54 protein-coding genes and 1 tRNA gene (1 of these 55 only partly in view) are annotated in these 56352 nt (G+C 58.3%); 37 read left to right on the top strand and 18 right to left on the bottom strand.

Annotated features, from left to right (window positions below):
- Both CWE17_RS05060 and CWE17_RS05055 read left to right on the top strand, forming a co-directional pair.
- Positions 1-325 carry the 3' end of a M61 family metallopeptidase gene (locus tag CWE17_RS05060; RefSeq protein ID WP_131455295.1) on the top strand. The gene continues 1385 nt to the left of window position 1, outside the view, so 325 of the gene's 1710 nt are visible here — the last part of the coding sequence; its start codon lies off the left edge, out of view; the stop codon is at positions 323-325.
- Positions 307-1233 (top strand): N-acetylmuramoyl-L-alanine amidase, encoded by a 927-nt coding sequence (locus CWE17_RS05055; protein ID WP_131455294.1) that lies wholly within the window; start codon positions 307-309, stop codon positions 1231-1233. Before CWE17_RS05060 ends, CWE17_RS05055 begins: the two co-directional genes overlap by 19 nt.
- On the opposite strand, the gene CWE17_RS05050 is transcribed toward CWE17_RS05055, so the two are convergent.
- On the bottom strand, positions 1234-1932 hold the full coding sequence (locus CWE17_RS05050) for a helicase DnaB (protein WP_240789286.1): 699 nt from the start codon (positions 1930-1932) through the stop codon (positions 1234-1236).
- Positions 1933-2148: 216 nt separating this feature from the next.
- On the opposite strand from CWE17_RS05050, the gene CWE17_RS05045 reads away from it, so the two are divergent.
- A complete protein-coding gene (locus CWE17_RS05045) occupies positions 2149-3747 on the top strand; it encodes a glucose-6-phosphate isomerase (protein ID WP_131455292.1) in 1599 nt (532 codons plus the stop codon).
- 3 nt (positions 3748-3750) lie between these two features.
- Here the strand turns inward: CWE17_RS05045 and leuS are convergent, their stop codons facing one another.
- Both leuS and CWE17_RS05035 read right to left on the bottom strand, forming a co-directional pair.
- Complete coding sequence (gene leuS, locus CWE17_RS05040) at positions 3751-6387, bottom strand: leucine--tRNA ligase (protein WP_131455291.1); 2637 nt, start codon at positions 6385-6387, stop codon at positions 3751-3753.
- A 67-nt stretch (positions 6388-6454) separates the two neighbouring features.
- Complete coding sequence (locus tag CWE17_RS05035) at positions 6455-6676, bottom strand: hypothetical protein (protein ID WP_131455290.1); 222 nt, start codon at positions 6674-6676, stop codon at positions 6455-6457.
- 22 nt (positions 6677-6698) lie between these two features.
- On the opposite strand from CWE17_RS05035, the gene dapF reads away from it, so the two are divergent.
- From dapF to dacB, 5 genes are all read left to right on the top strand, one after another.
- Positions 6699-7826: a diaminopimelate epimerase gene (gene dapF / locus CWE17_RS05030; protein WP_131455289.1), complete on the top strand. Its 1128-nt coding sequence runs from the start codon at positions 6699-6701 to the stop codon at positions 7824-7826.
- Positions 7819-8988 (top strand): cysteine desulfurase family protein, encoded by a 1170-nt coding sequence (locus tag CWE17_RS05025; protein WP_131455288.1) that lies wholly within the window; start codon positions 7819-7821, stop codon positions 8986-8988. The genes dapF and CWE17_RS05025 overlap by 8 nt, the downstream gene beginning before the upstream one ends.
- Positions 8989-9034: 46 nt before the next feature.
- On the top strand, positions 9035-9730 hold the full coding sequence (locus CWE17_RS05020) for a DUF1995 family protein (protein WP_240789251.1): 696 nt from the start codon (positions 9035-9037) through the stop codon (positions 9728-9730).
- A 58-nt stretch (positions 9731-9788) separates the two neighbouring features.
- Entirely contained in the window at positions 9789-10304 is a 516-nt protein-coding gene (locus tag CWE17_RS05015; protein WP_131455286.1) for a DUF4330 domain-containing protein, read from the top strand.
- A gap of 71 nt (positions 10305-10375) precedes the next feature.
- Entirely contained in the window at positions 10376-11620 is a 1245-nt protein-coding gene (gene dacB, locus CWE17_RS05010) for a D-alanyl-D-alanine carboxypeptidase/D-alanyl-D-alanine-endopeptidase (RefSeq protein ID WP_240789250.1), read from the top strand.
- On the opposite strand, the gene CWE17_RS05005 is transcribed toward dacB, so the two are convergent.
- Positions 11595-12536 carry a hypothetical protein gene (locus CWE17_RS05005; protein ID WP_131455285.1) on the bottom strand — a complete coding sequence of 314 codons (942 nt, stop codon included), beginning with the start codon at positions 12534-12536 and terminating at the stop codon, positions 11595-11597. The two genes, dacB and CWE17_RS05005, sit on opposite strands and share 26 nt — an antisense overlap.
- A complete protein-coding gene (gene coaD / locus CWE17_RS05000) occupies positions 12536-13030 on the bottom strand; it encodes a pantetheine-phosphate adenylyltransferase (protein ID WP_131455567.1) in 495 nt (164 codons plus the stop codon). The genes CWE17_RS05005 and coaD overlap by 1 nt, the downstream gene beginning before the upstream one ends.
- A gap of 97 nt (positions 13031-13127) precedes the next feature.
- Between coaD and uvrC the strand changes: the two genes are divergently transcribed.
- The 6 genes from uvrC to CWE17_RS04970 are packed head-to-tail and all read left to right on the top strand — an operon-like array spanning position 13128 to position 18695.
- Positions 13128-15080, top strand: coding sequence for an excinuclease ABC subunit UvrC (gene uvrC, locus CWE17_RS04995; RefSeq protein WP_131455566.1), 1953 nt, complete (start codon positions 13128-13130; stop codon positions 15078-15080).
- Positions 15077-15367 (top strand): hypothetical protein, encoded by a 291-nt coding sequence (locus tag CWE17_RS04990; protein WP_131455284.1) that lies wholly within the window; start codon positions 15077-15079, stop codon positions 15365-15367. The genes uvrC and CWE17_RS04990 overlap by 4 nt, the downstream gene beginning before the upstream one ends.
- Positions 15368-15369: 2 nt before the next feature.
- Positions 15370-16857: a cryptochrome/photolyase family protein gene (locus CWE17_RS04985; RefSeq protein ID WP_131455283.1), complete on the top strand. Its 1488-nt coding sequence runs from the start codon at positions 15370-15372 to the stop codon at positions 16855-16857.
- Positions 16858-16892: 35 nt separating this feature from the next.
- Complete coding sequence (gene hemJ, locus CWE17_RS04980) at positions 16893-17477, top strand: protoporphyrinogen oxidase HemJ (RefSeq protein WP_131455282.1); 585 nt, start codon at positions 16893-16895, stop codon at positions 17475-17477.
- Positions 17467-18123, top strand: coding sequence for a PHP domain-containing protein (locus tag CWE17_RS04975; protein WP_131455281.1), 657 nt, complete (start codon positions 17467-17469; stop codon positions 18121-18123). Before hemJ ends, CWE17_RS04975 begins: the two co-directional genes overlap by 11 nt.
- Before the next feature lie 26 nt (positions 18124-18149).
- On the top strand, positions 18150-18695 hold the full coding sequence (locus CWE17_RS04970; RefSeq protein WP_131455280.1) for a hypothetical protein: 546 nt from the start codon (positions 18150-18152) through the stop codon (positions 18693-18695).
- Here CWE17_RS04970 and cobN read toward each other — a convergent pair whose 3' ends face one another.
- A complete protein-coding gene (gene cobN, locus CWE17_RS04965) occupies positions 18696-22505 on the bottom strand; it encodes a cobaltochelatase subunit CobN (protein ID WP_131455279.1) in 3810 nt (1269 codons plus the stop codon). It lies immediately after the preceding gene.
- 68 nt (positions 22506-22573) lie between these two features.
- Here cobN and CWE17_RS04960 point away from each other — a divergent pair, with 68 nt between their 5' ends.
- From CWE17_RS04960 to CWE17_RS04950, 3 genes are all read left to right on the top strand, one after another.
- Positions 22574-23491, top strand: a complete 918-nt coding sequence (locus CWE17_RS04960) for a branched-chain amino acid transaminase (protein ID WP_131455278.1) — start codon at positions 22574-22576, stop codon at positions 23489-23491.
- 76 nt (positions 23492-23567) lie between these two features.
- Positions 23568-27203 (top strand): methionine synthase, encoded by a 3636-nt coding sequence (gene metH, locus CWE17_RS04955; RefSeq protein WP_131455277.1) that lies wholly within the window; start codon positions 23568-23570, stop codon positions 27201-27203.
- A 62-nt stretch (positions 27204-27265) separates the two neighbouring features.
- Positions 27266-27538 carry a DUF4090 family protein gene (locus CWE17_RS04950; protein ID WP_131455276.1) on the top strand — a complete coding sequence of 91 codons (273 nt, stop codon included), beginning with the start codon at positions 27266-27268 and terminating at the stop codon, positions 27536-27538.
- Positions 27539-27562: 24 nt separating this feature from the next.
- On the opposite strand, the gene CWE17_RS04945 is transcribed toward CWE17_RS04950, so the two are convergent.
- The gene (locus CWE17_RS04945; protein WP_131455275.1) at positions 27563-27793 is read right to left on the bottom strand and encodes a hypothetical protein; all 231 of its coding nucleotides are present in this window, start codon (positions 27791-27793) and stop codon (positions 27563-27565) included.
- Positions 27794-27982: 189 nt separating this feature from the next.
- On the opposite strand from CWE17_RS04945, the gene CWE17_RS04940 reads away from it, so the two are divergent.
- On the top strand, positions 27983-28300 hold the full coding sequence (locus CWE17_RS04940; RefSeq protein ID WP_131455565.1) for a DUF2237 family protein: 318 nt from the start codon (positions 27983-27985) through the stop codon (positions 28298-28300).
- Here CWE17_RS04940 and CWE17_RS04935 read toward each other — a convergent pair.
- Positions 28282-29001 carry an SDR family NAD(P)-dependent oxidoreductase gene (locus tag CWE17_RS04935; protein WP_370318274.1) on the bottom strand — a complete coding sequence of 240 codons (720 nt, stop codon included), beginning with the start codon at positions 28999-29001 and terminating at the stop codon, positions 28282-28284. The genes CWE17_RS04940 and CWE17_RS04935 overlap by 19 nt on opposite strands.
- 50 nt (positions 29002-29051) lie before the next feature.
- On the opposite strand from CWE17_RS04935, the gene CWE17_RS04930 reads away from it, so the two are divergent.
- The 3 genes from CWE17_RS04930 (at position 29052) to CWE17_RS04920 (ending at position 31606) form a co-directional block, all read left to right on the top strand.
- A complete protein-coding gene (locus CWE17_RS04930) occupies positions 29052-30002 on the top strand; it encodes a SpoIID/LytB domain-containing protein (protein ID WP_131455273.1) in 951 nt (316 codons plus the stop codon).
- On the top strand, positions 29995-30840 hold the full coding sequence (locus CWE17_RS04925; protein WP_131455272.1) for an ATP adenylyltransferase: 846 nt from the start codon (positions 29995-29997) through the stop codon (positions 30838-30840). The genes CWE17_RS04930 and CWE17_RS04925 overlap by 8 nt, the downstream gene beginning before the upstream one ends.
- A gap of 124 nt (positions 30841-30964) precedes the next feature.
- Positions 30965-31606 (top strand): sigma-70 family RNA polymerase sigma factor, encoded by a 642-nt coding sequence (locus CWE17_RS04920; RefSeq protein ID WP_131455271.1) that lies wholly within the window; start codon positions 30965-30967, stop codon positions 31604-31606.
- Between the two features lie 6 nt (positions 31607-31612).
- Here CWE17_RS04920 and CWE17_RS04915 read toward each other — a convergent pair whose 3' ends face one another.
- The gene (locus tag CWE17_RS04915; RefSeq protein WP_131455564.1) at positions 31613-31801 is read right to left on the bottom strand and encodes a hypothetical protein; all 189 of its coding nucleotides are present in this window, start codon (positions 31799-31801) and stop codon (positions 31613-31615) included.
- Between the two features lie 243 nt (positions 31802-32044).
- Between CWE17_RS04915 and CWE17_RS04910 the strand changes: the two genes are divergently transcribed.
- Positions 32045-33616 (top strand): DUF3370 domain-containing protein, encoded by a 1572-nt coding sequence (locus tag CWE17_RS04910; protein ID WP_240789285.1) that lies wholly within the window; start codon positions 32045-32047, stop codon positions 33614-33616.
- A gap of 25 nt (positions 33617-33641) precedes the next feature.
- Entirely contained in the window at positions 33642-34682 is a 1041-nt protein-coding gene (locus CWE17_RS04905) for a molecular chaperone DnaJ (RefSeq protein ID WP_131455269.1), read from the top strand.
- 604 nt (positions 34683-35286) lie between these two features.
- Here the strand turns inward: CWE17_RS04905 and CWE17_RS04900 are convergent.
- The gene (locus tag CWE17_RS04900; RefSeq protein WP_131455268.1) at positions 35287-35781 is read right to left on the bottom strand and encodes an allophycocyanin subunit alpha-B; all 495 of its coding nucleotides are present in this window, start codon (positions 35779-35781) and stop codon (positions 35287-35289) included.
- A gap of 81 nt (positions 35782-35862) precedes the next feature.
- Between CWE17_RS04900 and rlmD the strand changes: the two genes are divergently transcribed.
- Positions 35863-37245: a 23S rRNA (uracil(1939)-C(5))-methyltransferase RlmD gene (rlmD, locus tag CWE17_RS04895; RefSeq protein ID WP_131455267.1), complete on the top strand. Its 1383-nt coding sequence runs from the start codon at positions 35863-35865 to the stop codon at positions 37243-37245.
- Here the strand turns inward: rlmD and pheT are convergent.
- Positions 37235-39682 carry a phenylalanine--tRNA ligase subunit beta gene (gene pheT, locus CWE17_RS04890; protein ID WP_131455266.1) on the bottom strand — a complete coding sequence of 816 codons (2448 nt, stop codon included), beginning with the start codon at positions 39680-39682 and terminating at the stop codon, positions 37235-37237. The two genes, rlmD and pheT, sit on opposite strands and share 11 nt — an antisense overlap.
- A 128-nt stretch (positions 39683-39810) precedes the next feature.
- Between pheT and rpmG the strand changes: the two genes are divergently transcribed.
- The 3 genes from rpmG to CWE17_RS04875 all read left to right on the top strand — a co-directional run bounded on the left by rpmG (position 39811) and on the right by CWE17_RS04875 (position 42308).
- A complete protein-coding gene (rpmG, locus tag CWE17_RS04885) occupies positions 39811-40005 on the top strand; it encodes a 50S ribosomal protein L33 (RefSeq protein ID WP_007102505.1) in 195 nt (64 codons plus the stop codon).
- 38 nt (positions 40006-40043) lie between these two features.
- Positions 40044-40265 carry a 30S ribosomal protein S18 gene (gene rpsR / locus CWE17_RS04880; RefSeq protein WP_006041316.1) on the top strand — a complete coding sequence of 74 codons (222 nt, stop codon included), beginning with the start codon at positions 40044-40046 and terminating at the stop codon, positions 40263-40265.
- A gap of 255 nt (positions 40266-40520) precedes the next feature.
- The gene (locus CWE17_RS04875) at positions 40521-42308 is read left to right on the top strand and encodes a ribonuclease catalytic domain-containing protein (RefSeq protein WP_240789249.1); all 1788 of its coding nucleotides are present in this window, start codon (positions 40521-40523) and stop codon (positions 42306-42308) included.
- On the opposite strand, the gene CWE17_RS04870 is transcribed toward CWE17_RS04875, so the two are convergent.
- Both CWE17_RS04870 and CWE17_RS04865 read right to left on the bottom strand, forming a co-directional pair.
- On the bottom strand, positions 42301-44109 hold the full coding sequence (locus CWE17_RS04870) for an FAD-dependent oxidoreductase (RefSeq protein WP_131455265.1): 1809 nt from the start codon (positions 44107-44109) through the stop codon (positions 42301-42303). The genes CWE17_RS04875 and CWE17_RS04870 overlap by 8 nt on opposite strands.
- Entirely contained in the window at positions 44106-44753 is a 648-nt protein-coding gene (locus CWE17_RS04865) for a Mo-dependent nitrogenase C-terminal domain-containing protein (protein WP_131455264.1), read from the bottom strand. Before CWE17_RS04865 ends, CWE17_RS04870 begins: the two co-directional genes overlap by 4 nt.
- An 85-nt stretch (positions 44754-44838) precedes the next feature.
- Between CWE17_RS04865 and CWE17_RS04860 the strand changes: the two genes are divergently transcribed.
- Together CWE17_RS04860 and lptC are read left to right on the top strand one after the other, a co-directional pair.
- Positions 44839-46383, top strand: a complete 1545-nt coding sequence (locus CWE17_RS04860; protein WP_131455562.1) for a methionine--tRNA ligase — start codon at positions 44839-44841, stop codon at positions 46381-46383.
- The gene (gene lptC, locus CWE17_RS04855) at positions 46383-47564 is read left to right on the top strand and encodes an LPS export ABC transporter periplasmic protein LptC (protein WP_131455263.1); all 1182 of its coding nucleotides are present in this window, start codon (positions 46383-46385) and stop codon (positions 47562-47564) included. The genes CWE17_RS04860 and lptC overlap by 1 nt, the downstream gene beginning before the upstream one ends.
- Here lptC and CWE17_RS04850 read toward each other — a convergent pair.
- Positions 47497-48159, bottom strand: coding sequence for a cofactor assembly of complex C subunit B (locus CWE17_RS04850; protein ID WP_131455262.1), 663 nt, complete (start codon positions 48157-48159; stop codon positions 47497-47499). The genes lptC and CWE17_RS04850 overlap by 68 nt on opposite strands.
- Before the next feature lie 68 nt (positions 48160-48227).
- On the opposite strand from CWE17_RS04850, the gene CWE17_RS04845 reads away from it, so the two are divergent.
- The 8 genes from CWE17_RS04845 to CWE17_RS04810 all read left to right on the top strand — a co-directional run bounded on the left by CWE17_RS04845 (position 48228) and on the right by CWE17_RS04810 (position 54253).
- Positions 48228-48635: a tellurite resistance TerB family protein gene (locus CWE17_RS04845; RefSeq protein WP_131455561.1), complete on the top strand. Its 408-nt coding sequence runs from the start codon at positions 48228-48230 to the stop codon at positions 48633-48635.
- A gap of 30 nt (positions 48636-48665) precedes the next feature.
- On the top strand, positions 48666-49337 hold the full coding sequence (psb32, locus tag CWE17_RS04840) for a photosystem II repair protein Psb32 (protein ID WP_131455261.1): 672 nt from the start codon (positions 48666-48668) through the stop codon (positions 49335-49337).
- 12 nt (positions 49338-49349) lie between these two features.
- On the top strand, positions 49350-50498 hold the full coding sequence (gene pxcA / locus CWE17_RS04835) for a proton extrusion protein PcxA (protein WP_131455260.1): 1149 nt from the start codon (positions 49350-49352) through the stop codon (positions 50496-50498).
- Complete coding sequence (gene cobU / locus CWE17_RS04830; RefSeq protein WP_131455259.1) at positions 50485-51033, top strand: bifunctional adenosylcobinamide kinase/adenosylcobinamide-phosphate guanylyltransferase; 549 nt, start codon at positions 50485-50487, stop codon at positions 51031-51033. The genes pxcA and cobU overlap by 14 nt, the downstream gene beginning before the upstream one ends.
- Entirely contained in the window at positions 51030-51515 is a 486-nt protein-coding gene (locus CWE17_RS04825) for a tRNA (cytidine(34)-2'-O)-methyltransferase (protein WP_131455258.1), read from the top strand. The genes cobU and CWE17_RS04825 overlap by 4 nt, the downstream gene beginning before the upstream one ends.
- Before the next feature lie 69 nt (positions 51516-51584).
- A complete protein-coding gene (locus tag CWE17_RS04820) occupies positions 51585-52631 on the top strand; it encodes a peptidoglycan DD-metalloendopeptidase family protein (protein ID WP_370318273.1) in 1047 nt (348 codons plus the stop codon).
- 36 nt (positions 52632-52667) lie between these two features.
- Positions 52668-52741: transfer RNA gene (locus CWE17_RS04815), tRNA-Met, on the top strand.
- Positions 52742-52921: 180 nt separating this feature from the next.
- The gene (locus tag CWE17_RS04810; RefSeq protein ID WP_131455256.1) at positions 52922-54253 is read left to right on the top strand and encodes a hypothetical protein; all 1332 of its coding nucleotides are present in this window, start codon (positions 52922-52924) and stop codon (positions 54251-54253) included.
- Here CWE17_RS04810 and CWE17_RS12490 read toward each other — a convergent pair.
- From CWE17_RS12490 to CWE17_RS04795, 4 genes are all read right to left on the bottom strand, one after another.
- Positions 54250-54360, bottom strand: coding sequence for a DUF2811 domain-containing protein (locus tag CWE17_RS12490; protein WP_370318272.1), 111 nt, complete (start codon positions 54358-54360; stop codon positions 54250-54252). The two genes, CWE17_RS04810 and CWE17_RS12490, sit on opposite strands and share 4 nt — an antisense overlap.
- The gene (locus CWE17_RS12485; RefSeq protein ID WP_370318271.1) at positions 54360-54482 is read right to left on the bottom strand and encodes a hypothetical protein; all 123 of its coding nucleotides are present in this window, start codon (positions 54480-54482) and stop codon (positions 54360-54362) included. The genes CWE17_RS12490 and CWE17_RS12485 overlap by 1 nt, the downstream gene beginning before the upstream one ends.
- Before the next feature lie 137 nt (positions 54483-54619).
- Positions 54620-54934, bottom strand: coding sequence for a hypothetical protein (locus CWE17_RS04800; protein ID WP_240789248.1), 315 nt, complete (start codon positions 54932-54934; stop codon positions 54620-54622).
- A gap of 484 nt (positions 54935-55418) precedes the next feature.
- A partial coding sequence (locus CWE17_RS04795) for a DMT family transporter (RefSeq protein WP_131455255.1) occupies positions 55419-56352 on the bottom strand: 934 nt, incomplete at its 5' end.

Below are 56352 nucleotides of genomic sequence, written 5' to 3'. Positions count from 1 at the left end.
TGAAAGCGGTCTGGTGCTTCGAGAGGAGCGGGGAGCAATTCTGATCGAGAGGGTGGCGCAACAAGGTCCAGGATCCAGGGCGGGTCTGATTCCAGGAGATGAGCTCATCGCCCTTCATGGGCATCGGATTCGCAGCCTTGAGGATTGGCAAATCCTTTGGGCAGGACCAGATGAAGCTGTCGTGCACTTTGCTCGTCGGGGCCGCATGGCTGAGACGCACCTTCAACAGGCCCCACCATCACTGGACCACTGGGAATTGAGCTGTGATCCTGGGGCATCACCGCAGGCGAGCGCTCTTCGAGACGCATGGTTTCGGATCCTTTAGGCCCACTGCGCAAGCTGGTTCAATCCGGCACACGCACCTCCGGTCGCCTGCTGGCACTCGTCGCTGCAGGATCGATGGTCTGTGCGGTCAGTTTTCTCCTACTCAGTGCAGGGCGCTCCGACACTGACAGGGCTAAGGAACGCCCCTCTCTCCTTGAGTTATTGGATGAAGTGGGGCGCACGACTGAAGGAGCTTCCGAGACACTGCCGAAGGAATCACCTCCGGAAGCCCCCCGCGCCCTCGCCTGGACATCGCCTTTGGCTCGGCAATGCAGTGGCATCGATCAGGCCATTCAGAAACGCCTGAAGAACAAAAAGGCGCGTCTTGCCTCACTCCGCCAATCGATTGCCATCGACAAAAGCAATTATGGGAAGCGCTACCGGCGGGATCCATGGAAACGTCCCTTGGATCCAAGCCCCAGGGTTGTGATTCTGCATGAGACGGTCTTTTCAATGAATTCAGCCATTAATACCTTCCAAACCCATCACCCACGAGACGAAGACCAAGTGAGCTATCACACGTTGATTGGGCTTAACGGACAGATTGTGGATCTGGTGAGCCCAATCGACCGGGCCTTCGGGGCTGGTTATTCAGCATTTCTCGGTGAATGGGCAGCAACCAATCCAAAATTCAAGGGCTCGGTGAACAATTTCGCCCTACACCTGAGCCTTGAAACACCCGAAGATGGTCAAAATGACGGATCGAAGCACAGCGGGTACACAGCAGCCCAATACGACGCTCTCGCGCTGGTACTGGATGAATGGATCCACAACTACGGGTTTTCTCCTGCTGCAATCACCACCCATGAACATGTTGATCTTGGCGGGGAGCGATCAGATCCTCGCAGCTTTAATTGGTCTGAATTGCAGAAGCGACTTGCGGCACTCGGGCTTCTCTGCAGCTCCTGATCAGATCACCCCACTCTCGGGTGCACGTTGAGTGGAGTAGATCAGCCCGTGCAGAGCTGGATCCTGCATGTAGCGGAGAATGCGGGCGGGGTAATCCAACTTGCCGTTGTGAAGGTAGGCCAGGGTGGCAATGGCCTTGGCGTCGATGGCAGAACGGCTGGCCATCAACATGCGCTCTTCGTCAAAACCAAGCTCAGCCTTAAGTCGTGCCATCTTTCCAACGAGTAACTGCACATTCGAGGCTGGATCAAGCAGCGTTTCCCTGGCCTTGGCAATTTGAGCATCGGTGGGGTTGCGTGGGAGGCGACCCTGATGCATCAGTTCGGAAAGACCCAGCTGTGCAGGGCCAAGGGTGGAGAACAAACCTGAATGGGCTACGAATGGAAGATCCTCTCCGGGCTTGGAATGCTGGATCTCGTCATACAGGATTCCTGCAATCAGCATGGGATTGACATGCTGCCGATTCGCCTCGAGCAGGATGACTGGCTTCAACTCTTGGAGACGCTGAAGTGTGTTGAGACGTAGGGGCTCCAGTTGGTCCACCCCGCGAGTGAACAACTGTGCGAGCGGGGTCTGAGGGCCATGCACGCCAAAGCGACGCTGCAAAAACGCCAGCTCTTCAGCAGAAAAATCAGTTGGCTGCCCGTAAGGCTCCCGAGGCTGATCACTCGCTGTGGCAGGGGTGCTTCGTTCTGCAATCACCCTGTCAATCGACACGGGCTCCCTCACGCCCAACAGAGCAGCCAACGAAAGCAGAACCCCCGTGACAGGTAGCAGGAGACTGAGCTGAGGCCTCAAGCGCACGGATGGTTAATGAACGAATCCCTATAGACGCTAGCTGGGGTGTCGCATTTGATGGGCAGACTGCTGGATCCTGGATAGGTTCTGCGAGTAGGCGATCTGCTCCGACCCGAGATGAGCTTTCCAGATTTCTGCGCGAGTGACAGCCAGATTCAATGGCAGCGGTTCTGTGATCTGCTCTGGTTCCACGATGACCTGGGGATGTGGCTGGATATCAGTCGCATGCATCTCAACCATGGTGATCTTGAAGAGATGGCCCCCGGGTTCGACCGGGCCTTTAGCGCCATGGAGGCGTTGGAGGGCGGTGCCATTGCCAACGCCGACGAACAACGGCAGGTCGGTCATTACTGGCTGAGACAGCCTGAGTTGGCTCCCACACCACAGGTGCGTGACCATATCAGTGCTGAGATTGACTCCATTGAGGCCTTTGGTCAGGCGGTCCTGAGCGGGACCATTCAGGCACCCACTGGTCAACCCTTCACGGATGTGCTCTGGATCGGAATTGGTGGAAGTGGACTCGGGCCCTTGCTGATGATTCGGGCACTCCAGAACCAGGGAGTGGGGCTTCCCTTTCATTTCTTCGACAATGTCGACCCCAACGGCATGAGTCGTGTGCTCGCATCGCTTGGTGACAAGCTCCGCACCACGCTTGTGATCACGGTCAGCAAATCAGGCGGAACCCCCGAGCCGCATCTGGGCATGGAGCAGGCCCGTCATCGTCTTGAGTCCATTGGCGGCAACTGGAGCCAACAGGCCGTTGCAATCACGATGAAGAACAGTCATCTCGATCAGCAGGCGGTGCAGGAGGGCTGGCTCAAGCGCTTTGACATGTTCGACTGGGTGGGTGGTCGCACCAGCATCACCAGTGCGGTTGGTCTGGTTCCTGGTGCTCTGATCGGTACAGACATCAGGCAATTCCTGGCCGGAGCTGCCCAGATGGATCAGGCCACACGTCTGACGGATCTACGTCGTAATCCCGCGGCCTTGATGGCTGCAGCCTGGTTTAAAGCAGGCGAAGGCAAAGGCAAACGCGACATGGTGGTGTTGCCCTATCGCGACCGTCTCGAGGTCTTCAGCCGCTATCTGCAGCAACTGGTCATGGAATCTCTTGGCAAGCGTCTTGATCGCGACGGCAATGTCGTCCATCAGGGCATCGCCGTTTACGGCAATAAAGGCTCGACCGATCAGCACGCTTACGTCCAGCAACTACGAGACGGCGTAGACAATTTCTTTGTGACCTTCATCGAGCAGCTGACCGACGCTTCTGATATTCCCGAAATCAACGGGGAGCGCCCTGGCGATTTCCTCGACGGTTTCCTACAGGGAACTAGATCAGCCCTGATGGAGGGGGGTCGCCAAAGTATCAGCATCTCGATGAAGGACTTCGATGCTCGTCGCCTTGGCGCTCTGATTGCACTGTTTGAGCGCGCAGTTGGCTTTTACGGCGAACTTGTCAACATCAATGCTTATCACCAGCCCGGAGTGGAAGCCGGCAAGAAAGCAGCGGCTGCGATCCTCAATCTTCAGGGTCAAGTTGAAGCTCTTCTCGCTGATGGAGTGAGTCGTTCGGTTTCAGACGTTCAACAGGCAATCGGCGAAGGGTCAATGGAATCCGTGTTCTGGATCCTTCGCCACCTGTGTGCCAACAGCCGTGGCTACGTGGCGCAAGGAAGCTGGGATCAGCCGGCTTCCTTGCGTTTTGCCAAGAGCTGATTGTCAGGGCACAAGGTTGACCAGCTTCCCCGGCACGACAATCACACGCCGGGGAGGCTGGCCCTCCAGCCATTTCGCAGCCACATCACTGTTGAGGGCGAGCTGTTCCAACATGGCTTGATCTGCATCTGCCGGCACCCGAAGGCTTCCACGCACTTTGCCCTTCACCTGAATCACCAGCTCGATGCTCTCTTGCACCAAAGCCGAAGGATCATGCACCGGCCATGGTTGCTTATGCACACTGCTGGCGCCGCCGAGTCGTGACCAGAACTCCTCAGCCAAGTGAGGCGCAAATGGTGCGAGAAGACGCACGAGCCCTGAGAGGACTTCGACTCGCACTTCCGGACTAATGGCCTCGAGTTGCCCTGAGAGAGCGTTGGACAACTTCATGAGCTCAGAAATTGCTGTGTTGAACTGATAATCGCCACTGAGATCCTCATCAACAGCAGCAATGGCTGTATGCAAAGCACGACGGATCTCGCGATCGAGATCGGTCATCGGAGCATCTGGGAAGTTGCCACAGCTGTCTTGAACCTGAACATTCAAATTGACGCCTGTATCAACCAAGCGCCAGAGACGCTGCAGGAAACGAAACTGACCTTCAACATCAGCATCATCCCATTCCAGATCCTTCTCGGGTGGAGCTTTGAAGAGAATGAACATCCGTGCCGTATCGGCGCCATAACGATCAATGACGGCAGCTGGATCGACGCCGTTGTACTTCGACTTCGACATCTTTTCGAAAAGGACCTCGAGAGCACCACCGTCCTCTGGATCACGGGGATCCTGTTCATCGGCGACATCCGCAGGTGCCACATAACGACCGGTCCGAGGATTGCGATAGGTGACCCCTTGCACCATTCCCTGAGTCAACAGACGCTCAAAGGGTTCACGGGTGCCAAGTAATCCACGGTCATGCAATGCCTTAGTGAAGAACCGGGCATACAGCAAGTGGAGAATGGCATGCTCAATCCCGCCGACATATTGATTGACAGGAAGCCAGTGATTGACGTTTGTTGCTGAAAAAGGACGTTCTTGATTATGGGGATCAGCGAAACGAAGGAAATACCAGGATGAACACATAAAGGTATCCATCGTGTCAGTTTCTCTCCGCGCCGGTTGGCCACAGCAAGGGCACTCCACTGTCAGCCAAGAGGAGAGCTGAGCCAGTGGTGAGCCCCCTTTCCCTGAGAGGTCAATTCCATGGGGAAGCTCAACTGGGAGTTGTTCCTTGGGTACGGGAACAGCGCCGCAACTGTCGCAGTGAATGATCGGAATCGGACAGCCCCAATACCGCTGGCGGGAGATCAACCAATCCCTCAGTCGATACTGAACCTTGGTCCGGGCCCAGCCTTCACTTTCGCCATGGAGGGTGATCGCTGTTTTCGCATCCTCAGAGGCGAGACCATCGAAGCGCCCTGAATTGACAAGAACACCCGGCTCTGTCCATGCCTCGCCATCGAGTGTTTGAGATTCCACGCCTGGGATCTGTACGACCCGGTGTAAGGGCAGCTCATGGCGTCGGGCAAACAGGAAATCCCTTTGGTCATGAGCCGGCACACCCATGACGGCCCCGGTGCCGTAATCGGCAAGCACATAGTCGGCAATCCATACCGGAATGGTCTTCCCATTCACCGGATTGATCACCTCAGCGCCGATCGGAATCCCGCGCTTGGGTTGGTCATCAGCGGTTCGCTCTTCCTGGGAGAGGGTCGACATCAGATCTCGAAAAGCCGCCACGGCAGTGGCTTCGGTCGTACTGACGAGCTGATCAACGAGGGGATGCTCTGGGGCAAGAACGACGTAACTCGCTCCAAACAACGTGTCCGGCCTGGTGGTGAAGACAGTGATGTGCTGGTCAGAGGAGCTTCCGTCAGCGGCGCACACCTGGAAGTCAATTTCGGCTCCCTTCGAGCGCCCGATCCAGTTCGCCTGCATGGTGCGCACCCGCTCCGGCCACCCCTGGAGCAGATCCAAATCATCCAACAGAGCATCGGCATAATCCGTGATGCGTAGGAACCACTGACGCAGGTTGCGCTTCTCAACGAGCGCACCGGAACGCCAGGACTTGCCATCGGCATCCACTTGCTCGTTCGCAAGAACCGTCTGATCGACAGGGTCCCAATTGACGATCGCTTCTTTCTGGTAGGCCAAGCCACCAGCGTGTAACTCCAGGAAGAGCCACTGGGTCCAGCGGTAGTAATCGTCGTGGCAGGTAGCGAATTCGCGATCCCAATCAATCGATAGGCCAAGCCTGTCGAGTTGGGTCCTCATTTGGGCAATGTTGCGGTCCGTCCATACCGCTGGATCCACACCGCGTTCGATGGCGGCATTCTCAGCTGGCAGTCCAAAGGCATCCCAGCCCATCGGGTGAAGCACGGCATCCCCTCGCATGCGCTGCGTGCGAGCAATCACATCCGTGATCACATAGTTGCGCACGTGTCCCATATGCAGAGAGCCCGATGGATACGGGAACATCGAGAGCGCATAAAAAGGACGTTGCCCCGGCTGTGGTTCAGCTGTGCGGTCCTGCTGGCAGTCCTTCCAGCGCTGCTGCCAACGGTCCTCAAGAGTGAGGGGGTCGTAGCGATGATCACTGGAAGACGTCGAAGCAGACGTCGATGGGGGTACGGCGCTCACGGGCAGGGCTCACCTGGTTGCGATCGTGACACAGCTGCTCTCGCTTGCTGGGAAACAAACGATCAGCTCAACCGAGACAACGGATCACAGCAATCGCCCGTCTAGAGATCAACAGAGGTTGATCGGCATCAGAGCGAGTGAGGGCAAGGAATTCAGGATCTTGCCAAGCCAGCACTCCTTCGTGACTTGCACCGTTGAGAAGTTCAAGTCGCAAAGCCCGTTGCTCTCTCAACCAGGTCTGCAACAGACGAACGCCCGGCAGACTGGGGTCGAAACAGGTGGTCTCCATCTAACCGGCGCCGCGTAACACCATGCTCCAGTTCAGCAAGTATCAGGGTCTTGGCAACGATTTTGTTGTCCTGGAAGGGCGAGCCGGACAGCTGGATGCAAGCATCCGCAACCCTGATGCAGCTTGGATCCGTCGGATCTGTGATCGACGCTTTGGAATCGGTGCCGACGGGATCATCCTGGCGCTGCCGCCGGAGACTGATGGGGATCTCCGCATGCGCATCTTCAATGCCGACGGCAGTGAAGCGGAGATGTGCGGCAATGGCATTCGATGTCTGGCCAGGTTTCTGGCTGACAGCGATGGCAGTCAAAGCGGTGAGCGCTGGCGCATCGAGACAGCCGCCGGAATGATCGTTCCCGAACTCCAAGCTGACGGTCAGATCAAAGTGGATATGGGGCTTCCATTTCTCATTCCAGATGAAGTCCCGACATCGCTCCCGGTGGGGTCAGCTGGTTTGCCGCAGGGGGAGTTAGAGGTTGCGGGGGTCACCCTGAGCGTTGCGGCGGCCGGCATGGGGAATCCGCATGTCGTCGTACCTGTTGAAAACCTCAAAACCATTCCGTTTGAGACCTGGGGTGCTGCTCTAGAGGTCCATGACGCCTTCCCGGCCAAAACGAATGTGCACTTTCTTCAGGTGCATGGTCCACAGTCCCTTGAAATCCGAGTTTGGGAACGCGGGGCAGGACCAACCCTTGCCTGTGGAACAGGCGCCTGCGCCACCCTGGTCTGCGCTCATCTCCTTGGACTTGCTGACCATTCCGCGCAGGTGAACCTTCCTGGAGGCCCACTGCTGATCAGTTGGCCTGATCGCAGCGGCTCCATCTTCATGACCGGACCAGCCGAAGCGGTCTTTGACGGAGTCTTAGTTCCTGAATTGGTTCCCACACAGGTGGTTGCTTTGGCCCCTGAGCCCCAAGCAGCAACCCAACGAGCAGACAACGACACACCTTCAAGCATCGAGGCTGAGTTCAACTGCGCAACGGCCTGTCAGGAGACTTGTCAGAAACCGGATCACTGTCTGCGCGCTGAAGCCCAACGTCAGGTGCAAGCCCTCCTCGAGACGATGTCGCTCGACACAATGATCACCCTCGCCGGCGACAGCCTCGAACAACGCACACGGGCTCGAATGGACCGCGAGACCAGTGGCTGACAGCGACAGGGCCTTGTATTTCGACGCGTGTGCGACAAGCCCTACCGATCCAGAGGTGATCGATTGGATCGCTGAGGTGCAGCGCAGCGCCTGGGGGAACCCATCGAGCCTGCATGGCCATGGTCTGAAGGCTGCTGAATGCTTGGAGCGATCGCGTGTGCAGCTCGCCAGCAGTTTGCGGGCAGCGGCGAACGACTTGGTCTTTACTTCAGGTGCATCAGAATCCATTCACCTTGCTTTGCTTGGTCGAACGGTCGACCGTGCTCCTGGACGCCTTGTGGTGTCGTCTGTTGAGCACCCAGCAACGATGTCGGCAGCTCAACAGCTGGCCAATCAAGGATGGGAGGTGGTCGAGTGGCCTGTAGACCCGCAGGGCCAGATCGATCTGGGGCAGCTTGATTCCCTCTTGGATACACCAACCGAGATGGTGTCGCTCATTTGGGGGCAAAGTGAGATCGGCAGCCTGCAACCCGTGGATGTCGTCGGCGCGGAATGTCGACGGCGAGGCATCACCTTTCACGTGGATGCCACGCAGGTGGTTAGCCAGGGCCGGCCTGATTGGTCAACCTTGCCCGCTGATTTACTGAGCGCGTCGTCCCATAAATGTGGCGGGCCCAAGGGGGTTGGCTTCCTGCTGACTCGTTCCCATCAACGTGAGTCCATGCGCCCATGGCTGGGAGGCGGAGGCCAGGAACAGGGATTGCGTTCGGGCACACAACCAGTGGCCCTGATCGCGGGCCTCACGCTCGCGATCTCCAAACTGCCTGCCTGGACGTCGTTGTGCACCTCGCACAGCACCCGTCATCTCCGTGATGAGCTGCTAGCCAGCTTGCTCGAAGATCCTCGACTACGCCTCTCCGGATCCAGAGATCAGCGTTTGCCCCATCACATTTCGCTTCTGGCGTCTGACGATGCAGGCCGCGCCCTCTCAGGTCGAGCTCTCGTCCGCGAGATGGCCCAACAAGGCGTTGCCATCAGCAGTGGTAGTGCCTGTGCGTCTGGCCACGACGAGGGCAGTTCTGTGCTTAGGGCCATCGGACTGAATGCAGAGGCCAGTAAGTCAGGCATCAGAATTAGCCTTGGCCCTTGGAACAATCCGAGCGAACTTCCCTTGGTACAAGAACGTCTTTCGCGCTCCCTCGATCGGCTGCAAGGGCGTTGAAGGTCAGGATTGGCAGTACCCTCCGGCCTTGCCATGGAACTCTGCCGTGACCAGAACCCTTCCCGCCGACCTGAAGCAGGCTGAAGAGCAGGCGAGGGAGTCACTGCTCGAGGCATTGAGCGATGGCAAGTCGCGCCGCTGGATGGTGAGCATGCGCTTCGAGGGGCTACGGGTTCTCCCTGTCGCTCTGAGGCTTGCTCGCAAGCTGCAGGAGACTGGTCAAAACCCAGTGCTGGCATTCCCGGATGCTGGATCGGCAGCTCTTGCCCAGAGGGATGAACCAGAGCTGGCGAAATCTTGTTGTTCCCTTCAGGACCTCTGCCGTGGGCGATTGATGGAGCGTCAAGACGATTTGCTCCTCGCTGTGGCACCTCAACCCAGCGATTACGACGAACTGGAGCAGGCCTGCGCGGACTGGACTGGTCAAGTGGCCATGCTCAATGGCCGTCTTGAAGATGCTGCAGTTGGCATCGGCAGCGTGGCTCGATCGAGACGCCAAGGTTTTGTGGCGACCTGGAAGGTGGCTTACTGGCTTCAGCCGTTGGACGGAGCCGCTCTCCTTCATCAGTGGCCCCAACCATGGTCTCTGTTTAGGGCCGACCCCGACGGCTACCGATTCGTGATGGACTACGAACGACGACCGGATCCCGAGCAGATCGATGAGGCCCTTGCCGGCACCGGTTCCGAGCTGAACAGGCAGATGGGGGCGATGGACCGTTTTCTCAATGACCTAAGTAGCTGAGGGCTCTCTTGTAGACCCTTGGAGGGCTCCGTATCGTGGCGGTTCAGGATCTCGCGTGATGGCTCTCAACCAACGCATCAAGGGTGTGAACGCCGTTGACGGTTTGGCTGCCCTACTCGGCATTGCCGCTTTGGCTGGCGTGCTGTGGAGCCCGAAACTGAGCAACACCGTTGCTCGAGCGACAGGGTCAGTCAAACCCGTTCAGATCAGCGTGGACGTGCGTGGAGTCCCTGCCGCCGATCCTGACCGCCTTCTCAGGGACGCCTTGCAGGCCGGCCGAACCAGCATCGTGATTCGCAACCAGCCCCACGGGTCCGTCCGCTTGGTGCAAGTGCAAGACATCACGCGCAAGTTGGTCACCCTCACCCCCGATGGTCGCGTGCTGACCGCGGTCGATCCCAACCGGAGCATTCAGGGCACACTCGATGCCCGTTTCATCCTGGATGGGGAGGCGACGGTCTCAGGTTCCGGTGTGGTGATGGCAGGAACCAACCTCAAAATCGGAACTCCCGTGGAACTGGAGGGTCCGCAATATCGGGTCAACGGAACGGTCAGTGGGGTCGAGATCCAGTGACAAGGCTTCCCAACAACAGAGTCCAAGGACGCAGCCTGGCCGCTCTGAGGCTGTCTTTATCTGCACTGGCATTGTCTGTCCTGCTACCCGCCCCCGGACGGACAGCCGAGCCTGAGCTGCTCGCCCCTCCATCACCTCTGCAAACACTGGGTTGGCCAAGCCTGCGTGACGGAGAGCGTTGTCTCCCTCTTCAAAACGCTGTTGATGTTGCCCTTGGTCCTGAAAAAAAGGCCTGGAGCATCACGATTCTGAATGAACAGGGCTCTGTTCTTGCCGCGGTCAACGGTGCTGCAGCTCTGATTCCGGCATCGAATCAGAAATTGATCACCACGGCCTATGCCCTCGACCAGCTCGGTCCAGATTTCCGCCTGAGAACCCGTTTATTGCAACGCTCTGACGGGGTCCTGGAACTGGAGGGAGAAGGGGATCCAGATCTAGGAATTGCTGGACTTCAGCGTTTGGCGATGGCAGCCCTAGGCCAGGGTGGGAGTCGTCGCGAAGCATCGGGCTCTATCCAGCTGATGCTTCGCGAGGAACCGCCCCAACGTTGGTGGCCCCGTGACTGGCCCCAGGCCGACCGGATGGAGGCTTATGGGGCTCCCGTGACGCGACTGGCCTTGACGAGCAACGCTCTCGGCATGGCTGTTCAAAACCCGGCTGGACGATTCCAAAGCCTGTTCACAAAAGAAGTGCAACGGCAGGGTGGGCGGGTAGCCCTGAAGGTGGTGCACCCCACGCAAGGCTCGCTCGAACAACAGGGTGTTGTCGATGATCTCTTGGTGCTCCATGAGGAGGTCTCCGCACCGATGCATTCCCTGCTGAGCCTGTCGAACACCGAGAGCCACAATTTCACCGCCGAAGTGCTGTTGCGGGAAGCCTCCGATCAGTGGGATGTGACGCGTGCCTCACAGCGGGTCCAGCTGTGGATGCAAGGCCAGCATCTGCCGACCTCAGGCTTACGGATTGCAGATGGCAGCGGGTTGTCGCGTTCGAATCGAGTCAGCAGTCAGACCCTTGCTGCTCTGCTCCTACGGATGCATCAACATCCCCTAGGCCCCTATTACCAGGCCTCCATGGCCATCGCCGGTAGGCGAGGGACACTAAGGAATTACTTCCGGGGCAGCAGTTTGGACGGAAAACTCTGGGCTAAAACCGGCACGCTCCGCGGGGTTCGTTCGGTGAGCGGCTTTCTGGAGACCAGTGATGGACTCCGATTCGTGAGTCTGATCTCGAACGGTTCCTGGGCTCCGAACGAGACGATCGGAACCGTTCTCAAAGCTGCGCAGAAATTCAGCCGGTGTTCCGCATTGACCTGAGACGAGATGCGGCTCGACGGGCTCTGGAAATTGGCACAGCCTCCCCTGAGTCATGGGGAGCAGAAGAACGGGTAGGACTTGATTCAGAACGAAGGGTCTGAATCTTCACGAGTTCCTGGCGACCGCCCAAGACCACTTGTGCCATCTCCTTGAGTCGAGTTTCAAGTTCGCCGAGAGTTTGTTCCGCATAACGGTTGGCACCGTCCTGAACGGAAGCCGCCTCCTGACGACTCCTCTGAATAAGGGCTTCACACTGTTGTTGAGTCTGCTGCCGGTAGGTCAGCGCATCCTGATGGAGGCGTTCTGCCTCGCTCTGCGCTTCCTTCTGTACCCGGATTCCCTCCATGCGGATCTGTTCCAGCTCTTGAAGAGATTGCTGGCGACTGCGTTCATGCTGGTCAGTGAGCTGGCGCTTTAATTCGATCGCCTCCTGATCAAGCTGTTGACGGCGTTGCAGGGCTTCCTGTTCAAGCTGCTGGCGCCGGCTGGCGAACTGCTGCTCAAGCTGCGCATGCTTCGCCTGCATGTCGTGCTCCATTTGAGCCGCCTGCTGACGGGTGGCCTGAAGAAGCTGTTCACACTGCTGACGGGCCTGGTCCCGCAGCTCGTTCACCTGCCGTTCTGCCTCCTGACGAATCGAGGCAGCATTGACCATCTGATCACGCTGTTGAGCTGCTTTCTGGACGATTTCATCCGCCTGCTGCCGAGCGGTGGTGATGAAAGTGTCACGTCGCTGGATCAACTCATCAGCCTGATTGATCTGTCCCGGAAGGGTTTCACGAATGGCATCGAGAAGTTCGATGGCGTCCTGCTCATTCACGAGCCGACCACCACTAAAGGGAATACGACTGCCTTCCAGCACGATCTCCTCGAGCTGGTCGAGCTGGTCGAGTACGGGGAACCGGATCTCGCTCATCACGGACGCTGGCGGAAAGACTGATTAAAGAGCCTGCGCAGATCATCCGCCACCACGGGGGGAACCATGTGATCGACCTGTCCACCGAACCGGGCCACCTCCTTGACCACTGAGCTACTGAGAAAGCTGTGGTGAGCTGTGGTGGCGAGGAAGACGGTCTCGAGATCGGGTTCGAGCGAACGGTTGGTATGGGCAATCTGAAGTTCGTATTCGAAGTCACTCATGGCGCGGAGTCCTCGGAGGATCACATCGCTCCCGGTTTCGAGCGCACAACGCACGGTGAGGCCATCGAAGCTGATCACCTGAATGCCCGAGAGGTGATGGGTCGCTGTCTGGATCTGAGCGAGCCTCTGCTCCAGAGGAAAGGCAGGGGTCTTCCCCGGGTTTTGAAGCACGGCAACCACTACCTCTCCGAACAGCTGGCTACCCCGCTCGATCAGGTCGAGGTGACCAAGTGTCAGTGGGTCAAAACTGCCTGGGTAGAGGGCACGCATGCTGGGCATCAAGACCAGTCGGATCCTATGCAGAGGCCGCGAGACTGGTGTTCAATCCAGGCAATGCAGAGGCGGATCAACCTTGAGCCCACCAACGCTGCGAACGCCATTACTCACGCAGCCTGACCGACTGGAACAGCGTCTGAAGGACATCCCTGCGGAGCCCGGTTGTTATCTGATGCGCGATCAGGACGACCGCATCCTCTATGTCGGCAAATCCAAAAGTCTGCGCAGCCGTGTGCGCAGCTATTTCCGCAGTCGCCATGACCTGTCGCCACGCATCCGTTTGATGACAAGGCAGGTCTGTGAAATCGAATTCATCGTGACCGACAGCGAAGCCGAAGCTCTCGCTCTTGAGTCAAATTTGATCAAGAACCATCAGCCTCACTTCAATGTGTTGCTGAAAGACGACAAGAAGTATCCCTACTTATGCATCACCTGGAGTGAGGACTATCCGCGGATTTTCATCACGCGACGCCGCCGTTTTCGCAGTCCTCTGGATCGTTTCTATGGCCCCTACGTGGATGTGGGTCTGCTGCGACGCACCCTGTTCCTGGTGAAACGGGTGTTTCCGTTGCGCCAGCGCCCCAGACCCCTGTATGCCGACCGCACCTGCTTGAACCACGCCATTGGCCGCTGCCCAGGGGTGTGCCAAGAAAAGATCAGCTCCGAGGACTATCACCGCACCCTAAGAAAGGTGGCGATGGTGTTCCAGGGGCGTAGCGACGAACTGCAGACGCTCCTCAGTGAACAGATGGAGAAATATGCGGAACGGCTGGATTTTGAATCGGCAGCGAGGATCCGTGATCAGCTGCAGGGTTTGGATCAGCTGACCGCTGACCAGAAGATGAGCCTGCCCGATTCCTCCGTCAGTCGGGATGTGCTTGCACTGGCCTGTGATCAACGGGTCGCTGCTGTCCAGCTATTCCAGATGCGAGCTGGAAAGCTGGTGGGTCGACTGGGCTTCACAGCCGATGCGCAGGCGCTCGAACCAGGTTTGATTCTCCAACGCGTCATCGAAGAGCACTACAGCCAGGTGGATGCGGTAGAGATTCCGCCAGAAGTCCTGGTGCAACATCCCTTGCCCCAACAGACCCTGGTTGAGGAGTGGCTTGGGGAACAACGGGAGCGGAAGGTACAAATCCATGCACCGCAGCGTCGTCAGAAGGCGGATTTAATCGAACTTGTGCAACGCAATGCCGAATTTGAATTGCTGCGCGCTCAACAGGGCCAGGAGCAACAGGCCCTCGCCACGGAAGATCTCGCCCAATTGCTCGAGCTCCCCAGACCACCCAGACGGATTGAGGGGTACGACATCAGTCATATCCAAGGGAGTGATGCCGTGGCCTCTCAGGTGGTGTTCATCGATGGATTACCCGCCAAACAGCACTACCGCAAATACAAGATCCGCAGCAGCAGCGTGCGCGCTGGCCACAGCGACGATTTCATGTCGATGGCCGAGGTGATCCGCCGCAGATTCCGCCGATGGGCCAGGGCAAAGGCAGAGGGAGCAGATCTTGGTGCCCTCCGTCACCGGGGAGGCAGCGCTCTCCAGACCGATGGCCTCAACGATTGGCCTGATGTGGTGATGATCGACGGCGGCAAGGGTCAGCTTTCTGCCGTGATGGAGGCCCTGAGGGAGCTCAATTTGGATGAGGATCTGACCGTCTGTTCCCTGGCAAAACAACGGGAGGAGGTGTTCCTGCCGGGCGAGCGCGACCCGCTCGACACGGACCCGGACCAGTTGGGTGTGGCCCTACTGAGGCGTTTGCGGGATGAGGCACACCGCTTTGCCGTCAGTTTCCATCGACAGCAGCGGGGCGAACGGATGAAGCGTTCCAGGCTGTCTGATATCCCCGGGCTAGGCCCGAGAAGGGTTCGAGACCTTCTCTCCCATTTCCATTCCATCGATGCGATTCAACTCGCTCCTGTAGAGCGGCTCATGGAGGCCCCGGGGGTAGGGCGCTCCCTAGCGGAACAGATCTATGGCTTCTTTCACCCAGAAGCGTCGGCAGAGCAGAGTGAGCGCGAAGACAACACGACTGGATGAAAAAACTGCTGCCGCTACTGCTCTGCCTCTTGAATCTGCTGATCGTTTCCGTTGCGATGGCGGCGCCGGGCCTCTGTACTGGACCCATTTGCGCAGACAACATCAGCCGCAGCGCGAAGAACCACTGGCAATTGGTTCTTCGACTGAATGATCAACAGGGTCACCGGGAAAAAGTGGTGATGGATTGCAAGGCCAGTGTGTTGAGTCCCCGTGCAGGGCTAGTGGATCGCGGCTTCGCCCTGGCTTTAGGGAAGCGTGCCTGCCGCTTGGCTGGTGAAGAGGCCTGACCATGGAGCTGACACTGATCTTTCCCCATCAGCTCTTTCAAGAGCACCCCGCTCTGGAGCCGGGAAGGGAAGTGGTTCTGATCGAAGACCCGCTCTTGTTTGGAACCGATCCAGCTTGGCCACAACAGCTGCACCGACAGAAGTTGATCTTGCATCGCGCCTCGATGCAGGCCTTCGCCGATGCGCTTCACCAGCGTGGTTTTTCCGTGAGGGTTCAGAGGCACGATGAAGCCACTGATACAACAGCGCATCTGCAAAAGCTCTACGACGCCGGATACCGCAGCTTCCACTGCGTTGATCCCGTCGATGACCTGCTGGAGAGGAGGCTGACCAGCTTTGCCAGTCGTTTCACCTGCAGACTGGAGCTCCTACCCACCCCGATGCTGCTGACTCCCTCAACGGTGGTGGAGGAGTTCTTCGGTCGTGGTCGCCGTCCCCTCATGGCTGCGTTCTACGCCATGCAGAGAAAGCGATTGAACCTGCTCTTAGAGCCTGACGGCTCCCCCTGCAGTGGGCGCTGGAGTCTTGATGCGGACAACCGCAAAAAACTGCCAAAGGGCATCGAGATCCCAGAGCCTCCGACCCATCAAGACGACCGCTGGGTTGAGCAGGCTCGGCCGGGGCTAGAGACCGAGGCCCTCCCGCTGATCGGCTCAGGCAAATCCTTCGCCTATCCAGTGACGCACGCCGCGGCCGAGGCCTGGTTGATTCAATTTGTCGAGCAGCGTTTCCAATTCTTTGGGACCTATGAGGACGCCATCAGCACACAGCACAGGGTGCTTTGGCACAGCGTTTTGACACCCATGTTGAATGTCGGCTTGCTAACCCCCCAGCAGGTTCTGAATCGCATTCTGGAACGGGCCTCTGAGGGGGATATTCCCCTGAATTCTCTAGAGGGATTCATTCGTCAGCTCATTGGTTGGCGGGAATTCATGGCCGTCATGTACCGACGCCATGGCATCGAGATGCGAAACGGCAATTTTTGGGGGTGCGAAGACAAACCACTGCCCAAGGCCTTCTACACAGGCTCGACGGGCTTACCACCAGTGGACGATTCGATTCATCGCGCATTGTCGAGTGGTTACTGCCATCACATCGAGAGACTCATGCTTCTGGGAAATGTGATGCTCCTCTGTGGTTTTCACCCCCGTCGTGTCTGCACGTGGTTTATGGAACTATTTGTGGATGCCTACGACTGGGTGATGGTGCCTAATGTGCATGGCATGAGTCAGTTTGGAGATGGTGGGATCTTCACCACCAAGCCCTACATCTCAGGTTCGAACTATGTTTTAAAAATGTCGGATTACCGGCGCGGTGATTGGTGCAAGAGCTGGGATGGGCTCTTCTGGAGTTTCATCGCTAGGCACGAAAAGTTCTTCCGCGCTCAACCAAGACTGGCCATGATGACAAAGAATTTGGACCGGATGCCAGCTCAAACACTCGCAACGCACCGTCAATCGGCGAACGATTTTCTTGACGGGCTCACCTGAACCCTGTTTATGGTCAGCGCAACGCGCCGTCTCTGATGACGTTTCCTCCCGAGGCCTATCTCTGGTTTAAGACCCTCCACATCGTGGGCGTGGTCGTGTGGTTTGCAGGCCTCTTCTACCTCGTTCGCCTGTTCATCTATCACGTCGAAGCCCAAGAGCTAGCACCTGAGTTGCGCGATGCCTTCCAGGGGCAGTACGCCTTGATGGAAGGACGGCTGGCGAACATCATCACCACCCCTGGCATGGTCGTAGCGGTGACGATGGCCGTGGGACTGCTGCTTGTGCAGCCCAGTTGGTTACAACAAGGTTGGATGCACGCCAAGCTTGGGTTTGTGGCAGCACTGCTGGCCTATCACTGGTTCTGCTACCGCCTGATGGGTCAGCTCCAAAAAGGGGAGTGCCGATGGAACGGACGTCAGCTTCGTGCTCTCAACGAATTACCAACGCTTCTTCTCGTCATCGTGGTGATGCTGGTTGTCTTCAAGAACCAGTTCCCAACAGGTGCAGCCACTTGGTTCATGGTGGCCCTGGTTGTGTTCATGGCGGCATCCATCCAGTTCTATGCCCGCTGGCGCCGTCTGCGCGCTGAAGCCTCCTCAGGACAAGCCGATGCCCTCTGATCGTCATCCCCTTCATTCCGTCCTTGAAACCGTGGGTCCGGAGAGCTGCCCAGGGGCCCTCAACTTTCACTGCCACACGATCTGCAGCGATGGAAGCCTGGATCCCATCGCTCTGATTGGCCAGGCCCACGAGAGGCAGCTGGAACACCTTGCAGTGACCGATCACCACAGTGTCGCGGCCTTTCAGCCAATGCAGGACTGGCTCAAGGCTCAACAGGATCAGGGCAGAAGCGTTCCCACCCTTTGGAGTGGCATGGAAATCAGTTGCGTTCTTCAAGGCTGCCTCGTGCATGTGCTCGCCCTTGGCTTCAAGCCTGGCCACACCGCCTTGAAGGCTTACAGCCAAGGGGATGCTGCCGTGGGAGAGAGTTTGCGTGCTGAGACGGTTAGCAAAGCCATCCATGAGGCTGGTGGGCTGGCGGTTCTGGCCCATCCCGCCAGATATCGGCTCGGGTTCAATGAATTGATTGATGCCGCAGCCGAACTCGGTTTCGATGGTGGGGAGGCCTGGTACGACTACGACATGCAACCCACGTGGTCAGCCACCCCATTGATCTGCGACCGGATCGATCAACAGTTGAAGAACCTTGGCCTTTTGCGTACGTGTGGAACCGATACCCACGGAGAAGACCTCAGAGGTCGCTAAGTTCAGACGACTACCTGACTCCAGGCATGGGTTTCTTCGATCGTCTGCTGAACCCCCGATCCGCTGGCACGAACAGCGAGACCTCCCAGGCGAAGCCAGCAAAGAAGGATGAGAGCTTCTTTCTCGACAGCGATTCCTCCAGTTCACTGGGAGATCTGAACTACATGCGGGAAGCCAAGACCATCCGCCGCACCTTCCCTGGCACCGCAGACAGCCCTGGCAACAAGGAGCTCGTCACCGAGGTGGACGCGATGGCCCTGAAGGTGGATACCAAGACCGAGGGTCTAGGTGGTGAGGTCGCACAGGACGACAAAGTGTCGGTGACCCAGGGGGTTCCCAAACCAGTGAAGAAAACCTTCGCTGAAACAATGACGCAGCAGGAACTCAGTCAGCGCCTGAAGGGCAGTGCGTTGACGGGGGTCAATAGCCCTGCTGCGCCCGATGCGGCACCCGTTGCTCGCAAAACCGAGCTCAAGCAAGAGGAAACGACCAGCTCCTCATCCAAATCGCAGAGTTCAGCACCAGGGTCCATCGATCCCTTCCGGGCAATGGTCCGAGATCTGAACAGCTGATCAACGATCACCTGTCGGTCTGAATGCACCGGTCTCAATGCATCCCTCAGCGTTGAGAACGATGTCGCGCAAGCGCACCAACCTGGCCTGATCGGAACAGTCCCATAAGCCGCGATTGGCGGCTTCCAACAGCCTCTCGGCCATGTCGCGGAGGGCCCAGGGGTTGTGGCGCTTGAGAAATTCAGCATTCGCCTGCTCATCCAACCAGCTGTCCTGAACAGAGCTGTAACACCAATCAGGCACAAGGCCTGTGCTGGCGTCATAGGCAAATAAGTAATCCAAGCTGGCTGCCATTTCAAAAGCGCCTTTGTATCCATGACTGCGCATGCCTTCGATCCAGCGAGGGTTCAAAAGTCGGGAGCGCACCACTTTGTCGATCTCCCGTGAAAGGGGGTGCTGTCGCAGACGCTCCCGGCGGGAATGATCTGAAAACCAGACCTCAGCGCTCTCACCCTTCACGCTGGTGACAGCAGCAGCAAGACCGCCATGAAATTGGTAGTAATCATCTGAATCGAGAAGGTCGTGTTCTCGGTTGTCCTGGTTATGCAAGACAACCTGAACATTTTTGAGGCTGGACTCAAGGGCCTCACGGTCCTCAATGGGCTCTGCGGAGCCGTCATATCGCCAACGGCTCCAAGTCAGATAAGCCTCCGCAAGATCGCTCTGGTTCTCCCATTGCCCTGAATCGATCAATGCCTGAAGACCAGCGCCATAAGCGCCAGGGGCGGAACCAAAGATCCTGTGCTGTGGCCCTGAGTGTCTTGTCGAATCAGCTAAGGGGTTCCACAACTTCTCCTCATTGCATTGAGCAACCAGTTGCAACGCTCTGTTCACCCAAAGCACGAGCTGCGGAAATGCATCCCTGAATAGGCCTGAAATCCGCAGGGTCACATCCACGCGAGGACGATCAAGCAGAGAGAGAGGGATCAGTTCGAGGTCAACCATGCGCCGCATCGGCCCATCCCAGACCGGACGAACCCCCATCAGAGCGAGCATCTGAGCAATATCCTCGCCTCCGTTGCGCATGGTCGCGGTGCCCCAGACGGAAAGAGCCAAATGGCGAAGAGGTTCCCCATGTTCAAGCAGGTAAAGCTCAAGCAACTGTTCGGCACTGCGTCTGCCGAGATCCCAGGCGGCCTCGGTTGGAAGACCACGAAGATCAACCGAATAAAAGTTGCGGCCCGTCGGGAGCACGTCAGGCCGTCCTCGCGTCGGGGCGCCCGAGGGACCACTCGCTAGCCGACCACCAGCCACCGAATGTAGGAAGCCTGAGCGCTCTCGTTCAGCACAGGCAAGAAAGGCTGGAATCAAGCTGGAATGGAGGTGTTGCAACGCTGGATCCGTTCCTTCAGTCACCCATGACAGCAGCGCTGGATGGAGCTCAAAGTCGTCCCAAGCCGTCGAGGTCGAGCCACCATTGAGGATCAAATCGCGCCGGATCAACCGGAGCGCTTGATCCTCCAACCAGGCGACAACATCGGAGACCCTGCGACCCTGGGGGACACCAAGTTGATGAAGCAGGCGTCGATCCGATTCAGCCAGGGCAACACCATCTTCATCACACCAAGGGTCGCAACGGAAGCCAAGCAATCTGGCGATTGCCTGGGTCAATCCGAGCCGATCAGGACCTGGGCATCGAGCTGTAGCCAACACCAATTCGGTCATCGCATCGCCACTGGGAGGCATGCCCAAACGATGGAGACCAGTGCGAATTTGAGATTCCTTGAGTTCACATAAATAGGTTTCAGCCTGCTCTAAACAAGCCATCCACTCAGAGGCTGCAAAAAAATCCTCTGGAGTGGGTTCGCCTTCAGCAGCCAGTTGGGGCAACCCAGGCCAGTTCAACTCCATGAGCAGCTTCAACAACTGCAGGTCGAGTTGTCGACAACGGCTGGCATTCAACTCACGGGCTTCGACGGATTCATCGAGTAACCGTTCCAAACGTTCCAGTTCTCCATGACTGCCAGCACGACCGAGCGGCGGTGTGAGGTGATCGAGGATGACGGCATGGCCACGACGTTTGGCCTGAGATCCCTCGCCGGGATCGTTCACAATGAAGGGATACAGATGCGGGACGGGCCCTAGCGCCAAGGACGGACCACATCGACGACTCAATCCAACACTTTTTCCAGGAAGCCACTCGGCACTTCCGTGTTTGCCCATGTGCACCATCATTTGGGTCCCGTGGACTACACGAAGCCAGAGGTACTGGGCGAGATAACGATGAGGAGGAGGTAGATCCGGGGAATGGAGATCACTGAGTTGGTCAGCGTCATAGCCGCGACTGGGTTGTACGAGAAGGGTCAGACCTCCAAAGCGAAGACCATGAACGGCAAATCCTTTGCGGCCGTCGCAAAGGGTCTCCAAATCCTCTGCTTGCTCGGGATCCCCCCAACGCTTGAGAATGGGCTCCTGGGCGTCGGCGGGAAGGCTCTGCCACCAACGCTGGTAGTCCTCTAGAGACAGATGATCAAGTGAAGGCAGATGCTGACTTTCAGGGTCATTGGTTCGACCGGCCAGGAGTGAAGCCATGAGGGCCTCTGGGGTCGCTGGCAAGGGTTCACGGCCAAGGTCATACCCAGACTCTTGAAGCCACTGCAAGGCGTTGTGAAGGCTCGCGGGGGTGTCCAAGCCAACCCCATTGGCTAACCGTCCATTACGGACCGGGTAGTTGGCCATGATCAACGCCAAGCGCCGCTTGCTGGGCTCGGTTTGCCGCAGGTTGATCCACGCTGAGGCATGACGAACGACCCAGTCGATCCCTTCTGGATCAGGCTTTAGGGCATGGATGGCCGTAGCCAGATCTCCATGGGCCTTGGTCAGCTCACGAAATCCACCCACTCGGGTGGTGATCCTTCCATCCAGCTCGGGGAGTACCACCTGGAGAGAGAGATCAAGGGGGTCGAGACCTCGCGATGATGCGGCCCAGGAGTCGCGAGACCGACCACTGCTGAGCAGCTGAAGAACGGGACAGTCCAAGCGGTCAAACAATGGGCAGCCAAGACCCGCCTCCTCGAATTGAACTGAGGCGAAGGCCGTGGTGGTAATCACCACATCCACCTTCTGCTGTTGGAGTAAGTGCAACGTCCCTTGTTGAACGGCGGGATCACGGAGGCTGCTTACCCAAAGAGCACGAGGGACCAAACCTTCGTTTTCAAGGGCGGCCAGGAGGGCTTCGGCAACAGCAGTGTCTCCGGCCCGGGCGAGTGCTCGGTAGAGGATGATTCCAACCCTTGGGCCAGGTTGATCCTTCCAACGCCAGGGCGAAGGATCCTCCATGACACGCGGCTGAATCGTCGCCGGATCCGGGTGATGGTTGTTCAGAAGAGCATCAAGCACCTCGAGAAAAAGGGCCTGATTGTCCAAACCACCTTCACGCAAGAGGCTGGCCAATCGATCGCTGAGTGGTTCTGGATAACAGCCCAGGGAATGCAGGGCACGATCCTGATCAGGCGTACCAGCCAAGATCAGGGTGGTGCGGCCCGCTTGGGACCTCCTCCAACGATCCAGTTGTTCCAGTCCGTAGGACCAATGGCCGCGTCCGCCTAGGAGACGAACAACAATCAGCTTGGCGGCAGCCCCTGTTGTGGCCAGGTAATGGTCAATCTGGGCGGGATGCTGGAGTGCGTCCAGGGAAAGGGCACGGATGCGCCCCCGCCAGGCGTTGCGATCAGGCCTTTCAAGGACCGAAGCGAGGGTGGAGAGATCGGTCTGGGCGCTCGTGAGCCAAAGCACAGGGGCGCTGGGTTGTTCCACCAGAACGACACCGTCGTCCTGATCGGATCCAGGAAGGTGGCTCAAACGATGCATGCAGCCATTCTCTGCCTGGGAGGGAGTCGGCGAGAGTGAGAAGATTTTGCGGTCGGCCCGATCCAGCCATGCACCAGTTCCTGCCGTACGCCTGGTTTCAAGGCCGCTGCATCCCTTTTGAGGAAGCCAAGGTATCGATCGCCACCCACGCGCTGCACTACGGCACCGGTGCATTCGGTGGCATGCGTGCCATTCCTGATCCTGCCAATCCCAATCAAGTCCTCCTGTTCAGGGCGGATCGGCATGCCCGCAGGCTGAGCCAAAGTGCCCGGCTGCTTCTCGCCGAACTGAGTGAAGAGACGGTGATGGAGGCTCTGACGGCGATGCTGAAGGCGAACCGGCCCACCACTCCCATCTACCTGCGGCCCTTCGTCTACACCAGTGATTTAGGGATTGCGCCAAGGCTGCACAACATCGAAACGGATTTCCTGATCTATGGCCTCGAACTTGGTGACTATCTGGCGCCAGAGGGTGTGAGCTGCAGGATCAGCAGCTGGACCAGACAGGAGGATCGCTCCCTGCCCCTTCGCGGAAAAATCAGTGGTGCCTACATCACCAGCTCTCTGGCCAAGACAGAGGCGGTCAAGAGTGGATTTGATGAAGCCCTGCTCTTGAACAGCCGCGGAAAAATCAGCGAGGCGAGCGGCATGAACCTGTTCATCGTCCGTGATGGCCAGTTGATTACGCCGGGCGTCGACCAAGACATCCTCGAAGGCATCACCCGCGCCAGCGTGATCGAACTGGCGAAATCCATGGGCCTGGAAGTCCTGGAACGGCCAGTCGACAAAACGGAACTGTTCATCGCTGATGAGGTGTTTCTGACTGGCACAGCAGCGAAGATCACTCCCATTCGTCAGTTGGAATCAACGGTTCTCCAGAGTGAGCGTCCGGTCATGGAGGCCCTGCGAGAACGACTCGTCGCCATTACAGAGGGGCGTGACCGGGAGTTTGATCACTGGGTGACCCGGATCGAACTCGGCGACTGACTCAGCTGCGGGGGTGCCGCCAGCTTCAGCGTTCAAGGTGGACTTCATAGGATGCCCAAAGCAACGCAAACGGGGAATGCAGGCAGACACGGTGGCGCCGACGACAGCTGCGAGCCGCTTTCTGACCCGGTTGCATTCCCCTGATCGGCCGGTCCTCGTGTTTGACGGTGCTACAGGGACCTCCCTTCAACAGTTGAACCTCACTGCAGAGGATTTCGGGGGCACAGAACTGGAAGGCTGCAACGAGAACCTCGTGATCACGAGACCAGATGCGGTTCAGGCGGTGCACCGTCAGTTTCTTGAAGCGGGTTGTGACGTCATCGAGACCGACAGCTTCGGAGCTGCATCCGTGGTCCTTGCTGAATACGGACTAGAGGATCAGGCCTTCCTGCTCAATCAACGGGCTGCCGAACTAGCCCGAGCTGTCGCTGATGAGTACAGCACGGAAGCAAAGCCAAGGTTTGTAGCCGGATCGATGGGGCCAACCACCAAGCTCCCGACGCTGGGTCATATCGAGTTCGACGCCTTGCGTTCGGCTTACCAAGAGCAGGCGGAAGGTTTGCTGGCCGGGGGGGTTGATCTGTACATCGTCGAGACATGTCAAGACGTGCTGCAGATCAAGGCTGCTCTCCAGGGCATTGAAGCGGCCTTCGAAAAGGCCGGTGAACGGCGGCCACTGATGGTGTCGGTGACGATGGAGACCACAGGCACCATGCTCGTGGGATCGGATATTGCCGCTGTTGTTGCAATCCTAGAACCATTTCCGATCGACATCCTTGGCCTGAATTGCGCCACAGGACCGGAGCAGATGAAAGAACACATCCGCTACCTGGCGGAGCAATCCCCCTTTGTGGTGAGCTGCATCCCCAATGCCGGCTTACCAGAGAATGTGGGTGGGGTCGCGCACTACCGGCTGCAACCCATGGAGCTGAAGATGCAGCTGATGCACTTCGTCGAAGATCTTGGTGTGCAAGTGATTGGTGGTTGTTGTGGCACAACGCCAGCACATATCCAAGCGCTGGCCGAGCTTGCTGAAGATCTCAAGGCTGCTGAGCGTCCATCGCGTCATAGCGCCATGGAGCGGACCCAGTTGAGCTATGAGCCGGCTGCAGCGTCGATCTATGGAGCCACCACCTATCACCAAGACAATTCATTTCTGATCATCGGAGAACGATTGAATGCAAGTGGCTCCAAGAAGGTAAGGGAACTTCTGAATGCAGAAGACTGGGATGGCCTGGTCGCTGTTGCTAGGGGACAAGTCAAGGAAAATGCTCACATCCTCGATGTGAATGTTGACTACGTGGGGCGTGATGGCGAACGTGATATGCACGAGCTGGTCTCACGCGTTGTCACCAACATCAACCTGCCGTTAATGCTCGACTCGACTGAGTGGCAAAAGATGGAAGCAGGTTTGAAAGTGGCTGGCGGCAAGTGCATTCTCAACTCGACCAACTATGAGGATGGAGATGAACGGTTTTTCAAGGTTCTCGAACTAGCCAGGCGTTATGGAGCTGCCGTCGTCATTGGCACGATTGATGAAGAAGGGATGGCACGAACCGCCGACAAGAAGGTGGCAATTGCCAAACGCGCCTATCGAGATGCCGTTGAGTATGGAATTCCAGCGCGTGAAATTTTCTATGACCCGTTAGCACTGCCGATTTCCACGGGCATCGAAGAAGATCGCCGCAATGGCCTGGAAACCATTGAAGCGATCCGTCGCATTCGCTCAGAACTGCCAGGCGTTCATGTGCTGCTGGGAGTCTCCAATGTGAGCTTCGGTCTCTCGCCCGCAGCACGAATCAGTCTCAACTCAGTCTTCCTTCATGACTGTTGTGAGGCAGGAATGGATGCTGCGATCGTTTCTCCGGCAAAGATCTTGCCTCTGATCAAGATCAGCGAAGAGCATCAACAGGTCTGCCGCGACCTGATTCTTGATCGACGACGGTTTGAAGGTGGCGTCTGTAGCTACGACCCCCTCACTGAACTAACCACGTTATTTGAGGGTGTCAGCGCGAAGGAGGCACGTCAATCAGGCCCCTCCTTAACAGATCTTCCCATTGAAGAGCGCCTTAAGCAGCACATCATCGATGGTGAGCGCATCGGCCTCGAGGAAGCTCTCAACCTAGGACTGCAACAGTACGCACCCCTTGAAATCGTTAACACCTACCTGCTGGATGGCATGAAGGTCGTGGGTGATCTGTTTGGTTCTGGGCAAATGCAATTGCCCTTTGTGCTCCAATCCGCAGAAACCATGAAAGCGGCTGTTGCCTACCTGGAGCCGCACATGGAGAAAACGGATGGCAAGCGCTCAGCCAAGGCGAAGTTCTTGATCGCAACCGTGAAGGGGGACGTGCATGATATTGGCAAGAATCTTGTCGATATTATCCTCACTAACAATGGCTATGAAGTGATTAACTTAGGGATCAAGCAAGATGTTGGAGCCATCATTGCGGCTCAGCAGGAACATCAGGCCGATTGCATTGCCATGAGTGGATTGTTGGTCAAATCAACAGCATTCATGAAAGACAACCTCGAAGCCTTCAACGAGGCTGGTATCAGCGTTCCAGTCATTCTTGGTGGCGCAGCGCTGACCCCACGCTTTGTCAACAAAGACTGCAGTGAGGTTTACAAGGGAAAGGTGGTTTATGGCCGTGACGCATTCACCGACTTACGGTTTATGGATGCCTTCGTCAGTGCACGCAGCGAAGGCTCTTGGGATGATCATCAGGGATTCCTGAATGGAATTCCCGAGGGCGTTGGCCTGGCGGCCAGTGGATTCTCCGATGATCGTGAAGCCGTAGATGGTGAGGCGGACGCGTCGGTCCAACCCACCACGTCCGTCGGTGCATCGCCTGATCCACAACCCCTCAGCACTGAGCGTTCGGATGCCGTGCCTGCTGAGACCGCCAACAAGCCCCCGTTCCTGGGCTCACATCTGCTTCAAGGGGAACCTGATATCCCACTCGAGCAAGTGATCGCCTATCTCGATCGTCAGGCCCTATTCGCTGGCCAATGGCAGATGCGCAAAACCAAAGAGCAAAGCCGCGAGGACTATGAGGCGCAGCTTGAGGAAACAGCAGAACCGATTCTTCAGAACTGGTTGAATCGGATCCGCGAGGAGCATCTCTTGCAACCGGCAGTGGCCTATGGCTATTTCCCCTGTGGTCGTGATGGCAACAGCTTGATTGTTTTTGCGGAGGACGGGACGACAACACTCGGTCGCTTCGATCTCCCTCGTCAACGCAGCGGCAACCGCTATTGCATCGCTGATTTCTTTAGGGACCTGGAAGGCGGACGTCCCAGCGATGTGCTTCCCATGCAAGCGGTGACGATGGGAGAAGAAGCCAGCCGATTCAGCCAAGAGCTCTTCAAGAACGATGCCTACAGCGACTATCTGTTCTTCCATGGATTGTCGGTGCAGATGGCTGAGGCCCTCGCTGAGTGGACCCATGCGCGGATCCGTCGCGAGTGTGGCTTCCAGGATCCGGATGGCATGCCAATCCGTGAGGTGCTGGCCCAACGCTATCGAGGCAGCCGCTACTCCTTTGGTTATCCGGCATGTCCGACGGTCGGCGATTCGCGTCAACAACTGGAATGGCTCGGAGCAGACCGCATTGGTTTGCAGATGGATGACTCCGAGCAACTCCACCCGGAGCAGAGCACCACGGCCTTGGTGGCTCTCCACAGCAAAGCGCGATATTTCAGCGCCTGACGGCTTCTCTCGCCGCTCCCGACTCACAATCCAGACTGGGATCGTTCTCTCGCTTCCCTTCCATGGACCTCAGTGGACCTGATGCCATCGACCGCGCCATTGATGCGGGGATCGATCTCGACGGCACGCCGCTACCGGAAGCCATGCTCAACCTCTACCGCGATGTCATGGAGAAGGAAGGGCAAAGAAAGCGCAGTGGTGTCCGCAAATCAATGCGCAATCGCGTGGTGAGAACAGGAGCCAAGCATTTCGACCAAGAGACCCTCAACCAACGATTGATCGAAGCGGGCTGGGACGGCCTCAAGGAGAAGGAAATCAGCTTCTACTACGGCTGAGTTGGTTGAGCGTGCCAGGCCCTCTCAGTCCTGGCAGAGCGATTCCATGGTGTCGATCACTTCCTGCTGAAAAGCCTCCAGATCATCGGAATCGCTCAGGTCGAGCCCCTCGCCAGCGGCATTCTGAGAGAGCTCCTGGAAATGGAATGCCCCTTCACCATTGGCCAGGAACTCAATGGCGGAACTCTCTCCGCTCTCGCGAAAGGCGTCGCAAAGGGCCATGAAGGCCGCGTCTTCAGTGAACTCCCAGTCCATCGAGGGGGCATAACTGATTGACCTTTAACGCCTCGCCCCCGGGATCCGTCAACCACCTTGTCGCGCAATGTGCCATTCATTCGGCAGACTCCAGGCCGGAATCCACCCACATCAACCGTGAAAAACCAGTCCAGCACGGAAGATCTCAACGTTCTGGGGCAACCCTTAGAGATTTGTGGTTGTGAACCGATGACAGGTTGGTTTCGCGATGGCCATTGCCGCACCGAGAGCTCTGACCTGGGGCAGCACAGCGTCTGCTGCGTCATGACCGAAGCCTTTCTCAGCTACAGCAAGGCTCAGGGGAATGATCTGTCGACCCCTGTGCCGGCCTTCGGCTTTCCAGGGCTACGCCCGGGGGACCACTGGTGCGTGTGTGCTCCACGCTGGCGGCAGGCCTATGAGGACGGAATGGCACCGCTGGTGCGCTTGGCGGCCACCGAACGCAGCACCCTGGACCTGATCCCTCTGGAGATCCTCAAGCGACACGCTCACCAGGGAATCGACTGACCATCCCAGGCGAGGAAGGCACCACTTTGTTCAGGCGTCTGCTGGGAGAGAACATCGAGAAGCTGGACAGCTGCCCGCTCAGGGCTGAAGAGTCGATCGGCAGCTACGAAAGTTTGAAATGGTCTGGAGAGAGCTGTGTCGGTGGTCCCAGGGTGAAGGAGGGTGACGCAGGCCGAAGGGAAACGTCGGGCCCATTCAAGGCTCAATGAGCGCAGATACATGTTCTGCGCGGCCTTGGCACCTCGATAGGCATACCAACCACCACTGCGGTTATCGGTAATGCTGCCGACCCTGGCACTGAGGCTGGCGAAGTGAAAGGGGTGATCGCGCAGCAAACATGGCTCCACGGCCTTGGCCAGGAGGAGCGGAGCCATCGCATTGATCGAGAAACTTTTCTGCAAGGCATCGGCATCAACCTGCTGCAGTCGCTTTTCAGGTTGATGGTGTTGATCATGGAGCCAACCCGAAGCATTGATCACTAGGCGCAGAGGAAGCCCAGAGGAAGCGATCCGTGGTGCCAAGTCGCATAGGGAGCCCTGTTGCTCTACATCGAGCTCCCAGGCGACCTCAGGGCCCTGCTGGCGACCGCAGAGAACCACATGCAAACCCGATGCACGCTGACGCAACTGAGAGGCCAGGGCACGACCAATTCCGCCAGCCCCCACGATCAGGGCCAGACCGTTCCAACGACTGAGGGACATGACGATCATTATTGGGTCAGCGAGGATGGCTGTGCTTCCGTGATGGATTCATGCCACGCCACGGGCACAGGGTCGCCCTGTTCATCCTGCTGATCAGCAGCGCAAGCATTGGTTGGCGGCTTGTTCACCAGCTGGCACCGCCTGCTGATCTTGGAGCTGAGAAGAACCAGGAGCCACTCTTGGATGCGCTGCTTCAGGGGGAAAGCCCATCACAGGCGAGAGCCAATCAAGCAACGGTGCCTAAGGCAGCAAAAGCGGTGGAGAGGGGCTACCCCGTACCCCGGGTACCTCCAGCCTCCAGCTCCCTCAATCCAGCCCTTCGCGTGGCATTGCTCAGCCAATATCCAGTGCAGAGCGTGGTGATTGCTCAAGGTGCAAGCTGTCTGACGACATCCGGCCAGCTCCTCTCATCAACCGTTCTGCAGAGCATGCTGCGCGGTGATAGCCATCGTCAGCCTTGTTTCTGCCAATCGGATCCTGGCAGCAGCATTCAGGTGAATGGAAAGGCCTACACCGGACGAATCACGCTGCATCGGCAGGGTGCAGGTTGGCTGGCCGTGAACATGCTTGATCTGGAGCGATACGTTGCTTCCGTGGTGGGCGCAGAGATGCCATCCCACTGGAGGAAGGAAGCCCTCAAAGCGCAGGCCGTTGCAGCGCGTTCCTACGCCCTGGTGCATTTGGTGCGACCCGCCAGCTCGATCTACAACCTTGGAGACACAACCCGCTGGCAGGCCTTTTCAGGATTGAGCAGTGAATCAGAGGCGACACGATCAGCCACCGATGCCACCCGTGGAATGGTGTTGAGTTACCGAGGAGGACTCGTGGAGAGCCTGTATGCAGCCACGAGTGAGATCAGCGCAGAAGCCCATGGCCACCTCGGGGCGAGCATGAGCCAGCACGGTGCCCAGGAGCTCGCGCAACAGGGTCTGGCCTTCAATGAGATTCTTGGCCGCTTCTACCAGGGAGCATCAATCGCTCGACTCAAGGCTGATGGCTGAGCAACGACTTTGGAAAGCAGCTCTTGGCCGTAGTGATGAAGCCGAGCAGTGCGGTGCACTCAAACCACTGAAAACGGAGATCGTGAGCCTGGGATCCTGGGCCTCTCAGTTCGAATGCCGGCGTCTTCAGAGCCGCCTGCCCCGCCATCTGCAACCAGCCGGACCGAAACCCAATCCATTCAGACCATGGGATCCAAATCTGGAAGTCGAAGGCGTTGGCCGGGGTCACATGTTGATTCTCAACAAATATCCCGTGCAACGGGGTCACATGCTGTTAATCACACGGCAGTGGGCAGCGCAGACGGGTTGGCTGAACAATGAGGACTGGCAAGCCGTGCAGAGTGTTGATCAAGACACGACAGGGTTGTGGTTCTTCAACAGTGGCCCGCTGGCAGGAGCCAGCCAACCCCATCGGCATCTTCAGCTGCTGCCAAGAAACAAGCTCACAGCGATCTGTCCAAGAGCAACCTGGTTTGAGACACGGTTGAGCCAACAATCCGATGCCCAGCAGGGCGCTGCTCAGCTTGGAGCGCTCGAACACTCCTGTGGGGTTCGAGCTCGCGACAGCAATGAGAAGGATCTCTACAGGCTCTACACAGATCTGGTCGTCGAACTGGGTCTAGGCGATCCAGCCAAGGAGCCTGTACCACGCCACCCCTACAACCTGCTGCTCTCACCAACCTGGATGGCCGTGATTCTGCGCAATCGAGAGAAAGCCAGAGGCTTCAGCATCAATGGTCTGGGGTTTGCCGGATATCTCCTAGCGACTGATGAGTCTGACGTGGCGTGGCTGGAGAGGTACGGACCTGAGGAACTGCTCAAGGCTGTTGTTGCCTAAGGCTGTTGTTGCTTAAGGCTGTTGTTGCCTAAAGCAGTGGTTCCACTGTTGTCAGGGACTGCCGCGGTGTGAATCGCTGAAACGAGGGCCGCTGATCAACGCGGCACAGACCGATTCCACACCAATGAAACAGCAACAATGCAAGCGAAATCGACGGGTGCGACAGCATCTCGACCTCGTCTTGCCCCTGGCACGCTATTACGTCCTGAGAACCAACGTCGAGATGGATGACCTCATCCAGGTCGGGCGACTCGGACTGATCCGAGCAGCAAACCTGTACAGCGAATCTCGAGGTGTTCCCTTTAGTGCCTATGCAAGACCGCACATCAGAGGAGCCATCCTGCATTACCTGCGTGACAGCCATGGATTGGTCAGGCTGCCCAGATCAATTCAGGATCAAGCGTCCAGGGGACGAAGCAACGGCGTTGATAAGCCATGGGAGAGCGCATCGAACATGGGATTGAGCTGGTTGCCCCATCGAACGCGCTGGGTCAGCCTTGATGAGAGCAACGTCCAGCTCGCCATCGATGAGAAGGAGTCAGCGATGCACTCGCTGGGAAGCTGGGAGCGCTACGAGCAACTGATCAGCGAGCTGAAGCGTCTACCCAAGGATGAGCAAACCTGCATTCAGGCAGTGATCTTGCAAGGACGCAGTTTGCGGCAAACCGGTCGAGCCCTCGGCGTCAGTGCGATGACCATTCACAGACGCGTCAAACGGGGACTGGAGCGACTGTCATGCCGCTGCTCAGACCTAGGGATGGCCTGAACGAAGTCAGCTGGGATCGGCAGCCTCGTTCTGGTCGCGCTCGATCTGAGTTTGGAGTGTCTGGATGGAGGCGTTGAGAGCTGCAAGCTGGCGCTCAAGCCCATCACGCCAGAAGCGCAGCATCTCCAGCTTGCGCGTCTGATGCTGACGACGCCAGTCACCACTACAGGCCTGGGAGCAAAAGGCAGGGAACATAACCACGGGCTCAGACGCCACCATGTTGGCGAAACTCCAGGCTTGATGGGGAAGGGCTTGGCTGATATGGGCGACGTGATTAAGTTTGGGACTTGCGTGGTTTGCACAGACTGCAGGCCCGCCCAACGCCCTCCGGACCCGTCTCGGTTGTCTCAGCGAATCCCACTCCTGGTCTTGGCGGGCGTCTCCATTGCGACTGCCGAAATAGCCCTCGTCGCCCCCGCGCGAGCCTACGTGCCGCTGATGGCTGGCCAACAGGCAAAGCCGCTCAACGGCCGCTTCAACGATGTGCCCGTGCTGCACTCCAACCAACCAGAAATTGTTGAGGGTCCAGGAATACTGGTGAACACGGCACCAGGCTCAGCGATTGCTATTGAAACAAACCAACCTTTAAAGAATGCGACTTACACATTCAATGGAGAGTTTGGTGTTCATATGCATCATAAATACTATCCTGGAGATGCTAATAAGTTAGGTGGACGGCGCCAGCGTGGCCTTCTAACTATTGCAGCGATTGCGATTAACCCCGGCGACAAGCCAGTTACCCTTCGATTCAGCAAAGGATCAGTCAAAAACAGTTTCGAGGCGCCATACCATCCCAACAAACTGATGGGGGTGAAGCCTCTGGGACCCAGGCCTTGGAATACAGGCCCTGGTGATGCCACAGCTGTGCAGATGTTGCGAGGAGAACTGGACAGACGATTACCTCGAGAGGTTGTCATTCCGCCACGATCCAGGCGTGTAATTGTCAGCACGGTTCTACCAGCACGAGGGATTGCCAATGGCCTTCTGCGCGGATCGAGTGATGGCCCCTTTCAAATGGCAGTTGTTGCAGCAGAGGAAACAGATAATGAGCAACAGTTAATAGCTGTGCTCGATCGCGGAATGCTCGCACCTGGGCGTATCTATCTCAACAGGATTGCCGAAATCAAAAGCGGGAAAGTCTTTTCAAGGGTTGCTGGCGTAGCGCTTGGGGATGAATACAAAGCTTTGATTCGTCATGATTTATCGCAGGGGCCGTTGCATGTGCCACTCACAAGTACGCACAAGCATCACTTTGGAACCCGCGAAATCCAGGTGAATGCTCTCAGCACCCGCATGGTTGATTCCGCAGTGAACAATGTGGGGACCTATGGAGTGCGCTTTGATATTGACCTCAACCTCTCCGGCGAAGGTCCTTACGACCTCGTATTCAGCCACCCTGTGGCGTCAGGACGTCCGCCATTCACCGCCTTTCGAGGATCAATCGGCATCAAGAGTGCAGAGGGTTACCAGGAAGTGCATGTCGGTCTCAGGTCGGGTCAGAGCCTTCCCATTGCCAAGCTCAATCTGAAAGGCGGCGAACTAAATCCCGTTCGGGTCAGTCTCGTTTATCCAGCGGATGCAACGCCAGGACATCTGCTGAGTGTTGTTCCCATCCAGCAGCTCGCCATCCTGCGTCGTCGTGAAGAAACCCTGGAGGCAGCCCGTCAGGCCGAAGCTGCGCGCCGGCGATCCGTCAGTCCAACCCAGGCTCCCCCTGCCCTGAATGCTCCAACCGGTCAGGACGCCAAGACCGCCAAGACAAAAGAGCAGGACAAAGCCGGGCCCAAAACGAACAACCCGACGCCAGCCAGCAAACCAGCACGCCCTCGGCAGACATATCCAAGTGCTCCGCTGCCACCCCCGCCGGTCCTGGTCGCTCCCCGTAGCGGCCTGAATCCGATGCCTCCGGCCATGATCCTCCCTCAAAGGGTGAATCAAAGTCTCGAGCAACGCTATCGAGATGCGATCCGAGCCCAGCAGGAATGGCTCAGGCGTCTACAGGGCCGATAGTCTTACGTCGTGCGTTGTCGGCTGAGTGACGGGACCTGAAGTTGACGGGAAGCGTCGCATCAGCGTTGAGCTGCCAGATCATCTTGTTCGCTGGGTCGATTCCCTCAAGGAAGAATGGGGCTTACGGGCCCGTGGTGACTGCCTGAGTCGCCTCCTTGAAGAGCTCTTACCAGGGGATCCAGACCAAACAGAAACAGAGGTGCACGATGAGCCAGTTCGTGTCGCCACCAAGGAGCCAAACGACAGTGAACCCTCGACGCCCTATCGCGATGACTGTGCTCTGGTCTTGATTACTGAGAAGGGTGTCGGACTCCAAGCTCCTCCTGGGCTAGACCCCTCGTTTGCAGGCTTTTCAAACTCCGGTTTCAGTCGAGACGAGAAACCTGGAATTGACCTACCTGGATTCGTTCGACGAAGCACCACGCAATTACGCAACAGCCTTCAGCAGAGAACCCAAGAGACTGACCGCTCTGAAGAAACGCTGTTGCTGCCACCCATCGGCCCTGGGGATCTTCAGGCCTGTGCCGAGGAAGCACTGCAACACTGGCTCAATCTCTACGGCCAAGCCCCGGGCCCGACGGTTCTCGAGGCTGCCATGCTCTGGTTAGCCCGTGACATCTGGCCGAGTGCCGAAGGAAGTGAAGGCCGCACCTTCACCTGGTCTCAAGCGGCACGACAGATTGATCAACGATGTGAAGGTTGGGTGAACGCAAGCCCCTCCTTCGGCCAGGTGATGGTGGTAGCTGGAGTCCTGGAGGACCCCTTTGCCACCACGGATCTGATTCATCGAATGCCGACATTGATTCGTCGGTTTGTGAATCGCTTCAAACGGAGCCGTCGCACCACGTCCTTTGAGGCCTTGCAGTCCACCATGACCGTGCATGGAGCCCTGAAACTCTTGGGACTACCAACCCAGGCAGGTGCATCCTTGACCTTGCGGGCCATCAGAGATGCCTACAAGCAGAAGGCCATGGAGACTCACCCAGACGCTGGTGGCAGCACCGATGCCATGCGCCGCCTCAATGAGGCCTACCAGATGCTGCGGGAACTGTATCGACAGAAGTAGTTGCGAAAGTCCAGCATGAGACTTGCTGCAAGTCCCATGTGGCATCCCATATGGGACAACCAAGCCTTCATGGTAATCAAGTAAGACTCGTACTGGGTCCAAGAACTAATCCCAGCTAAGACATCCGGCTCTACACGGGGAGTGCGCTGGAGCCCTAAAGGCACCTCAGCGTCCCGCCCCTAACGGCTTAATGATCAACATTTATTTTCTCCATCATTCTGCGTGCAAGAAGCCTATATCCCACTGATCCAAGAAAGTCCCTCGCGGCAAACGTGCAAAAGGCAATGTTGACATCCAGGCCATGCCCAAGAGCGCAGTCAAATTCTGTCCAAGTCCGGCACTGGCTTGTCCAGAACACCTGGCCAACGCAAATAACTCAGTATTTGCAATCGTTTCAGCCATGGCGTAACTGCTGTAGATGCAGATACGCAGACGAACACTCGCGACCCATCGCAGCGTCAGCTCACAGCCAAACAGAGAGTGTCTCTAGCGTCTCTCTGGGAATCAAAAAAGGACTTATCGAGCGTCTCAGGCAAGACTTAAAAGACCAATGGCTCACAAAAAAGCCGGTGGCAAGGCACCGGCTCTGCAGCTGAAATCAAGTTCAGGTCGTGGTCTGCATCCCCTGGATCAGAAAATCAAAGTAGGGGGAAGCCAAGGATTGTTGATCCTCGGAAAGGAGGGCGAGCGACGCCTCCCGCATGGCCTTCATGGCCTCAACCATGCCGGGCATCGGAACCCCAAGACTGTTGTACATCTCACGGGCACCAACGAGACCAATGTTTTGGATCATCTCCGTGCTGCCAGCAAGCACGCCATAGGTGACGAGTCGCAGGTACCAGCTGTAGTCACGAAGGCACTGGGCTCGTTGCTTCTGACCGTAGGCATTGCCACCGGGGGCAACGTACTCAGGCTTGCGGCTAAACAGCACTCGAGCTGACTCATCGACGATCTTCTTCTCGTTGTCCGTCAGGATCCGAACCACAGCAAGACGAGTCGCTCCCTGGCCGAGGAAATCGACAATGGAACGCAATTCGCCGCTGGTGGGATAACGGAGATCGTCATCGGCCTGCAGGATCAGATCCCGAACAACGCTCATGGCAGCTGGCATGCTGAGGATGAGTTTAGTGCTCTCCGGCCGAGCAGCTGCGCTGATCGGCCCGGGTGTAACGCCTTTGCAATGGCCGAGATGGACCCCCGACCGGAACCGGGCCTCACCATCACCCTCAAGGGTGAGGATCTGACGCTCCAGGGTGAGGGCATCGCTCGCTGGCAAGGCTGGGTGATTGTGGTGCCCGACCTGTTGCCTGGGGAAGTGTCCCGGGTGCAACTGCAACAGCGTCGCCGATCCCAGTGGCGTGGACGTCGAATCGAGACGTTGCTTCCAGCAGAGGGAGCAAGACAGGCTCCTTGCATTCATGCAGACCGTTGTGGGGGATGCACGCTCCAACATCTCGACGATGAGAACCAGGCCCATTGGAAACGGGAACGTCTGATCCAGACCCTCCAGCGGATTGGTGGCATCAGCTCGCCAGTCGAGGAACTGCTGGCTCTGGAGGCCCAACCACTTGGCTACCGCAACCGCGCCCTGATCCCGCTTCAACGGGATGCGGAAGGGACATTGCGCATGGGGTACTACAGGCGCGGCAGTCACCGTCTGGTGAATCTGAATCGTTGCCCAGTTCTTGATCCAGGACTGGATTGTTTGCTCGACCCAATCAAGAAGGATCTCGATCAAACAGGTTGGGTGGCTGATGCCGATCTTCATCAGGGAGATGGTCTTCGCCATCTGGGCTTGAGGATCGGAACGCAATCGCGGGAGGTGCTGTTGACCTTGATCAGCAGCACATGGGAGCTTCCTGGTGTGGAACAACTGGCTGCCCAATGGATGGAGCGATGGCCGGAGATCAAGGGCGTGACGCTCAATCGGCAACCGCTGCGAAGCAATCGCGTGCTGGGAGATGAAACCCGCACCCTGGCTGGTCAGCCAACGATTCGGGAACGCTTTTGCGATCTCAACCTCACCCTGGCTACCACCACGTTTTTCCAGGTGAACACCATTCAGGCCGAACGGATCGTGATGGTGTTGCGCCAGTGGCTTCAACAGGTCGCGCCATCAACCCGGGTCATCGATGCCTACTGCGGCATCGGCACGATCGCGCTCCCATTAGCAGCCGCCGGCATGGACGTGCTGGGCCTAGAGCTCCACAAGGCTTCGATCGAGCAGGCCATCCATAACGCCAACGCCAACGGGTTAGAGAGCGCCCGTTTCAAGGCTGGAGATGTCAAACAGCTGCTTGCCGATGCCCTACCAAGCCACGAGGTGCTTGTTGTGGATCCACCTCGCAAGGGTCTGGATCCAGCTGTTGTTGAAACGATCGTGGCCGATCCACCTGCCTGGATGGCCTATCTCAGCTGTGACCCTGCGACCCTTGCTCGTGATCTGGCGTTGCTGGCGGGACCTGAAGGCCCCTACAAGATGGAGCGGCTCCAGCCAGTGGATTTCTTTCCACAGACCACGCATCTCGAATGCCTTGCACTGTTGAAGCGGATCAGCTCCTGAGCTCTGCTCCGAATTGCTTCACCAGCGCTTGCCTCACCTTGTCGTGAACAGGTTGTAACTGTTCATCGGTGAGGGTTGCATCCTTTCCGCGATAACGGATTCGGTAGGCCTGGCTGCATTGATCTGTAGAGAGCTGACCACCCTCAAAGCGATCGATCAGCTCAACGCTTTCCAGCAGTGGTTTTCCAGCCTTACGGATCGCCTGAATCAGATCGCCCGACCGCTGGTCACTCCTGACCACAACAGCCAGATCTCGTTCCATGGCTGGAACGGTGGGATAAGGCTTGAAGGCTGGAATCCAGCGATTGCTCCGCGTCGCAGCTTCGAGCAAGCGCGACAGATCGAGATCGAGAAGATAGGTGGCGTCCGGAAGGTCGTAGCGCTCGCAAAGCAAGGGGTGAAGTTGACCGAATGAACCCAACGGACGTCCCTCCAGGACTAATTGGGCACTGCGCCCGGGATGGAGACGCTCGTCGTCTCTGAAGGGGCGATCCTGCACATCAAGGTGGAAGCTCTCGAAGAGAGGGCTGAACAAACCACGGGCCTGGTAGTAGCTGAGGGGAATGGATTTGCCACTGCTAGACCAACGCTCGAGTCGCCTCTCCGCACAGATCACGGCATCAAGTCTCGACTTCTGGAGGATGCCAGCATCTCCATCGGCCGAGAACACATGGCCGATCTCGAAGAGCCAGCAGCCAGGTTGTGAAGCCTGGAGGTTGCGCTGACAGATGCGTAGATGCTCCTCCCAGAGGCTGGAACGGAGATGACTGGTCTCCGCCAGAAGGGGGTTGCTGATAGGGATTCGCACATCCTGGTCTGAGGGACCAGTCAGCGACAGGGTGGTCACCTCCTGCAATCCGGCAGCAGACAACAACTGACGCAAACGCCGCTCCGCGGTCTGGAGCGGACTGAGTCCTCCAGGACGCAGAGGATCAGGCAGATGAGAACAGAACCGATCGAAGCCCACCAGGCGGGCCACCTCCTCAATGAGATCAACCTCTCGGAGCAGATCACAACGACGGGAAGGAGGGACCGTCACCGTCCAACCATCGTCGGATGCAACAAGGCCACAACCGAGGGCGGTGAGACAGCGTTCGATAGCGTCATCCTCAAGGTCCTCAGGACCATCGGGGCCTTCAATCGGCCCGAGCAACTGATGCAGGGCATCGCGGCGCAAGGCAAGAGGCTCTGGCTCTTGGTGGGATGCAGCGCAAATCCTTGTAGAACCGGAACTGCCCCCGAGTTCCTGTTTGATCAACGTACAAGCCCTTTGGGCTGCAAGCAGGGTGACCTCACGAGGAAGGCCCTTCTCAAAACGGCTGGATGCTTCCGTCCGCAGCCCCACACTTCTGGCCGTATTGCGGACAGACGCTGCGGAGAACATCGCGGATTCCAGCCAAATCCTGGTCGTGGAGTCCGTGACCGAACTGGCCTCACTACCCAGCACCCCAGCGAGGGCAACGGGAATGTCGTGACAGGTCACCACCTGAGCTCTGGAATCCAGGGTCAATTCCCGGCCATCCAGCCCTTGAAAAACTTCTTGATCGCGAGCTTGGCGAAGCCCGAAGTCGCTGGCCTCAACCGCTTGCCCGCTGAGCCGTTCAAGGGCATCGGTATCAAAGGCATGCAGGGGCTGCCCCTGCTCAAGCATCACGAGGTTTGTGAGGTCAACCACCGCATTCACACTGTTCATGCCTGCCCTCTGAAGCCGCTGTTGCAACCAAGCCGGTGACGGGGCTCCAGCCTTGATGCCCTCGATTGGGGTCAGGGCGTAGACACCACCGCGATGCATCGCAGCGGTGCTGGGCGGATCGACAGCGAGCCCCTCGGTCTGCGCAGGGGGTGGCAGTGGAGGGAGGCTGAGTTTGGATCCAGTCAGTGCTGCAACCTCCCGGGCGATTCCAGCCATCGAAAGTCCATCCGGGCGGTTGGCCGTAATCGCCAGCTCAAGCACCACATCATCGAGGCCCAAAAGGGGCGCCACAGGCGTGCCAGGCGAGGGGATCACCGCGACCAGATCCTCGAGAATGGCAATGCCATCCACAGTGCTGGGCTGGCCTAGCTCCGTGAGCGAACAGATCATGCCCTGACTGGAGACACCGCGAAGCTCACCCGCCTTGATGGTCAGATTCACGGCTGGCAAAACGGCGCCGATTGTGGCCACCGGCACGTGAATCCCAGCACGCACATTGCCGGCACCACAAACGATCTGCAGGGGTTCCCCTGCACCGACATCGACCTTGCAGACACTCAGTTTGTCCGCATTGGGATGGCGGTCCTTCTCAAGGACATGGCCGACCACAACCCCTTGGGCCAAACGGGTGAGGTCCTCAATCTCCTCGACCTCGAACCCCGCCATGGACAGACGCTCTGCAAGAGCATCGGCGGGTTCATTCACCTGCACCAAATCCTGTAGCCAGGAAAGTGAAACCCGCATCGTCACGGCCGGAACGGTGAGTGATCCTACGAAGCACCACCACCGGGAGTGCTCAGAGGAGGAGGACAGTCCGACCTGTAAGCTTGTTGTTTGTCACTTCGCTTCGCAACTGCGGCGCAACGTCCTTTATGGCCAAGAACAAGGGCGTCCGGATCGTGATCACTCTCGAGTGCACCGAATGCCGGTCCAATCCCGCCAAGCGCTCTCCCGGTGTGTCCCGCTACACCACCGAGAAGAATCGCCGGAACACCACCGAACGGCTGGAGATCAAGAAGTTCTGTCCCCACTGCAACAAGTCGACTCCCCACAAGGAGATCAAGTGACCCTGCAGGTCTTCACCGTTCATCACCGTTCCTGATTCATGTCCAGCTCCTTCTTCAAGAAGCGTCTTTCTCCGATCAAGCCCGGCGATCCCATCGACTACAAAGATGTGGACCTGCTCAAGAAATTCATCACTGAGCGCGGCAAGATCCTTCCCCGTCGTCTCACCGGCCTCACCGCCAAGCAACAGCGAGACCTCACGAACGCCGTGAAACGTGCCCGCATCGTGGCGCTTCTGCCTTTTGTGAATCCAGAGGGTTGATCCCTGGCTGTTCCTGCCTGCCAACAGGGGGATCTGGTCGGAATTTCTGACCAGAAATCAGCTCAGTTGGCGGTTGTTCAATCCATTCAGGGCAGCAAAGTACGTCTTTCTGTTGGATTTGGCGGTAAGGAGCAGGTTGTTCCAGCCCGTCAGATTCAGATCCTTCACCCCCTGCCTAGCGGAGCATCAGCCCCGCCAAGGTTGGGGGTTTCTCCTTGGCAATTTGACGAGCAAAGCCTTGCCAACCACCGTCCCATGCGTCGCGAATGGGGCGAAACATGGGTCTTACTTCATGAATCCGGCGAGACGCTTGAGCTGAGCGAATTCGCGGGGTTGGTGTGCCCCGAAGACGGAGCCGCTCAGCGCGCAGCATGCTGGCTAGCTCTGCAATCGGATCAAGACCTGTTCCGCCTCAAACAGGAGGGAGTGGTCGCCCGCAGTCTCAGCGATGTTCGGATGAGACGGCGTGAGCGACAGCATCAAAGGCTGATCGAGCGGAGAGAGGAACGCTGGAGACAGCTGCTGAAACTCGCTCAACCCGTTGAATTGGCAACACTCGATCCCACGCATCAAAACTGGATCGCAGCGATCAAAGAACTTGCCTCCGGCAAACGCAGCCTCGACTCACTGGATCCAGACCTACAGGGATCGCTCCGACGCCTACGCCTTGGTGAAGATCGTGGCGACCTGCGCCATCTACTGGCGGCACTTGGCCAGTGGGACCGCCATCAGCTCATGAGTATGGACGGCACGAGCTGGTGCCAAGGATTCAGCCAAACGCTTCAAGAAGAAGCTCAACACCTGCTGGTCAGGCACGCTCAGCAACTGCCTGGCGATGCTGAACGCCTTGATCTCACCCACCAGCGCTGCGTCACGATCGACGATGACGACACCCGCGATATCGACGACGGCCTGGCGCTGGAGCGCAGATCCGATGGCAGGCTTCGGATCTGGATCCATGTAGCCGATCCCGGACGCCTGGTGGCACCTGATTCCCCCCTGGATCTGGAGGCACGACGACGGGGCAGCAGCCTTTATTTGGCCAGGGGCATCCTGCCGATGTTCCCTGAAATCCTCTCCACCGGTCCGTTCAGCTTGCTGGCCGGGCAACGCAATGCCGCTTGGAGCACCTGGGTAGAGCTGGATGACAGCGGTGAAATCGAGGCCTATGGCATCGAACGGAGCTGGGTAACCCCGCGCTATCGGCTCAGTTATGAGGATGCCGATGAGTTGATCGACTTTGCCCCGCCCGAAGAGGCCGATCTGGCGGAGCTGAACGACTTGCTCGAGCGACGCCGCCTATGGAGGGTCCGTCATGGAGCGCTGTTAATGGACCTGCCGGAGGGCAGGATCCGCTGTCGCAACGACGAGCAACCGAGCGTTGAAATCACCGAACCAAGTCCATCACGGCTGATGGTGGCTGAGGCCATGATCCTGGCCGGGGCGGTGGCGGCTCGTTTTGGCGTGGAGCACGACTTGGCCTTGCCCTTCCGCAGTCAGTTGCCGGCGGATCTTCCTTCACCTGCACAACTGGATGAGCTTCCCGACGGGGCGGTGCGCTTTGCGGCAATCAAGCGCTGCCTCAGTCGCGGTCTGATGGGCACCGCAGCAGCTCCCCACTTCAGCCTGGGTTTATCCGCCTATGCCCAAGCCACATCACCCATCCGCCGCTACGGAGATCTGGTGGTGCAACGTCAAATTCAGGCCCAACTGAGCGGCGAGGTACCCCTGAATCCAGATGCGCTGCAGGAGCTGCTCAACAGCTTCGATGGTGCAGTGCGTGAGGGGATCGCGATCTCCCGGGAAGATCAGCGTCACTGGCAACAGGTGTGGTTTGAAGCTCACAACAGCGAGCAGTGGCATGCCGATTTTCTGCGCTGGCTCCGCCCCCAGGATCGGCTCGGCCTGGTGCGAATCGAGGAGCTGGCCATGGACCTAGCGGCGGACTGTCCTGCGAACGCCGAGCCCGGTGAACCATTACTGCTGCGGGTTCAGCAGGTGGATTCCCTGCTCGATCAACTGAAGCTTGTGGCTTCTAGTTGACTCGCCCAGAGATGCGCAGCCAAGGACCCCAGGGATTAGGGCGACCGATCAGCTTGAGCGCCGTGGGGGTCTGCAGGCTTGACAGCCAATGGTGCATCCCAGGCTCAAGCGTGATGAGCGGCCAGATATGGCCATCCTCGGTCGTCAACGTCATGCACCCCCTGCCATCGCGGCTGAAAAGTCCAGCCCAAACACACTCCTGGGGGCTCGATGGAGGAAGAGACAGAGGAAGCGCATCGAGGTGATCCTGGCCTCCCCGAGACCAATCACAGTCCTCAGCGAGGGCCTGTTCCTGGCGTTCGCGCCATTGGGGGTGATGCCACGGAGTCGTCCATAGGGGGACAACTGCCGAAGGAGCCACTGGATCATCAAGCAACACCGTCTGGAGCTGACGGACAGACAACTCAACCGGTGGGAGCAACGAAGCGACAGACAGCGCCGCAGCAGCGCCTGCCGCCTGGCCCACATTGAGAACAAGGGGCTGCAGGCGCGTAGCTCCATTGGCCATGTGACTGGTGCTAATCGCCTTGTCAGCCGCCAGCAGATTATCGATCTCGGCACTGACCAGCGCACCGTAAGGAATGCAGAACGGTGTTCCCGTCCAGCGGCCGCCCCAGCGACAACTTTTTGGGGCCAACGGCCAATCCGGCCCGGGATAGTGATGGTCATTGGCGTAATTGCCCACAGCGATGGACTGCAGCGCACCGACTGCATCACGCGGTAAAGGAGCACACGATGCTCCCTCGCCAAGCGGCAGCAAGTCTTGCTCAATCACCATGGAGCGCCCCACCATGCGCCTCCCCTCACGCCAGTAGGGCATGGACGCAAGCCAGGGGGCCGGGCTGCCGGAGTCAGCAGGGAAGGCGTGGCCAAGCTGTAGCCAGCCGCCGCTGACCTCCTTCAGGGCTTCGGCAAAACGCAGGCTGTGGCCCTGCATTTCGGCATAGAGCTCCGCCTCCTGTTGTGGATCTCCGCCAAAGGCTCGATCCAGCCCCCAGTGCCAATCATTGCCATGCAGAGGCCAGTTGAGCATGACCAAGCCACCAGGCAGGCGCCCATAGGTGAGGGTGCGCTCCAGGCCAAAGGCCTCACAGGCGCGTTCGAACGATGCCGGCAGCTTTGGGCATCCGTCAGGATCGATGCCGCGGGCGGGATCCGCCTGCAGGTGCGCGTTCTGCAACTGGCCCATCACCACCCAGGTGGGGGATTGCACCGGTTGCTCTTGGAAAAAAGGCTCCGTTGCTAGCCGTTGGCGGCTTGGGGCACTCGGCTCACCCCATTGCTCCTGCGCCTCCCAGCCAAGGCGGAAAGGCGCCTCCGCCAAGGGGAGCAGATCCCCCCGATCGCTGCCATCGATCACCACGTGACAGCCCACCCGTCGTTGCTCTCCGTCGACGTCAACGCGCACCGCCGTGATCAAGGAGTGCTGGCGCTCGACCTCCAGCAAGCGGCAACGGGGCCACCAGAGAAGCTTGGGCTCAGCGGCCACCCAGTCCTGGAGGATCTGCTCCGCCGTGGTCGGGCGGTAGCCAAAGCAGCTCACCCAGTTGTGATCAAGCCCGTCCGGTTCACGACGCTCCAACTCCCGCAGAAAGGCACCCCATAGTCCCGTCTGCCAGGGGGTGAGCTCATTGCCATCGGGGCAGCACACCCCAGCAGCACTCACCATTCCCCCGAGCCAACTGCCTGGGGTCAGTAGAAGGGTGGAGGCACCGCCACGAGCGGACTGGATGGCAGCGGCCGCACCACCGGTGCCGCCCCCCCACACGAGCACGTCGAACGTATCGAGGGAGGCGCTCATGCCTGGGCGGAATCCTTGCGGCAGATGCGCAACTGCTGTTCTTGCGAAAGATGGCCGAGGCAGCGGAAGCGAAGTCCCACGAGTTGGTCGTAAAGAGGATTCAGTTTGCACATCGGCGGGATGTGCACCAGCTTGTGGCCGAATAGGACGATGTCGCGTTCAAACGGGCACTGAGAGGGGATCAGATTGACGATGAATCCGGCCACCCGCGGATCGGAAGGATCAAGTTCATCAAGCCAGTGCTTGAGCGGTTCCAAAGGATGCCAGTCGTCATCGCTGAGATGGTCGATGCAGGGTTGCAGGCCCGCCAGCGGCGCCTGATCACAGCCGAGCAACTCGGCCCAGTGCTGCAACAGATCGAGTTCTGCGCGGCTGAGATGGCCATCGGCAAGGGCTACCACCACGGCGGTGCGCAGGAACTGTTCCGCGACGGTGGGATCTGCCGCGAGAAGCCGCGCCAAATCAGCATCGTTCACCGGCCCCATCGCCTCCCAGTCGAGTGCCGATTCCGGCAGGGTTTCCGAGAGGTGCTCGGCGAGCATGCGCCGTTCTACGGCGTCAAAATCACCATCGGCCAGAGCCAGTTGGTGCAGGGCCGCGAGCCAGATCTGGAGTGAGGGATCAAGCTGCTCAGGAGAGGCCATGGGGAGAACCTTCGCAAAAGATGCGGCGAGGAGCGGTCGTTAGGATCCAGCGTCAAGCCTGAGGCCAGGAGTGACCGCCGAAGCGATGACCTACAGCCTCACAACTCCGCTTTATTACGTCAACGACAAGCCCCATCTCGGCAGCACTTACACGACGATTGCCTGTGATGCTCTAGCCCGTTATCAGCGCCTGGAAGGTCAAGAGGTGGTCTTCATCACCGGCGTTGACGAGCATGGCCAAAAGATTCAGCGAACGGCGAGCGAACAAGGAATCGCCCCCCAGGACCACTGTGATCGAATCACCGCCCGCTACCAGGAGGCCTGGCGGCAGTGGGGGATCAGTAACGATCGCTTTGTGCGCACGACGGCAGACCGTCATCGCCCCCTGGTTCAAGCGTTTTTCGCTCGCTGTGAGGCGGCCGGGGATATCCGTAGCGGCCGCCAGACCGGTTGGTATTGCGTGGGTTGCGAAGAATTCAAGGACGATCCTGCCAACGCCAAGGACCCCTGCTGTCCAACCCATCAGAAGCCACTGGAATGGCGCGATGAAGAAAATCTCTTTTTCTGCCTCTCCAATTTCCAGGAGAGGATCGAAAAGCTGATTCAGCAGCCAGAGTTCATCGCACCAGCCAGCCGCCGCAAAGAAATTCAGAATTTCGTGGCGGGAGGCCTTCGCGACTTTTCAATCTCCAGAGTCAATGTCTCCTGGGGACTACCGGTCCCCGGGCATGAGGGCCACACGTTCTACGTGTGGTTTGACGCTCTGCTTGGTTACCTCACCGCCCTGCTCGACGATGGTGGCGCCATTGACCTGGAACGCCTGGAGAGCGTGGGTTGGCCTGCAGACGTTCAAGTGATTGGCAAGGACATTCTTCGCTTTCACGCCGTGTATTGGCCGGCCATGCTGATGTCGGCGGGCCTGCCGGTTCCCAAACGCGTGTTCGGCCACGGTTTTCTGACGCGAGAAGGCCAGAAAATGGGCAAGTCACTGGGGAACGTGCTGGATCCCGATGTGCTGCTGGAACGCTGCGGTAGTGATGCCGTGCGTTGGTACCTGCTTCGCGACATTCAATTCGGTGAAGACGGAGATTTCCAGCAACAGCGATTCAGTGACTTGGTAAATAACGATCTCGCTAACACGATCGGTAATCTGCTGAATCGCACCGCATCAATGGCCCGTAAGTGGTTCAGCGATGCCGTACCACCGATCGAGCCGGAGGCCCTCGCGGACCATCCCCTCAAAGCCCAAGCGGAGACGGTGATTCAGACCGTGCATCAATCCATGCCTGAGCTTCGCTTTCAGGAAGCGTGCGAAGCCATTCTCGGATTGGCCATCAGCGCTAATGGCTTCCTGAATGAACAGGCTCCTTGGAGTCGAATGAAACAACCAGGGCAGGAAACCATCGTGGGGGCCGATCTGTATGCCGTTCTCGAGTGCAGTCGGCTCGTCGGCCTCCTCCTCTCACCCCTCGTTCCAGACCTCAGCGCCAGGATTCTTGCCCAACTGGGCTTCGATGCCCCTCCAACACGCTGGAAGAGCGAGCTGATCTGGGGCAAGCTGCGCTGCGGATCCGCTCTCCCTCAACCGCAACCGGTCATGGCCCGACTCGAACTGGACGGACCACTCTGATGAGACCAACACCGGGTCTTCGGCTGGCTGGAGGGATCGTTCTGATCTCTGTCGTGCTGTGCGGCTGTGAATCCACCGATGACAGCGCAGCTCCTGCCGCGCCTCCGTTTGTATTCCGTTCGCTGGAACTGCGGCAGAAAAAAGCAGATGGTTCAAGGGACTGGGACCTAAACAGTCCGGAAGCTCGCTACGAATTCAGTCGCCGACTTGTGCGAGCCCGAAATCCCTCAGGCTTGCTTTACAACAAGAACAAACCGACCTTCACGATCAAAGCTCAGACCGCAGTTGTCTTCAACGATGGCCAAGAGGTCTTGCTGGAAGGGGATGTGCAACTTCAACAGCTCACGGGCCAAAAGGTGTTGATCCGTGGAGATCGCCTCCGCTGGACCCCCGGGCGCTCCCTGCTGGTGATCGACCAGCGCCCCCAGGCCGATGACCAGAGCAATCGACTCCGTGCCAGCAGTGCTCAGCTACAACAAGACAGCCAAGATCTCACCCTCATGGGTGTCGTGCAGCTCGAGCAGTGGGGCCAAGCGAGGAAGCCCGGCGTCAATCCCAACAGCGTGCTCCGCACCCAAAAAGCGATCTGGAATCTCGGTGATGGTGCACTGCAAGCCCAGGGTCCTGTTCTTGGCCAGCGACGCGAGAAGCAAGACACTCTTCAACAACTCCAAGCCAGCCGATTGTCGGGCAATACCAAGGAGGGATTGATCGATCTGATCGAACCAGTGCGGGTGCAGTTTCCGAAACGCAAAGGCCTTTTGAACGCCCTCACAACCCGATGGAACTTCAAGAAGGAGACCCTGAGCAGCGAAAGCCCCTTCGACGGTCGCCTCGACCGATCCAATATCGAAGGTCGTGGTTTCCTTGTCGACCTGAAAAAAAGCACGGTGAAGGTCAGTCAGGACTGCAGACTTCAGCAACCCGGCGAGCAACTCGAAGCCGATCACTGTGAATGGAACTGGAGTAACGATGCTGTTCTGGCCAAGGGGAACGTTGTGCTCCGCAGAAAGAGCAACAACCAAGTCACCCGCAGCCAGGTTCTCAGAGGCAAAGTGGGTCGGAAAGGCACCGTTATCTTCTCTGCACCGGGAGACAAAGTCCGTTCAGAACTCAGCCTGGATGAGGGTCGCTCTCGGTCAACAGAGAAGACTCGCCAGCCTGCACCAGTGTCATTCTGAGCCGCTCACACCATCCACTGAACCAACGCTCATCGGAACGGCTGAAGCAGCGCTCTGACCAGCCTCCAAGCACCACCCAGCCTCTGGCTTCAAGAGGCTGAACCATCACAGCCGGTAGATCGGGAAGCACAGAATCGAATTCCGTGCGCCCTGGGTACAAGGCGGTTTTCACAAGAGAAATCAACTGGCCCTGCTCCGTGGAGCGGTCACAGATCGTGCCTGGCTTAAACGGGGTGCTGCAGATCAATCCACGTCTCATCAGCACCTTCCCATCCCAGTAGACAAGAATCGTGGCTGCTGATGTGGCGGTGAGGAGCAGTTGGCTCCCCCAGGCCAACTCCAGGCGAACTGGATCCGGCAGCCCATCCACAAGACAGAAGGACTGATCCCCTTCAAGAGCAACTGCCTCAGGAGCTTTAGGCACCGCTCTGGTCCAGAGGACCGCCACAAGCATGAGACCTACACCTGCCAATCCCGCCAGCACCTCAGCCCGCTCAAGGCTCGGCTGAATGGACGGCGCAGTCGTTGCATTAACAGCAGCCATCAGAAGCACCAACAGTCCGGCAGAAAGGCTGATTCGGGCGGCTGGTGGCATGGGTGGTGTCGTGGCTGCTGTCAGATCGCTGCACTCTTGCTCAAATGGGGCAGATCACACCAGCGGTAATGACCGAGGCCGAAGCGTTTGCTGCCGTCGCTCTTGGAGCTGTGGCTTGTGACGGTGTGCTGGGAAGAGACGAGGCGCACGCCCTGCGTCGCCATCTTGAACATCGAACGCCTTATAAAAACAACAGCGAATCCGAGATGGCTGGCCTCTTTGACGGGCTTTTGGCTGTGTTGCGCGAGCAAGGCCTCGAACAGCTTGTCGATCAGGCGTTGCCCCAATTGAATCTGGAGCAACAGGAAACCGCCCTGGCCCTGGCCACGCAATTGGTCCATGCCGACCGCTCTGTCGATCCAGCAGAAACCGCCTTTCTCGAGACCCTGACTCGCAAAGTGGACATACCCGATTCGCGCGCCAATGGCATTGTTGAGGCGATCATGGCCCTGAATCGCGACAGCCTGCTCTCCTAACGGCAGACTGCCCCCATCTGGCACCAACGCATGCTGAGGATCTCGAAGCTCCTAGCCGTTCTTTCGGCTACCTGCCTGTCCTTGTGGCTGCTCGTCCCGGCGGCCCTGGCTGTTGCACCCGTTGATTTCCCATCGGTCCGCCCCTCAGATCCGGTCCTTGACGGAGCAGAGGTGTTGAGCCGATCGAGCCGAACAGAGCTGAATGCCAGGCTCCAAGAGCTCGATCAACAGCGTCTCGATGCCCGTCTGATCACTGTGCGCCGCCTTGACTACGGTCTCACCCTGAACTCCTTCGGTGAGCAGCTCCTCGAACGCTGGAGTGGCCCAGCAGGCGAAGCCCCTCTTCTGCTGATGTTGATCGAAGCCCAGAACAAACAGGCCGCTGTGGTGGCGGACTCTGCACTCTCCAGCAGGCTTCCTGCGGAGCTGCTGCGTAGCACCGGACGCACCACCATGAGTCAGCCGCTGCGGGATGGTGACCGCTATCGGCAAGCCAGTCTGGATGGCATCGATCGCCTTGACGTGGTCCTCAACGGTGGCGAAGACCCAGGCCCACCGGTTGAAGTGGAACGGACAACTCTGCCGACCAACATTCCGACAAAGGAAGAAACCGAAGAAAGCAATGCTTTCACTTGGGTGATTGTCTTGCTGGTGGTGGGAACCATCGTGCCGATGGCCACCTGGTGGGTTTTCTCTCGCTGAACAACGCAAACCATGGCGATGCGCAACTGGATCAGCACATTCGGTCAGGCCAATGCCCGCGACCTCAATAGTGATCTGGACAGGGGCTACGAGGCAGCCCTGCTGATCCAGAGCCTTGAACTGGAGTACTACGGTGATCGCCCCATACGAACTGAGCTTGAGCTCTCCGTACCACGCTCGGTGCAGGCAACCATCCTGCGAAAGTTCAAAGCAGCTCTGAATGTCTGTCGCACAACGCTCGACAGCCTCGAATCACAGAGGGGCCAGCTGGACATGCAAGAACTGCGCCAGCTTCAGCTGATTGAAAGTGTTGTTAATCGGTACACCCCCAGGCGCACGGCTTCAGCTCCAACGATGAGTCGGGCTCCCGATCCGCTGCCGAGGTCATTACTTGGCGTGGTTGACACCGTAAGACGTCAACTGGATCCCACAGCTGAAGCAACTTTGGTGGCAGGATTCCGCCGAAGGAGGGATTCGACGCTGATCTCCCTCAAGGTGCTGTTGTTACTGATCCTGGTGCCTTTGCTGATTCAACAGGTCAGTCGGACATACATCATTAGCCCGATGGTGGACCGTTATGCCCCAGACTTGCCTTTTCTCAGCTACCCAAAACCCCAACTTGAGGAACAAGCAGTTGAGAAACTGAGGGTTTATAAAGCAGAGATTGAGTTTGATGCACTGTTACGAGGCAAAGCAATTCCAAGCCAGGAAGAATTACAACAGGCGCTTGCGGTAAAAGCCGAGGAACTAAAGGATGAAGCCGATTCTGAGAGCACCCATGCCGTTAAAAATGTTCTATCTGATCTAGCTGCTCTGATCGCATTCGTCGTCGTTTGCGTAGTGAGCAGAGAAGAGCTCAGAGTTCTGCGAGGTTTCTTTGATGAAGCCGTTTATGGCCTCAGCGACTCAGCCAAAGCGTTTGCAATCATCCTGTTCACAGATATCTTTGTCGGATTTCACAGCCCCGAAGGATGGACAGTGCTACTCGATGGAATTGCCAATCATTTCGGATTCCCAGCACGAGATAATTTCATCCTCCTCTTTATCGCCACCTTCCCTGTGATTCTTGCGACCATCTTTAAATATTGGATTTTCCGATACCTCAACCGCGTCAGTCCCTCCTCTGTGGCGACCCTGCGGGGAATGAATGGTGGTGGCTGAACCAAATCATCTTGTGCTGGTCAGCGGGCCATCTCGGGGCGGGAAAAGCCGCTGGGCAGAACACCTGATCAGCCAGGAACCATCGGTGACCTATCTCGCCACATCCGAAAGCAGACCCAACGATCACTCCTGGCAACAACGGATCGTCATTCACCGGCAACGCAGACCAGAGCACTGGAGGCTGGTCGAGTGCGGCGCTGATCTTGCATCAGTCCTCAATCAGACCGACCCAGAACAGTCGCTCCTCATCGACTCCCTGGGTGGATTTGTCGCCTCAAACCTTGAGTCAACCGATCAAGAATGGACCGCCCTTTGTGAGTCGCTGTGCAACAGCCTGCAGCAGCGCAGTCGCCCCGTGGTGATCGTCATTGAGGAGACCGGTTGGGGAGTGGTTCCTGCCACTGCGGTAGGAGGCTTGTTCCGGGATCGTCTTGGCTGGCTTGCCCAGGAGCTGGAGCGTCGATCCAGGCAAAGCTGGCTCGTGGTGCAAGGGCGTGCCTTGGATCTCCATCGCTTTGGGGTGAAGGTTCCATGAACGGCGCCGAACCTAAGCCCCCATTGCAAGTGGCTCTATTTGAACCCCAGATTCCACCGAATACCGGCAATATCGCCCGCACGTGTGCAGCGTTTCAGCTCCCGCTCGCCTTGATCGAACCACTCGGCTTCAGCCTGGAGGATCGATACCTCAAGCGTGCAGGGCTTGATTACTGGCCCCACGTGCAGCTCAGCATCTACCCGAATCTCGCTGCATTCCTGAGGTCGCTACCAATGGATGGGCACCGCTTAATTGGTTGCAGTCGCCACGGCGGCAGGACCTTGCCTGAGATGCACTTCCAGAGGGGAGACATCCTGCTGTTTGGTCGCGAGGATTCCGGGCTGCCCGGGGCAATCCGAGATCAATGTCATGAAATCTGCACGATTCCAATGCCGGGCGGTGAACAGGTGAGAAGCCTCAACCTTTCAGTCGCTGCAGCACTTGTGAGCTTTCATGCTGGACTTCAGCTGGGGCTGTGGTGATTCACAGGCTGATCTACGCACCCTTGCCGAGGACTGTTCCAGCCGTTACCTTCAGCCGGACTCCGGGTCGTGGCGGCTTCTCCGGGGGTGTCCTTGCTTGCATTCTGTATGAAGCCCCTGCTGGCTCTCACCACAGCTTCAGCGCTTCCGGTGATCGGCCTTGTGGTTCTGGGTCATCAGCCTGGCTTCGCTGACAGTGATCGCGCCAGTTCGGACCAACAACTCCTGCTTGCAGCTCTGCCGGCAGTTCAAAGCCATTTTTGGATCCAGACCAAATCCGAGATCAGCCTCGAGGCTCTTGCCGCTGAAGTCGGGCTACCTGCCCAAACCCTTGCACAGCTGAATGAAAAAGGGATCGAGAGCTCATTCGGTCTTGGTCAGTGGCTGATGCTCCCGAACCGTGTGGAAGCTCAGCTCAACAACAGCACTGCCCTCGATCGCTTTTCCGTACGACGTACGGCTCCACTCACCGCCCCGCCTGCCGCGGTGGCTGAGATCAAAGTGCGTGATGGGGAATCGTTTGCCTCGATCGCTCGAAAACATGGGCTGACGACCACCGAACTACGCAAACTCAATCCTGGTCTCGACCTTGCGCGTCTTGTCGTCGGATCACAGATTCGCGTGGCAGAAGCAGCACCTCGCCAGCTGTTAGCGATCCGTCCCAGTGTTTCCGGTGGCGCGAGCTGGCCGGAACTTCCCGGACTGCCGGGTGCGGACCGCAAGCCCATGGCTAAGCAGTCCTTCATTTGGCCCACCAAAGGAGTCTTTACCTCCGGCTATGGATGGCGCTGGGGCCGCATGCACAAAGGAATCGATATCGCCAACAATGTGGGCACTCCGATTCAGGCTGCCAAAGACGGTGTCGTGGTGTTTTCAGGATGGAGCAGTGGGTACGGCTACCTCGTTGAGCTCTCCCACGGAGATGGCACATCGACGCGCTACGCCCACAACAGTCGTTTAATCGTGCGCAAGGGGCAAGTCATTCCTCAGGGCGCCACCATCTCGCTCATGGGAAGCACAGGGAGGAGTACCGGCCCTCACCTGCATTTCGAGATTCGCCAACCGGGAGGAGCGGCTTCAGATCCCATGGCTTTCCTACCGTCTCGTCGCGCCTGAGCGCAACCAGTGATCGTTTAAAGTATCGGCTGACACGGCTCGGTAGCTCAGCTGGTTAGAGCGTGGGATTCATAACCCCAAGGTCGGGAGTTCAAGTCTCCCCCGAGCCATCGCTTATTGCCTCGCTTCGGCGGGGCTTTTTGCTGTCTGGGACTGGGTTTTCAGGGATTCCACAGCCGGGACCATTCTGAGCCACTTGTGACGACTTGGGGCTGCTTGTAGCCAAAACGTGCTGACTACTCAGCACGTTTCTGGGGAACACTCACAGGGTCCTGCGGCGCACCCGAGCCATGAGTGAGACCGGTTTGCAACCTGCCCCCTTCTGGGAACAGTGCGTCCATGAGCTGAAGATCCGCCACTCGCGCTTCCGGCTGCGTAGGCATGCAGCCAGCCCATACATCTACGTACGCGAGATGGAAGGCGGTCGTAAGGTCAACGAGTTCTCGCTCAAGCCGAAGCGCTGGTGCAGTCGAGACGACATCGAGGAAGCACGCGACCTATGCATCCAGGGCCATCGGCAAGGCAGCTGGCCGACGCCACAGAGCCACCGAACTGTTTCCAGCGGGCCTGACTGGTCCGAGCTGGCGGAGGCCTGCATTGCCGATATCAAGCTTCGGATCTGCAAAGAGGGCAGCCGGGCCCACTCCATCAATGATCTGCGCAAGCGGATTGCCCAGTTCAGAGGCCCCGTCGAAGCCAGGCGACTTCAGGCCTGGGTGCTGGAACACGACCCACGCCTCCAGCTCAAGAGCTTCAACCGTCGAATCGAGACGCTCTCCCAGATTCATCGCAGTGGGCAGATGGACCTGACGGCCGAGCTGCAACGCCTCAGAGACATGCGACCCAAAGGGGCCGCGGAGAAGATCCGCAAGGCGTCCTCAATGCGGGTTCGGGTCATTCCGACTGATGAGGACCTCCAGCACTGGCTGGACCGCCTGGAGCCATTTCACCAATGGGTGTTCGGCTGTATCGCCACCTACGGCCTCCGTCCCCACGAGCTCTGGCACGCCGAGGGCATCGATAGCCAGGGATGGATCAGCATTCCCGGCGACATGAAGACGAAGACCGGCGAGCATTTCGCGCCGGCAGTCCCGGAGGCCTGGGTGGAGCGCTACGGCCTAAGGGAGAACTGGGAGCACGTCCACGGCCAGCTCAATGCGCGCTGGACGGTGCGCTTTGCCGAGGTCTCCGGCGTGAAAATCGCCGTGAACAATGTGGCCGTCTCCAACTCCCTCTACAAGGAATTCCAGCGGAAGGGTCTGCAGAAGCTTTGGGCCCCGATCGCGGACGGAGAAGGGATGGATTGGGTTCGGCCGTATGACCTGCGTCACGCCTACGCCATTCGCTGTGCCACCTCGGTCGAGACAGCGGAGGCTTTTGACGACGACATGGCCACCTGGATGGGCCATGGCGTGGATGTGCATCGCCGCATCTATCTCCGCTGGCTGAGCTCCAGTCGGCGTAAGGAAGCGCTGCAGCGACGCAGAGGTCAGGGGGTGGCGGTGAACGCGATCCAGTCCCACACCGCACCAGTGGCGCTACCGGATGACATCACACCGGATCTTCTGGAGATGGCCCGCAAGCTGAAAGCGGCGGGTCTGGTATCGACCTCAGCGGGCTAACGGGTGACTTCATCTGGCTTGCGGAAGAGCCCGTCGAGGTAGTGACGCACGACCGGGTTCTCTTGGCAGCCCTGCTGAAAGAGGAATCCGGAAACGGCCGATTGCATCAGCCGGTATTGATCACATGGGGGTGGCGCTCAATGAAAGAAACCATCGCGTCGAAGAGATCGGCCGGCATTTGGTTTTCCACACTGATGTGTGGTGCCATTGCATCAGGAACCTCAGCCAACCACCACCTCAGAACAAGCACCGACCCATCAGCGCACGGAGACCAGCCAAACGTCAAAAGAAAGGAATTGCGATCACAGCGAGATTGGACGCGAATGGACCTTGACGCGCGCGGGGCAGAGGCAGTCAAGACGAGGTCTAGATTTCCTCCTCCCACAGCCCCATCCGCGTCAGCCAGGCCTCCGATTGCTCAAAATTCCAGCCGTGATCGGCCTCCAGTACATCGGCGATGGCGACCATCAGGTCAAAGGCATGGCCGTCGTAGCCGCCGCAGCGCAGTGCCTTGAGCTGCAAGCTCTGACCCAATTGCAGTAGGTCCAGCTCAGCGAGCCAGTCACCCTGCTCGAAGGCCTCGAGGGTGTGCTGACAAGGCGCCGAGGCCTGGGGGAGATGGGGGGTGACCAGGGGCAGTAGAGCCCTGGCACCAAGAACGAGACGCTTGAAAAAGTCCATGCGGGACGAGGAAACAACCCAGAAGGGTTCCGTCCGCAATCCACTGTCCAACCCTCAACTCTTGTGCACCAGCGACCGCGAGGCAATGGGTGCTTACTCGGATTGCAGATGCCCGCAGGGTCAGTGAATCTGGAGAGACCAACACAAGGAGGAGCCACCGATGGCTGACACTCCGCCTCAGCATCAATAGAAGCCACGCTGACCTACGGCCCCTGCTCCAACAGTCTTCACCCAACCGTGGGCGGGTCGTTCAGCCGGGCATGTCGAGGAAGGGCATCAAAAGCCGCCTCACTCTGTACGCCTGACTGATCGACACTCCGTTTGCGCCGCCACAGGTGCCCCAGGAGATCAAAGCAACCCACACCTGGAACGTTCGGCCCCAGGTGCCAACGCCAGCAGCTTCGACCGATCATTGCCATTGGAATGGTGATTCACCCTTGACCCTCGGGCATTGCTCGGGGGTTTCTGGTGGCATGGTGCTTGTTCAATGTGGATGCCTGTGGTGAACATCGCTCACATGCGGGTGTGCATGGGCGGTTTGGGAATGCTCGTGTTCATGGGCATGCCAGAAGGGGTGATCGGTGTCCATCCCCTCGAGCTCCTGCGGGCTGTGCTCGTGCTCGTGGTGGAGATCGCCTGCTGCTAGGTCATGGCAGTGGCGATGGTCGTGGCGCAGCGCATGATGCTGATGCCAGTGGCTGTGTTCTTCCCTCAGCAATAGAACGACGCCTGACCCCATCAATCCGGCGGCAACACTCAGGTTCAGCGTGAAGGAATCACGCAGCACCACAAGCGCAAACAAGGCGCCCACAAAAGGCGCTGTGGAAAAGATCACGGCTTCCCGCGCTGCACCCAGATCCCGCAACGCCAGGAGATCCAGCCAGATCGAAAGGCCGTAGCCCAGTGCACCGACAAGCAGCAAGGCCGCGCAGACGGTGGCAGGTGGAAAGGGATGCCCCAGGACCCAGGCAAGAACGAGCATGGGCAGCGATGCACCCAGTGCCTTGACGGTGGCAATCTGAATCGGATCGCGCAGACTCAGGCGTTGGCTGAGGTTGTTGTCGATCCCCCAGGCCAGGGTCGCCAGAGCGATCAGGGCAGCTCCGGTGGCATTGACACCGCCGAGTGATCCATCCGAAAGAACGATGGCCCCAGCGATGGTGAGCGCTGCTGCCGCAGCGCCGCGTTTGCCGAGATGTTCACGCCCCACCAGAACAGCGATGGCCAGGGTGAAGACGGTCTCAAGGTTGAGCAACAGTGAACTCGATGCGGCTGGTAACCGCGCCAGGCCGTGAACCAGGGCAACGGGCCCGACGATCCCGCCCAGAAGGATCAACCCAGCCAAGGCAGACGCATCACGCCGTTGGAGGGGGCTTTCATCCTGGGTTCGGCCTTTCATCAGCCGAACAATCGCCAGA

It is taken from the genome of Synechococcus sp. BS56D (genome assembly GCF_004332405.1).
Classification (GTDB): Bacteria; Cyanobacteriota; Cyanobacteriia; order PCC-6307; family Cyanobiaceae; genus Synechococcus_C.
Note: the sequence above shows the minus strand (reverse complement) of the source record. Positions and strands in the feature narration are given on the sequence as shown.

What these genes read in the sequence shown, in the direction of transcription:
- CWE17_RS04975 (WP_131455281.1), top strand. Translation starts at nt 17,467, where the DNA reads ATGCCCTCTGATCGTCATCCCCTTCATTCCGTCCTTGAAACCGTGGGT.
- CWE17_RS04850 (WP_131455262.1), bottom strand. Translation starts at nt 48,159, where the DNA reads ATGCCACCAGCCGCCCGAATCAGCCTTTCTGCCGGACTGTTGGTGCTT.
- CWE17_RS04870 (WP_131455265.1), bottom strand. Translation starts at nt 44,109, where the DNA reads ATGAGCGCCTCCCTCGATACGTTCGACGTGCTCGTGTGGGGGGGCGGC.
- CWE17_RS04985 (WP_131455283.1), top strand. Translation starts at nt 15,370, where the DNA reads ATGGAGCTGACACTGATCTTTCCCCATCAGCTCTTTCAAGAGCACCCC.
- CWE17_RS04925 (WP_131455272.1), top strand. Translation starts at nt 29,995, where the DNA reads ATGGCTGAGCAACGACTTTGGAAAGCAGCTCTTGGCCGTAGTGATGAA.
- CWE17_RS05005 (WP_131455285.1), bottom strand. Translation starts at nt 12,536, where the DNA reads ATGAGCGAGATCCGGTTCCCCGTACTCGACCAGCTCGACCAGCTCGAG.
- cobU (WP_131455259.1), top strand. Translation starts at nt 50,485, where the DNA reads ATGGTGGTGGCTGAACCAAATCATCTTGTGCTGGTCAGCGGGCCATCT.
- CWE17_RS12490 (WP_370318272.1), bottom strand. Translation starts at nt 54,360, where the DNA reads ATGCAATCGGCCGTTTCCGGATTCCTCTTTCAGCAGGGCTGCCAAGAG.
- rpmG (WP_007102505.1), top strand. Translation starts at nt 39,811, where the DNA reads ATGGCCAAGAACAAGGGCGTCCGGATCGTGATCACTCTCGAGTGCACC.
- CWE17_RS04970 (WP_131455280.1), top strand. Translation starts at nt 18,150, where the DNA reads ATGGGTTTCTTCGATCGTCTGCTGAACCCCCGATCCGCTGGCACGAAC.
- rpsR (WP_006041316.1), top strand. Translation starts at nt 40,044, where the DNA reads ATGTCCAGCTCCTTCTTCAAGAAGCGTCTTTCTCCGATCAAGCCCGGC.
- cobN (WP_131455279.1), bottom strand. Translation starts at nt 22,505, where the DNA reads ATGCATCGTTTGAGCCACCTTCCTGGATCCGATCAGGACGACGGTGTC.
- CWE17_RS04910 (WP_240789285.1), top strand. Translation starts at nt 32,045, where the DNA reads ATGGCTGGCCAACAGGCAAAGCCGCTCAACGGCCGCTTCAACGATGTG.
- CWE17_RS04940 (WP_131455565.1), top strand. Translation starts at nt 27,983, where the DNA reads ATGACAGGTTGGTTTCGCGATGGCCATTGCCGCACCGAGAGCTCTGAC.
- CWE17_RS05035 (WP_131455290.1), bottom strand. Translation starts at nt 6,676, where the DNA reads ATGGAGACCACCTGTTTCGACCCCAGTCTGCCGGGCGTTCGTCTGTTG.
- rlmD (WP_131455267.1), top strand. Translation starts at nt 35,863, where the DNA reads ATGGCCGAGATGGACCCCCGACCGGAACCGGGCCTCACCATCACCCTC.
- CWE17_RS04915 (WP_131455564.1), bottom strand. Translation starts at nt 31,801, where the DNA reads ATGTTCCCTGCCTTTTGCTCCCAGGCCTGTAGTGGTGACTGGCGTCGT.
- CWE17_RS04960 (WP_131455278.1), top strand. Translation starts at nt 22,574, where the DNA reads ATGCACCAGTTCCTGCCGTACGCCTGGTTTCAAGGCCGCTGCATCCCT.
- CWE17_RS04990 (WP_131455284.1), top strand. Translation starts at nt 15,077, where the DNA reads ATGAAAAAACTGCTGCCGCTACTGCTCTGCCTCTTGAATCTGCTGATC.
- CWE17_RS05015 (WP_131455286.1), top strand. Translation starts at nt 9,789, where the DNA reads ATGGCTCTCAACCAACGCATCAAGGGTGTGAACGCCGTTGACGGTTTG.
- CWE17_RS04950 (WP_131455276.1), top strand. Translation starts at nt 27,266, where the DNA reads ATGGACCTCAGTGGACCTGATGCCATCGACCGCGCCATTGATGCGGGG.
- CWE17_RS04825 (WP_131455258.1), top strand. Translation starts at nt 51,030, where the DNA reads ATGAACGGCGCCGAACCTAAGCCCCCATTGCAAGTGGCTCTATTTGAA.
- CWE17_RS05055 (WP_131455294.1), top strand. Translation starts at nt 307, where the DNA reads ATGGTTTCGGATCCTTTAGGCCCACTGCGCAAGCTGGTTCAATCCGGC.
- pxcA (WP_131455260.1), top strand. Translation starts at nt 49,350, where the DNA reads ATGGCGATGCGCAACTGGATCAGCACATTCGGTCAGGCCAATGCCCGC.
- pheT (WP_131455266.1), bottom strand. Translation starts at nt 39,682, where the DNA reads ATGCGGGTTTCACTTTCCTGGCTACAGGATTTGGTGCAGGTGAATGAA.
- coaD (WP_131455567.1), bottom strand. Translation starts at nt 13,030, where the DNA reads ATGCGTGCCCTCTACCCAGGCAGTTTTGACCCACTGACACTTGGTCAC.
- CWE17_RS04800 (WP_240789248.1), bottom strand. Translation starts at nt 54,934, where the DNA reads ATGGACTTTTTCAAGCGTCTCGTTCTTGGTGCCAGGGCTCTACTGCCC.
- CWE17_RS04860 (WP_131455562.1), top strand. Translation starts at nt 44,839, where the DNA reads ATGACCTACAGCCTCACAACTCCGCTTTATTACGTCAACGACAAGCCC.
- CWE17_RS04935 (WP_370318274.1), bottom strand. Translation starts at nt 29,001, where the DNA reads ATGTCCCTCAGTCGTTGGAACGGTCTGGCCCTGATCGTGGGGGCTGGC.
- lptC (WP_131455263.1), top strand. Translation starts at nt 46,383, where the DNA reads ATGAGACCAACACCGGGTCTTCGGCTGGCTGGAGGGATCGTTCTGATC.
- hemJ (WP_131455282.1), top strand. Translation starts at nt 16,893, where the DNA reads ATGACGTTTCCTCCCGAGGCCTATCTCTGGTTTAAGACCCTCCACATC.
- CWE17_RS04900 (WP_131455268.1), bottom strand. Translation starts at nt 35,781, where the DNA reads ATGAGCGTTGTTCGGGATCTGATCCTGCAGGCCGATGACGATCTCCGT.
- CWE17_RS04810 (WP_131455256.1), top strand. Translation starts at nt 52,922, where the DNA reads ATGAGTGAGACCGGTTTGCAACCTGCCCCCTTCTGGGAACAGTGCGTC.
- dapF (WP_131455289.1), top strand. Translation starts at nt 6,699, where the DNA reads ATGCTCCAGTTCAGCAAGTATCAGGGTCTTGGCAACGATTTTGTTGTC.
- metH (WP_131455277.1), top strand. Translation starts at nt 23,568, where the DNA reads ATGCAGGCAGACACGGTGGCGCCGACGACAGCTGCGAGCCGCTTTCTG.
- CWE17_RS04945 (WP_131455275.1), bottom strand. Translation starts at nt 27,793, where the DNA reads ATGGACTGGGAGTTCACTGAAGACGCGGCCTTCATGGCCCTTTGCGAC.
- CWE17_RS04930 (WP_131455273.1), top strand. Translation starts at nt 29,052, where the DNA reads ATGCCACGCCACGGGCACAGGGTCGCCCTGTTCATCCTGCTGATCAGC.
- psb32 (WP_131455261.1), top strand. Translation starts at nt 48,666, where the DNA reads ATGCTGAGGATCTCGAAGCTCCTAGCCGTTCTTTCGGCTACCTGCCTG.
- CWE17_RS05045 (WP_131455292.1), top strand. Translation starts at nt 2,149, where the DNA reads ATGAGCTTTCCAGATTTCTGCGCGAGTGACAGCCAGATTCAATGGCAG.
- CWE17_RS04920 (WP_131455271.1), top strand. Translation starts at nt 30,965, where the DNA reads ATGAAACAGCAACAATGCAAGCGAAATCGACGGGTGCGACAGCATCTC.
- CWE17_RS04865 (WP_131455264.1), bottom strand. Translation starts at nt 44,753, where the DNA reads ATGGCCTCTCCTGAGCAGCTTGATCCCTCACTCCAGATCTGGCTCGCG.
- CWE17_RS04845 (WP_131455561.1), top strand. Translation starts at nt 48,228, where the DNA reads ATGACCGAGGCCGAAGCGTTTGCTGCCGTCGCTCTTGGAGCTGTGGCT.
- CWE17_RS04875 (WP_240789249.1), top strand. Translation starts at nt 40,521, where the DNA reads ATGCGTCGCGAATGGGGCGAAACATGGGTCTTACTTCATGAATCCGGC.